This is a genomic window from Rhodococcus sp. OAS809 (genome assembly GCF_040546695.1).
GTDB lineage: Bacteria > Actinomycetota > Actinomycetes > Mycobacteriales > Mycobacteriaceae > Rhodococcus_F > Rhodococcus_F qingshengii.
Map to the genome: position 1 here is coordinate 3,762,925 of NZ_JBEPOI010000002.1, position 57,671 is coordinate 3,820,595.

Annotated in this window: 45 protein-coding genes and 1 pseudogene (2 of these 46 only partly in view); 18 read left to right on the forward strand and 28 right to left on the reverse strand. The window is 63.5% G+C overall.

Annotated elements, in window-relative coordinates; genetic code table 11:
* Positions 1–864, reverse strand: partial view of a DegT/DnrJ/EryC1/StrS family aminotransferase gene (locus ABIE52_RS20660; protein ID WP_042950324.1) — the 5' portion only. It extends 237 nt beyond the left edge of the window; the window shows 864 of its 1,101 coding nt (coding positions 1–864); the start codon lies at positions 862–864; its stop codon lies off the left edge, out of view.
* Between the two features lie 110 nt (positions 865–974).
* On the opposite strand from ABIE52_RS20660, the gene ABIE52_RS20665 reads away from it, so the two are divergent.
* Entirely contained in the window at positions 975–1,691 is a 717-nt protein-coding gene (locus ABIE52_RS20665) for a DapH/DapD/GlmU-related protein (protein ID WP_192712872.1), read from the forward strand.
* 58 nt (positions 1,692–1,749) lie between these two features.
* Positions 1,750–2,769, forward strand: coding sequence for a lysylphosphatidylglycerol synthase transmembrane domain-containing protein (locus ABIE52_RS20670; protein ID WP_058038039.1), 1,020 nt, complete (start codon positions 1,750–1,752; stop codon positions 2,767–2,769).
* 7 nt (positions 2,770–2,776) lie between these two features.
* Here the strand turns inward: ABIE52_RS20670 and rfbB are convergent, their stop codons facing one another.
* Positions 2,777–3,778: a dTDP-glucose 4,6-dehydratase gene (gene rfbB / locus ABIE52_RS20675; protein WP_192712871.1), complete on the reverse strand. Its 1,002-nt coding sequence runs from the start codon at positions 3,776–3,778 to the stop codon at positions 2,777–2,779.
* A 96-nt stretch (positions 3,779–3,874) separates the two neighbouring features.
* Between rfbB and rfbA the strand changes: the two are divergent.
* From rfbA to ABIE52_RS20695, 4 genes and pseudogenes are all read left to right on the forward strand, one after another.
* Positions 3,875–4,752, forward strand: a pseudogene (rfbA, locus tag ABIE52_RS20680) (glucose-1-phosphate thymidylyltransferase RfbA).
* A gap of 1 nt (position 4,753) precedes the next feature.
* Complete coding sequence (locus ABIE52_RS20685; protein WP_042921219.1) at positions 4,754–5,359, forward strand: dTDP-4-dehydrorhamnose 3,5-epimerase family protein; 606 nt, start codon at positions 4,754–4,756, stop codon at positions 5,357–5,359.
* 51 nt (positions 5,360–5,410) lie between these two features.
* Positions 5,411–6,502, forward strand: a complete 1,092-nt coding sequence (locus ABIE52_RS20690; RefSeq protein ID WP_047272763.1) for a S1C family serine protease — start codon at positions 5,411–5,413, stop codon at positions 6,500–6,502.
* Positions 6,503–6,536: 34 nt separating this feature from the next.
* A complete protein-coding gene (locus tag ABIE52_RS20695; protein ID WP_151097581.1) occupies positions 6,537–7,397 on the forward strand; it encodes an ATP-grasp domain-containing protein in 861 nt (286 codons plus the stop codon).
* Here the strand turns inward: ABIE52_RS20695 and ABIE52_RS20700 are convergent.
* Genes ABIE52_RS20700 through ABIE52_RS20715 form a run of 4 tightly spaced genes read right to left on the reverse strand, consistent with a single transcriptional unit; the run spans position 7,386 to position 11,942 of the window.
* Positions 7,386–8,933, reverse strand: a complete 1,548-nt coding sequence (locus ABIE52_RS20700; RefSeq protein WP_058038043.1) for an AMP-binding protein — start codon at positions 8,931–8,933, stop codon at positions 7,386–7,388. The two genes, ABIE52_RS20695 and ABIE52_RS20700, sit on opposite strands and share 12 nt — an antisense overlap.
* On the reverse strand, positions 8,930–10,168 hold the full coding sequence (locus tag ABIE52_RS20705; protein ID WP_030535807.1) for a thiolase family protein: 1,239 nt from the start codon (positions 10,166–10,168) through the stop codon (positions 8,930–8,932). The genes ABIE52_RS20700 and ABIE52_RS20705 overlap by 4 nt, the downstream gene beginning before the upstream one ends.
* Positions 10,165–11,097, reverse strand: a complete 933-nt coding sequence (locus ABIE52_RS20710) for a fumarylacetoacetate hydrolase family protein (RefSeq protein ID WP_030535808.1) — start codon at positions 11,095–11,097, stop codon at positions 10,165–10,167. The genes ABIE52_RS20705 and ABIE52_RS20710 overlap by 4 nt, the downstream gene beginning before the upstream one ends.
* A gap of 53 nt (positions 11,098–11,150) precedes the next feature.
* On the reverse strand, positions 11,151–11,942 hold the full coding sequence (locus ABIE52_RS20715; protein ID WP_051649531.1) for a cyclase family protein: 792 nt from the start codon (positions 11,940–11,942) through the stop codon (positions 11,151–11,153).
* Between the two features lie 209 nt (positions 11,943–12,151).
* Here ABIE52_RS20715 and ABIE52_RS20720 point away from each other — a divergent pair, with 209 nt between their 5' ends.
* Entirely contained in the window at positions 12,152–12,760 is a 609-nt protein-coding gene (locus ABIE52_RS20720; RefSeq protein WP_158170230.1) for a TetR/AcrR family transcriptional regulator, read from the forward strand.
* 13 nt (positions 12,761–12,773) lie between these two features.
* On the opposite strand, the gene ABIE52_RS20725 is transcribed toward ABIE52_RS20720, so the two are convergent.
* From ABIE52_RS20725 to ABIE52_RS20735, 3 genes are read right to left on the reverse strand one after another with little or no spacing between them, the layout of a single operon-like run.
* On the reverse strand, positions 12,774–13,757 hold the full coding sequence (locus tag ABIE52_RS20725; protein ID WP_030535811.1) for an alpha/beta hydrolase: 984 nt from the start codon (positions 13,755–13,757) through the stop codon (positions 12,774–12,776).
* 19 nt (positions 13,758–13,776) lie between these two features.
* Positions 13,777–14,685: a PIN domain-containing protein gene (locus ABIE52_RS20730; protein WP_042447630.1), complete on the reverse strand. Its 909-nt coding sequence runs from the start codon at positions 14,683–14,685 to the stop codon at positions 13,777–13,779.
* A gap of 54 nt (positions 14,686–14,739) precedes the next feature.
* The gene (locus ABIE52_RS20735; protein WP_074447111.1) at positions 14,740–15,213 is read right to left on the reverse strand and encodes a GtrA family protein; all 474 of its coding nucleotides are present in this window, start codon (positions 15,211–15,213) and stop codon (positions 14,740–14,742) included.
* Positions 15,214–15,276: 63 nt separating this feature from the next.
* On the opposite strand from ABIE52_RS20735, the gene dprE1 reads away from it, so the two are divergent.
* The 5 genes from dprE1 (at position 15,277) to ABIE52_RS20760 (ending at position 20,826) form a co-directional block, all read left to right on the forward strand.
* Complete coding sequence (dprE1, locus tag ABIE52_RS20740; protein ID WP_003943934.1) at positions 15,277–16,710, forward strand: decaprenylphosphoryl-beta-D-ribose oxidase; 1,434 nt, start codon at positions 15,277–15,279, stop codon at positions 16,708–16,710.
* A complete protein-coding gene (dprE2, locus tag ABIE52_RS20745) occupies positions 16,707–17,468 on the forward strand; it encodes a decaprenylphospho-beta-D-erythro-pentofuranosid-2-ulose 2-reductase (protein ID WP_007731800.1) in 762 nt (253 codons plus the stop codon). Before dprE1 ends, dprE2 begins: the two co-directional genes overlap by 4 nt.
* A 90-nt stretch (positions 17,469–17,558) precedes the next feature.
* Positions 17,559–19,412 (forward strand): galactan 5-O-arabinofuranosyltransferase, encoded by a 1,854-nt coding sequence (locus tag ABIE52_RS20750; protein WP_042921256.1) that lies wholly within the window; start codon positions 17,559–17,561, stop codon positions 19,410–19,412.
* 73 nt (positions 19,413–19,485) lie between these two features.
* The gene (locus ABIE52_RS20755; protein WP_003943927.1) at positions 19,486–20,094 is read left to right on the forward strand and encodes a TetR family transcriptional regulator; all 609 of its coding nucleotides are present in this window, start codon (positions 19,486–19,488) and stop codon (positions 20,092–20,094) included.
* Positions 20,095–20,193: 99 nt separating this feature from the next.
* Positions 20,194–20,826, forward strand: a complete 633-nt coding sequence (locus tag ABIE52_RS20760) for a hypothetical protein (protein WP_202022615.1) — start codon at positions 20,194–20,196, stop codon at positions 20,824–20,826.
* Between the two features lie 21 nt (positions 20,827–20,847).
* On the opposite strand, the gene ABIE52_RS20765 is transcribed toward ABIE52_RS20760, so the two are convergent.
* A complete protein-coding gene (locus tag ABIE52_RS20765) occupies positions 20,848–21,519 on the reverse strand; it encodes an MspA family porin (RefSeq protein ID WP_354541526.1) in 672 nt (223 codons plus the stop codon).
* A gap of 334 nt (positions 21,520–21,853) precedes the next feature.
* Here ABIE52_RS20765 and ABIE52_RS20770 point away from each other — a divergent pair, with 334 nt between their 5' ends.
* Entirely contained in the window at positions 21,854–23,686 is a 1,833-nt protein-coding gene (locus ABIE52_RS20770) for a glycosyl transferase (RefSeq protein WP_192712868.1), read from the forward strand.
* Between the two features lie 9 nt (positions 23,687–23,695).
* On the opposite strand, the gene map is transcribed toward ABIE52_RS20770, so the two are convergent.
* A complete protein-coding gene (map, locus tag ABIE52_RS20775; RefSeq protein WP_030535815.1) occupies positions 23,696–24,460 on the reverse strand; it encodes a type I methionyl aminopeptidase in 765 nt (254 codons plus the stop codon).
* Between the two features lie 49 nt (positions 24,461–24,509).
* Here map and ABIE52_RS20780 point away from each other — a divergent pair, with 49 nt between their 5' ends.
* From ABIE52_RS20780 to ABIE52_RS20790, 3 genes are all read left to right on the forward strand, one after another.
* Positions 24,510–24,779, forward strand: a complete 270-nt coding sequence (locus ABIE52_RS20780) for a helix-turn-helix domain-containing protein (RefSeq protein ID WP_003943854.1) — start codon at positions 24,510–24,512, stop codon at positions 24,777–24,779.
* A gap of 82 nt (positions 24,780–24,861) precedes the next feature.
* Positions 24,862–28,116, forward strand: a complete 3,255-nt coding sequence (locus tag ABIE52_RS20785; protein WP_065455069.1) for an arabinosyltransferase domain-containing protein — start codon at positions 24,862–24,864, stop codon at positions 28,114–28,116.
* Between the two features lie 73 nt (positions 28,117–28,189).
* Positions 28,190–31,492: an arabinosyltransferase domain-containing protein gene (locus tag ABIE52_RS20790; RefSeq protein WP_192712867.1), complete on the forward strand. Its 3,303-nt coding sequence runs from the start codon at positions 28,190–28,192 to the stop codon at positions 31,490–31,492.
* Here ABIE52_RS20790 and ABIE52_RS20795 read toward each other — a convergent pair.
* Positions 31,489–32,439: a DMT family transporter gene (locus tag ABIE52_RS20795; protein ID WP_192712866.1), complete on the reverse strand. Its 951-nt coding sequence runs from the start codon at positions 32,437–32,439 to the stop codon at positions 31,489–31,491. The two genes, ABIE52_RS20790 and ABIE52_RS20795, sit on opposite strands and share 4 nt — an antisense overlap.
* A gap of 73 nt (positions 32,440–32,512) precedes the next feature.
* Here ABIE52_RS20795 and ABIE52_RS20800 point away from each other — a divergent pair, with 73 nt between their 5' ends.
* Positions 32,513–33,424 (forward strand): LysR family transcriptional regulator, encoded by a 912-nt coding sequence (locus tag ABIE52_RS20800; RefSeq protein WP_065351773.1) that lies wholly within the window; start codon positions 32,513–32,515, stop codon positions 33,422–33,424.
* On the opposite strand, the gene ABIE52_RS20805 is transcribed toward ABIE52_RS20800, so the two are convergent.
* The 13 genes from ABIE52_RS20805 to glf form a co-directional block, all read right to left on the reverse strand.
* A complete protein-coding gene (locus ABIE52_RS20805; RefSeq protein WP_003943957.1) occupies positions 33,421–34,962 on the reverse strand; it encodes an acyl-CoA carboxylase subunit beta in 1,542 nt (513 codons plus the stop codon). The two genes, ABIE52_RS20800 and ABIE52_RS20805, sit on opposite strands and share 4 nt — an antisense overlap.
* Positions 34,959–39,908, reverse strand: coding sequence for a polyketide synthase Pks13 (pks13, locus tag ABIE52_RS20810; RefSeq protein WP_192712865.1), 4,950 nt, complete (start codon positions 39,906–39,908; stop codon positions 34,959–34,961). Before pks13 ends, ABIE52_RS20805 begins: the two co-directional genes overlap by 4 nt.
* Before the next feature lie 37 nt (positions 39,909–39,945).
* Positions 39,946–41,835, reverse strand: a complete 1,890-nt coding sequence (fadD32, locus tag ABIE52_RS20815) for a long-chain-fatty-acid--AMP ligase FadD32 (protein WP_003943899.1) — start codon at positions 41,833–41,835, stop codon at positions 39,946–39,948.
* Between the two features lie 182 nt (positions 41,836–42,017).
* Complete coding sequence (locus ABIE52_RS20820) at positions 42,018–43,013, reverse strand: LLM class F420-dependent oxidoreductase (RefSeq protein WP_192712864.1); 996 nt, start codon at positions 43,011–43,013, stop codon at positions 42,018–42,020.
* A gap of 205 nt (positions 43,014–43,218) precedes the next feature.
* On the reverse strand, positions 43,219–44,172 hold the full coding sequence (locus tag ABIE52_RS20825; protein WP_003943848.1) for a cutinase family protein: 954 nt from the start codon (positions 44,170–44,172) through the stop codon (positions 43,219–43,221).
* A 9-nt stretch (positions 44,173–44,181) separates the two neighbouring features.
* Positions 44,182–44,733, reverse strand: a complete 552-nt coding sequence (locus tag ABIE52_RS20830; protein ID WP_003943980.1) for a DUF732 domain-containing protein — start codon at positions 44,731–44,733, stop codon at positions 44,182–44,184.
* A gap of 106 nt (positions 44,734–44,839) precedes the next feature.
* On the reverse strand, positions 44,840–46,723 hold the full coding sequence (locus ABIE52_RS20835; protein ID WP_065455067.1) for an alpha/beta hydrolase-fold protein: 1,884 nt from the start codon (positions 46,721–46,723) through the stop codon (positions 44,840–44,842).
* Positions 46,724–46,975: 252 nt separating this feature from the next.
* Entirely contained in the window at positions 46,976–47,986 is a 1,011-nt protein-coding gene (locus ABIE52_RS20840) for an alpha/beta hydrolase (protein ID WP_007731818.1), read from the reverse strand.
* Positions 47,987–48,317: 331 nt separating this feature from the next.
* On the reverse strand, positions 48,318–50,237 hold the full coding sequence (locus ABIE52_RS20845) for an arabinofuranosyltransferase AftB family protein (RefSeq protein WP_042921227.1): 1,920 nt from the start codon (positions 50,235–50,237) through the stop codon (positions 48,318–48,320).
* The gene (locus ABIE52_RS20850; protein ID WP_003943808.1) at positions 50,215–51,120 is read right to left on the reverse strand and encodes a decaprenyl-phosphate phosphoribosyltransferase; all 906 of its coding nucleotides are present in this window, start codon (positions 51,118–51,120) and stop codon (positions 50,215–50,217) included. The genes ABIE52_RS20845 and ABIE52_RS20850 overlap by 23 nt, the downstream gene beginning before the upstream one ends.
* Positions 51,117–51,650 carry a phosphatase PAP2 family protein gene (locus ABIE52_RS20855; RefSeq protein WP_003943893.1) on the reverse strand — a complete coding sequence of 178 codons (534 nt, stop codon included), beginning with the start codon at positions 51,648–51,650 and terminating at the stop codon, positions 51,117–51,119. The genes ABIE52_RS20850 and ABIE52_RS20855 overlap by 4 nt, the downstream gene beginning before the upstream one ends.
* A complete protein-coding gene (locus tag ABIE52_RS20860; protein ID WP_007731821.1) occupies positions 51,631–53,544 on the reverse strand; it encodes a glycosyltransferase in 1,914 nt (637 codons plus the stop codon). The genes ABIE52_RS20855 and ABIE52_RS20860 overlap by 20 nt, the downstream gene beginning before the upstream one ends.
* Positions 53,541–54,755 carry a UDP-galactopyranose mutase gene (gene glf / locus ABIE52_RS20865; RefSeq protein ID WP_007731822.1) on the reverse strand — a complete coding sequence of 405 codons (1,215 nt, stop codon included), beginning with the start codon at positions 54,753–54,755 and terminating at the stop codon, positions 53,541–53,543. Before glf ends, ABIE52_RS20860 begins: the two co-directional genes overlap by 4 nt.
* A gap of 205 nt (positions 54,756–54,960) precedes the next feature.
* On the opposite strand from glf, the gene ABIE52_RS20870 reads away from it, so the two are divergent.
* On the forward strand, positions 54,961–55,881 hold the full coding sequence (locus ABIE52_RS20870; RefSeq protein ID WP_051649533.1) for a VOC family protein: 921 nt from the start codon (positions 54,961–54,963) through the stop codon (positions 55,879–55,881).
* Here the strand turns inward: ABIE52_RS20870 and ABIE52_RS20875 are convergent.
* The 3 genes from ABIE52_RS20875 to ABIE52_RS20885 all read right to left on the reverse strand — a co-directional run.
* Positions 55,847–56,317, reverse strand: coding sequence for a MarR family winged helix-turn-helix transcriptional regulator (locus tag ABIE52_RS20875; protein WP_021342452.1), 471 nt, complete (start codon positions 56,315–56,317; stop codon positions 55,847–55,849). The two genes, ABIE52_RS20870 and ABIE52_RS20875, sit on opposite strands and share 35 nt — an antisense overlap.
* Positions 56,318–56,326: 9 nt before the next feature.
* The gene (locus tag ABIE52_RS20880; protein ID WP_192712863.1) at positions 56,327–57,250 is read right to left on the reverse strand and encodes an MBL fold metallo-hydrolase; all 924 of its coding nucleotides are present in this window, start codon (positions 57,248–57,250) and stop codon (positions 56,327–56,329) included.
* Between the two features lie 110 nt (positions 57,251–57,360).
* Positions 57,361–57,671 carry the final stretch of an acyl-CoA dehydrogenase family protein gene (locus ABIE52_RS20885; protein ID WP_007731824.1) on the reverse strand. 841 nt of this gene lie beyond the right edge of the window, so 311 of the gene's 1,152 nt are visible here — the last part of the coding sequence; the start codon falls outside the window, past its right edge; the stop codon is at positions 57,361–57,363.

Here is a 57,671-nt window from a genome sequence, read left to right on the forward strand (position 1 = left end):
GATCGGTGCGTCTTCGGCCAGCAGCAAGGTGAACTGATGCCAGACATGTCCACGACCGGACAGTTCGCTCGGCAGGATCAGTCCTTCGACGTCCTTCAGGCCGACACGCAAGGCCTCCGCATTCCGGCGGCGCGCCTCGACCTGCTGCATGTACGTCGCCATCTGGGGCAGAGCCAAGCTCGCCTGGAGGTCAGTCATCCGGTAGTTCTGGCCGACCATCTCGTACTGGTAGCGCGCCCGCATGCCCTGGTTACGCAGGACCCGAAGTCGATCGGCGATCGCGTCGTCGTCGGTCGTGATCATTCCGCCCTCGGCGGTCGTGAGGTTCTTCGTTGCATAGAACGAGAAGCAACCCACACCGAAACTGCCGGCGCCTCGCCCGTCGTACGTCGCTCCGTGGGCCTGAGCGGCGTCCTCGACGACAGTCAGACCGTTTTTCGATGCCAACGGCATCAATGCGCCCATGTCCGCCGACTGTCCGTACAGATGAACCGGCATCAGAACCTTCGTGCGGTCACCGATTCGATCGGCAGCGACTGCCGGGTCGATGTTGAAATCGGACTCGGAGATATCGGCAAACCTCGCGGTCGCGCCTGCCTCGAGAATTGCATTGAGGGTGGCTACGAACGTGAACGGCGTGGTCAGAACCTCGTCACCTGGCTGAAGATCCTGGACCTGAAGAGCCGCGATCAATGCGGTCGTGCCGTTGTTCACCGCCACCGCGTGTCGCGTTCCGACCAGCGCCGCGAACTCGTCCTCGAGCCGCTTCACCTTGGGTCCCTGCGCGACGATCCCCGATCGCAGAGTGTCCAGCACCTCGCGCTCGACTTCTTCCCCGAACGAGATACTGGATATCGCGATCACTGAGTTACCTCCGATAGATTCATCCGACCGTCGTCGGAACGAAATACCCCGACAACCCAGGAAGCGTATCGAAACACGATTCGATACTTCGAGAGGATTCCGGAACCTGCATGTCTGAACGAGCCGACTGCCACATCCATCCGACCGCCTTCATCGGCGCCGACGTACTGATCGGGGCAGGGGTCACGGTCGGACCGAACGCCGTGCTGACCGGCCCACTCGAGATCGGCGACGATTGCTGGATCGGCGCCGGAGCGGTCTTGGGAGCTCCCCCCGAGATCCTCGGCGCGTTACATCCGACGTCCTGGTCCGTCAGCGCCGGTCTGGGAATTCGAATCGGTGCTCGAACGACGATTCGCGAATTGAGCACCGTCCATCAGGGCAGCGAACGCCGCACCGAAATCGGCGAAGACTGCTTCGTGATGAACAGAGTGGGAATCGAGCACGACGTGCAGATCGGTGACCGCTGCGTCGTGTCCTCCGGTACGACGCTTGCCGGGCACGTCAGCGTCGGAGACGGCGTCAACCTGGGCATGCACACTGTCGCGCACCAACGACGCGTCGTCGGCTCCGGATCCATGATCGGCATGGGAACCGTCGTGGTCAAGGACGTCCCGCCCTTCTCCAAGGCCTTCGGCAACCCGGTGTCGTTGCACGGTGTCAACCGGGTCGGAATGAGTCGGTCGGGAATCGCGGAGGAGGACATCGCCGCGATCGAAGCCGTGTACGCCGCGGGAAGCTTCGGCACGTCACCGGCCATTCCGGACTCGCTGTCGGAGGCCTTCACCTGGTGGCGGGAACGCGCCGACAAACCGCTCGTGGTTTAGCGAGACAAATCCTGGTTGGTATCGTCTGCGAAATGACGAACGGGCGGGATGCAGGCGCGTGAGTACCTCTCCCGAATCTGAACAACCGGTCGAAGACGTCGAACCGGCCGCAGAGCCGAACGCTCTACGCGGCCTTCTCGTCAACGGATTCAAGGTCCTCGTCACCCTCGCGATCGTCGTCGCGATCATCTTCGCGGTGAAGTCCCAATGGTCCGAGGTCAAGAACACGATCACCGAGCTGAACTGGTGGACGCTTGCCGCCTCGTCGGTGTTCATCTTCCTCGGTATGGGTGCCGCAGTGCGGGCCTGGCAGCACGCACTCGGCGCCCTCGAACAACCGATCCCGGCCTTCGACGCCGCTCGCGCTTATCTGGTCGGCCAACTCGGCAAGTACCTTCCCGGCAGTGTCTGGGCCTTCGTTCTGCAAACGGAACTCGTGAGGCGCGCCGGTGTGTCCCGTGCCGCAGGCTTTGTCGCAGTGCTGGTCACGGTGGGGTTGAGCACAACTTCGGCGCTGGTCGTCGGCCTCTTCGGTCTACCTGCCCTGTTCGAGGTCAGCACGGCGGCAGCGGTCGGCGTGATCATCCTCGTACCGATCGCATTGGTCTGCGCCTACCCGCCGGTGCTCACACGCCTGGTGAACCTTGCGCTGAAACTGCTCCGCCGCACGCCGCTGCACAAGCCGCTCACGATGCACAAGATTGCGCTCGCATTGGGCTGGTGCGCAGCAAGCTGGGTGCTCTACGGCATCCAGTTGTGGTTGCTCGCGTCCAGTTCGGCGGGCTTCGAAATCCGTGGGCTCGTCCAGTGCATCGGCGCTCTCGCCCTCGGTATGTGCGCGGGCGTCCTCGTGTTCGTCGTCCCGTCCGGAATCGGTGTCCGCGAAGCCGTCATCGTCGCAGCGCTTTCACCGTTCATGGATGCCGGCGTCGCGCTCGGCCTCGCACTGGCGTCGAGGCTGCTGTTCACCCTCTGTGAGGTCTTTGCCGGCGTCGTGGCTGCACTGTCGGGATCACGAGGCCTGCGCAATGCACTCGTGCACGAGCGCTCGCGGGTGCCGGACCCCACCAAAGCCTGACGTTCGGTCAGATCACTTTCTCGGCCGCGGAATACTGCGTCTCGACGCCGGCCTTCTGCGGACGCCACCACTGCTCGTTGTCGCGATACCACTCGACGGTGGCTTCCAGTCCGCTTCGAAAATCGCGGTACTGCGGCTTCCACCCAAGTTCCTGCTGTAGTCGCGTCGAATCGATCGCATACCGCAGATCGTGACCAGGGCGGTCGGTGACGAAGTCGAAATCGTCCGGCTTGCGTCCGAAAATTTCGAGCAGGGTCGCAATCACCGTCCGGTTGTCGGTTTCACCGTCGGCGCCGATCAGATACGTCTCGCCGGACTTTCCGCGGTCCAGGATGTCCCAGACGGCGCGGTTGTGGTCCTCGACGTGAATCCAGTCGCGGACGTTGCGGCCTTCCCCGTACAACCGTGGACGCACTCCGTCGAGCAGATTGGTGATCTGGCGTGGGATGAACTTCTCCACATGCTGGTACGGGCCGTAATTGTTGGAGCAGTTCGAGATGGTCGCCGCGATCCCGAACGAGCGCACCCAGGCGCGCACGAACAGATCACTCGACGCCTTGGACGCGGAGTACGGGCTCGACGGGTTGTACGGTGTCGTCTCCGTGAACTTCGCCGGATCATCCAGTTCGAGGTCGCCGTACACCTCGTCGGTCGAAATGTGGTGATAACGGACCCCGTGCGAACGCACTGCCTGCAGGAGCGAGAAGGTTCCCATGACGTTGGTGCGCAGAAACGGTTCGGGGTCGGCGATGGAATTGTCGTTGTGGCTTTCGGCCGCGAAGTGCACGACTGCGTCGGAGCGCGAGACAAGATCGTCGACCAGCGGCTCGTCGGCCACGTCGCCGTGGACAAACGTGATCCGGTCCTCGACGGACGCCAGGGACTGGCGATTTCCGGCGTAGGTCAGAGCGTCGAGAACCGTGACTTCCACGTCGGGACGCGTCGCCACCGTCTGATGAACGAAATTGGCACCGATGAAGCCGGCACCCCCGGTGACCAGTAGTCGCACGTCATCTCCTCAGGCTCATCGGACGAACCCCACTTTAGCGGCCGGGCGTGTCATGTCCGTTTGCGTCGGCAGGCAGGAGTGCAGGACACTGCACGCATGCGCGGAATCATTCTGGCCGGTGGCACCGGGTCGCGGTTGCACCCGATCACCCTCGGAGTGAGCAAGCAACTCTTGCCTGTCTACGACAAGCCGATGATCTACTACCCGCTCTCCACTCTCATGCTCGCCGACATTCGCGACATCTTGATCATCACGACCCCACACGACGCCGAACAATTCCGCCGGGTTCTCGGCGACGGCTCACAATTCGGCGTCAACCTCACCTATGCAGTGCAACACGAACCGAACGGCCTCGCAACGGCATTCACCCTCGGCGCAGAGCACATCGGATCCGACTCCGTGGCGCTCGTCCTCGGCGACAACATCTTCTACGGCCCCGGCCTCGGAACCCAACTCAGGCGTTTCTCCGACATCGACGGCGGAGCCGTATTCGCTTACTGGGTCTCGAATCCGACCGCCTACGGCGTCGTCGAATTCGACGACTCGGGTCGCGCCGTGTCCATCGAGGAAAAGCCGACGTCACCGAAATCCAATTACGCAGTCCCCGGCCTCTATTTCTACGACAGCGACGTCGTGGACATCGCACGCACTCTGAAGCCCTCTGCGCGTGGCGAATACGAAATCAGCGACATCAATCAGCACTATCTCGAAGCTGGCAAACTTTCTGTCGATGTCCTCCCCCGCGGAACCGCGTGGCTCGACACCGGCACACACCCGATTCCCTGCTCGAGGCAGCGAACTACGTGCGGACCATCGAACACCGCCAAGGCCTCAAGATCGGTTCCCCTGAAGAGGTTGCGTGGCGTCAAGGATTCATCAGCTCCGACCAATTACGCACTCAGGCAGAAGCATTGGGCAAATCCGGGTACGGCAACTACCTACTCGAGCTGCTCGAGCACGGCAAGGAATGGTGACGTGGAAATCCGTCCACTGAAGATCGCCGGAGCGTGGGAAATTACACCGAAGCAGTTCGGCGACAACCGCGGTGTCTTTCTCGAATGGTTCAAAAGCTCCGCCTTCACCGCCGCGACCGGCCGCACTCTCGATCTCGCGCAGGCCAACTGCTCGGTTTCCGAAGCCGGTAGCCTCCGCGGGATCCACTTCACCGACAATCCGCCCGGACAGGCGAAGTACATCACCTGCGTGAAAGGTGCCTTCCTCGACGTTGTCGTAGACCTGCGCGTCGGATCACCGACCTTCGGCGAGTGGGATGCGGTGGTGATCGACGACGTCGATCGACGAGCGGTGTTCCTGGAGGAAGGCCTCGGCCACGCGATCCTTTCACTCGAAGACGGATCGACAGTGATGTACCTGTGCAGCATCGAATACTCGCCCCACCTGGACCGCGACCTCGATCCCTTCGATCCGGAACTCGCGATCGAATGGCCGAGAACAGACCGTAAGGGCAACCCTCTGACCTACGAGCTCTCCGCAAAGGACGCTGCCGCGCCGTCCCTGGCGACGCTCCGCGCGGACGGCATGTTGCCCGGTTTTGTGGCCGAAGATTCGCCGAATCGGTAATCTTCACCTTTCACGACTCGATGGCATGACACCGGCGGGACGGACGGCTGGATGACCAAACGTGCGAGCAGACGCGGCCTGTGGACGGCCGTCGTTCTCGCAGCCGGCCTCGGTGGTCTCGCGCTGGTCGCACCGCCCCTGACTCCGGGAACGATCGAGTCCGCACCGGTCACCGTCATCACGACCACCCCACCCGCGCCGGTTGTTCCGCTCACCCCGGAGGAGCTCTCGGCCCGGGTGGTCCCCACCATCGTCACCATCACGGCGCCGGCCGGATTCACCACCACTGCTGGGACCGGGATCGTGCTCTCCCCTGACGGAGTGGTGCTCACGAATCACCACGTCATCAGCGGAGCTTCGGACGTCACTGCCGTCAGCATGTCCAACGGGCTGATCTACGACGCCGAGATCCTCGGGTACGACAGCGTCAGCGATCTTGCCGTCCTTCGACTCGCGGGCGCTGACGATCTGCCGGTGGCTGTGGTCGGCAAATCAGCAGAAGCCACTCGTGGGGATGCCGTCACCGCAATCGGAAATGCGGAAGGCGGCGGAGTACCCGTCCCGGCTCCCGGCGTCATCACCAACCTCGGTGTCACCGTCAACACCCGCAACGTGTCCGACGGATCGCGAAACCAGTTGAAGGGCCTCATCGAGGTGGACGCGGACATCCGGCCTGGCGATTCCGGTGGCCCCCTGGTCAACGCCGTTGGCGAGCTGATCGGCGTCAGCAGCGCGGGCAACGCCGTCACCGACCGCACCGAAACATCACCGGCGCCTCAGTCCTACGCGATACCGATCGACACCGCACTACCGATCGTCGAGCAGGTACTCGGTGGCCGCTCCTCCGAGACCGTGCGTGTGGGACCGACACCCGTACTCGGTGTCGCGGTGAAGGATCACGCGGACATGCCGGCCGGCGCCGAAGTTGTTGCCGTGAGCTTCGATTCGCCGGCCGAGCGGGTGGGGCTGACCAAAGGTGCGGTCATCACCGAGTTCGGTGGCAGCCGGATCGCGTCGTCCGCTGATCTCAACGCGGCGATGAGCTCGCGCCGCCCCGGCGACACCGTCGCGGTGACGTGGGTGGACGCAACCGGGCAACCCGGGACCGGTTCGCTGGTCCTCGACGAGGGGCCACCTCGCTAGTCTTAGAAGGCGCCAGCCGTGAAAGCATCGTGGCATGACCACGGTTCTCCTGCTCACCTGTGACGGCGCCGCCCGCGAGGCGGATGTCGAAAGCAAACTCGTCATGGAAGCTCTCACCTCCTACGGCATCGCGTCGACGATGGCGCCGTGGTCGAGCCCGTCCCTCCTCGATATCGACGCCGACCTGGTTCTGATCCGGTCGACCTGGGACTACACCCAGCGCCTCGACGAATTTCTCGCCGTTCTCGATCAGCTGACCGCTCCGATCGCCAATCCACTCTCGATCGTGAAGTGGAACGCACACAAGGGATACCTCACCGAACTTGCCGCGGCCGGCGTACCTATCGTCCCCACCGCTGTGATCGCTGCCGGACAGAGCGAAACACTCACCCTCCCTTCGTTCGAGGGTGCCGACGTCATCGTCAAGCCGGCAGTGTCCGCCGGCGCTGTCGGAGTGGGAAAGTTTGCCTCGGGGTCCGCGCAGGCCCACGCTCACCTCAGCTCGATCCTCGAGAGTGGCAACGACGCGTTGGTCCAGCCATTCGTCTCGGACGTCGTCGACGGCGAGCGCTCGATCATCCACATCGGCGGACGCTACTCGCACGCTGTCCAGAAGATCCCGGCCGCCCACGACTTCCGCGTGCAGGAATTTCACGGCGGAACCAACCACCTCCACCAACCGTCCGCCGCCGAACTCGCGGTGGCCGACGCAGCACTGGCCGCGACCCCATGCGGCCCCGGCGAATTGCTTTATGCACGTGTGGACGTCGTGGGCCCGGTGGATCAACCACTGCTCATGGAAGTGGAATTGATCGAGCCAGAACTCTTTCTGCCATTCGCCCCTGGATCTGCCGACGCCCTCGCACGGGCAGTTGTCGCGTCACTAGGTCGGTGACGCGCCACGGAGTGCCTTCTTGTCGATCTTCCCCAAAGCAGTGAGCGGCAGCGCTTCCAGAATCGAAATCTCCTTGGGCGCCCAGATCGGACCCTTGTGCGATCTCACGTGCGCGATGAGTTGATCGGGTGTGACCGACCATCCCGTCTTCAGTACGACTGCGGCGGTAACAGCTTCTCCCCATTGAGAATCGGGGACACCGAATACCGCACATGCTGCCACCGCGGGATGATGTCCGAGTGAGTCCTCGACTTCGCGCGGGTAGACGTTGAATCCACCACTGATGATCGTGTCTTTGATGCGGTCGACGATCGAGATGAGCCCACTTTCGTCGATTCGAGCAACGTCGCCGGTGTGCAACCACCCATTCGCGAGCGCTGCAGCGGTTTGTTCAGGTTTGTTCCAATAGCCGTCCATCACGAGCGGACCTCGCACACAAAGCTCGCCGGGTACGCCCGTCGCCGTCTCGTTTCCCTGCTCGTCAAGCAACACCACTTCGACACCTGGCATCGCGCGCCCACAACTCCCCAAAACTGCGGGATCGTCCGTGTGCTCACGTGTATCGAGTACCGTCAACGCATTCGGGGCTTCGGCCTGACCGTAATGCTGGCTCAGGATCGGCCCGAACACCGCCCCTGCCTGCTCGAGCCTGGTGGGGTCGATGGGTGCAGCACCGTAAAGCATCCAGTTCAGCCCAGACAGATTCGCATCCGACAGGCGTGGATGGTCGAGTAAGGCATAGAGCATCGTGGGAACCACGAATGTAGCTGTGACTCCGCCATTTTCGATGGCGTCGACAACTCTGTCCGGGTCGAACGACCTGTGCAACTCGAAGCTTGCACCTCGCAGCAGACCGGGTGCGACGAGCAGACCGGCAGCATGAGACATCGGCGTAGTGAGCAGCATGGTGGTTTCAGCCGGCCACTCCCACGTGGTGCAGGCCCAGGCATTGGCGACCAAGGATCGGTCCCTGAGCATGACGCCTTTCGGCTCACCGGTGGTTCCACCGGTGTAGAAGAGATACAAAGCTCGACCCTGACCGCCTAAGCCTGAACCTATTCCCGCCGTACCCAATTCACACGCTGATTCGAGGGCTGACAGTGACATCACTCGAGTCTGTGCCGCTTCGGCGCGTACCTGGAACTGTCCGTCGGCAACCAACAGGAGATCGGTACCACTGTCTTTCAGCACCATCCTGTCGTTCTCTTCGGTCGCGAGCGGATGGAGTGCCGTGTAGCGCACGCCCGCCAGACACGCCGCGGCCATGACCGTGAATGCTTCAGGACACGGCCCCGCAAGCAGGGCGACCCCGGCTCCGTCCGGCAGAGCGAAGCTACTGAGGACACCTGCAATCCGCTCGATCTGTTCCGCAGTCTGCCAATATGTCAGCTCGGCCCGATCACCGTTCCGATCCGTGAATCGAAACGCGATGTGGTCTGGTCGGCGTCGCAGCGCCGACAGAATCAGATCCGCATATCCCGCTTGCACCTGCAAGCCTGGCGCCATCGGTTCATCGTTCATGATGTCCGCGTTCATCGTGGCCCTCCCAAGATCGTGACCGCGGCGACGGCTTCCTCGATGCCGTAGAGACCTCCGCCGTTCTCTGCGACCGCGATTCGAGCACCCGGAACTTGTCGCCGCCCTGCTTGTCCACGCAACTGCGTGACAAGTTCGAAGACCTGCGCCAGTCCCGTTGCCGAGACCGGATGACCACGGGACTCGAGCCCACCTGACGGATTGACCGGACGCACGCCTCCCAACGAACTCGCACCGGACGCCGACCACGCGCCGCCCTCACCGATCGGGCAGAACCCCAGATTCTCGACCTGCTGCACTTCACCGAAGGCCGTGGCGTCGTGGACCTCTGCCACATCCACATCGCCTGGCCCGACTCCGGCTTCCTCGTATGCGCTCATTGCTGCACGGCGACCGATGTGACTCTCCACGTCATCTGCGGTCCGATCCGTGCCTGACACCAAGCTGCAACCGAGTACCTGCGCCGCCCGCCGAGAGGAATCGTGCCTTCGAGCAAAGTCCGCACTGGTCACAATGACCGCCGCTGCACCGTCACTGACGGGCGAGCACATCGGAACTGTCAGAGGCCACGCGACTCGCCTTGCGGCAAGCACCTCTTCGACGCTGAAGAGTTTGCGAAAGTGCGACCGCGGATTGTGCACGGAATGCGCATGATTTTTGGCTGCTACGGACGCGAGCTCGAACTCGGTGGTTCCGAATCTCTCCATGTGCGCCCGGGCAAGAGAAGCGTAGATCTCCATGAACACCGACCGCTCACCCTGCGATCCGAGTGCATCCGGCAGCGGAGCGGACAGCGAAGCAAGGCCCGCGAGCGTCTCGTCGCGATGCGCAACGTCGAGTGCACCGTCGAACACCTCCAGACTTCGAGCCGGATCCGAGCACACCAGCTTGTCCACCCCGACCGCCAACGCGACCTCGGACAGACCGGCGCGAACGTGGGCGATCGCCAGCCAGAGTGCAGTCGCGCCGCCGGCGCAGGCATTTTCGACATTGACGACCGGGACTCCCCCGAAACCGTATGGCCTCAAGGCAATCTGGCCTGGGATCATGTGCTGCCGGTCGATCGCCTTCTGGCTGACTGTCGCGTAGAAGACCGCACCGACGTCACCGCGGGTCAGGCCCGCATCTTCGACGGCATCGATCGCCGCACGCCCCGCCAATTCCGAGGCCGCGGTATCCGCGTGCCGCCCGAAGAGAGTCGCGCCGACACCGAGAACCATGACTTCGCCGCTCACGCCACCACTCGATTCCTCAATACACCGAGGCCGGTGACCTCGAGTTCGACTACGTCTCCCGGTTCCAGGAACCGCCCGTGCTCCAAGCCGCATCCACTCGGCACGGTGCCGGAACAGAAGACTTCACCCGGGTACAGCCGCGTGGAAGTCGAAGCGAACGAAATCACGTCCTCGAAACGATGGTCCATGTCGGCGCTGGTTCCTCGGCTCACCTCGTCTCCGTTGATTCTCGCGGTCATCTCGAGTTGGTAGGGGTCACCGACTTCGTCGGCCGTCACGATCCAGGGCCCGAGGACATTCGCGTTCGAAAAGTCCTTGCTCTTACTGAGACCGAGTCCGGTGGAGATCTCCTCGAGCTGAGTATCGCGGGCGCTGAAATCGTTGAAGATGGTGTAACCGAAGATATGCGCAGGGGCATCCGCGCGTGAGATGTCGGTTCCACCGCGCCCCAGCACACAGGCGAATTCGAGTTCGTAATCGCGCAGGCTCGAGTACTCGGGCCACACGACGTCAGATTTGTGTCCGGTCACCGCCAATCGGTTCGCTATGTAATACAGCGGGCGCTCCAACTGGATCTTCGGCAGTTCGACGTCCTCGAGTGCGACCCCTTGAATTCGGGCGCGAGCGTTGCGGAAGTGATCCATGAAGCAGCCGAAGTCTCGGATCTGGACCGGCTGAGGAAGCGGCGACATCCAGCGCACATCACCTGCGTCGACGATTGCACTTGCCGGCGGCTCGTCTGCGAGCCGATCCAGGGTCTCCCGTGCCGCCGGACCACCTTCGATGATGGTTTGCATGGTTTCCAGTTCTGGAGCCGGTTTTCCCGTCACATCATGATGAGCTCGCTCGAGTAACAACAGTTGCTCGCCGCTGCCCGTCACCAGAGCCGTCTGCTGAGTCTTTTCGTATTCGACGGTCGCAAGTTTCACTGTGAGTCAATACCTTTCACTGAATTGTTCGTTAGGTGAGGCAGGAATTTTGCTCAGACGAACGCGACCACACGAGCCGGGGCAGCGCTGGCTCGCGCAAGCTTGATCGGGAAAAACGCCACGTGAAATCCCGAGGGCGGAAGCGCGGCGAGGTTCGCCAGTTGCTGAACGATGAATACTTCACGTTCGCGTCCGGCCCGGTGCCCGTCCCAGAGAACCGAGTTGTCCCCGGTGTCACGAAATTTCTGCGCCATAACTGCAAAGCTCAAGTCCCAGCCGGCAGCGTCGGTGCCCAGCACCTTCGCGCCTTGCTCGGCGAGAAACAGCGTGCCTTCGCGACTCATCCCTGGATACTGAAAGAACCCTGGATCAGCCAAGGTGAAGCTCTCTTGTCCGGTACGGAGCAACACGGCACCACCCTGGGGAACGGACGCACCGTTTTCCGCCAGGGCAGCTTTCAGCGCGTCCACCGAGATCGGCTGATTCGCCTCGCACCGGCCGCGCAGGTCGAGCACCACTGTCTCGCAGAACAATTCATCCAACGCGATGTCTGTGATCGTGCGAGAAGGCTTACCCTCCGAGGTTGATCCGTAGTGCAACGGCGCGTCGACGTGTGTGCCCAGATGGCTGTTGAACTCACTCAACATCTCCGATCCCCACCCCTCACCGTCCGGAAGATCATGAACTCCGCACTGCAGTGCTGCCGCGAACTCGTCGCGTCCGGCACCTGCGGGGTGCGAGTAGGTCACCGAGGGGGCAACGACGGAAGCCAGTGCCTTCAAACCCTCGGGGAGCAATTCCCGATCGGCCGGATCGAGAGTTCTAGTCAGATCGATGAGTTCCATGTCCGCCCATTCCGTTAAGTTATTGGACGCTCAGCATAGAACTGGACGATCAACATAGGCAAGAGGGTGTCGCGAGAGGAATACGGCCGGCCGATGGCCGGCCTCGTAGCATGAGTGCGGTGCGCAGGTCTCGGCCCCGACGGGCGCGTCGACGTCACCGCGTGCCGGAATTGGCTGCACTCGAGAACGAAAGAAGGCAGGAACACCGAATGGCGTCGACACGCAAGCAGGAGATTTCCGAGGAAACCAGACGGCGACTGGTGAAAGCCGCGGCCGAACTGGCTGCCGAAGGCGGGTCGACCGCGATGTCCGTACAAGCCGTGGCAGAAAGATCCGGTATCAGCAGAGGGTCCGTGGCCTGGCACTTCGGATCGAAGGACGGGCTTCTACGAGCCGTCGTCGAGGACGCATTCCGGTGGGGCATGGAAAAGCTACGCGCAGAGTTGGCATCATCCTCGGCGACTGGAATCGAAGCATTGATCGAAGCCAACTTCGTACTGATGTCATACCCCGAGGCACGAATTTTCTCGACCATCTTGATCGAAGCCGTGATTCCCGGGTCCACCATCCGCGAGACCTACGCAGAGCAGTACGTCGCAATGCGAACGCTGTACGCGGACTACCTGCGTTCGATCGACACCCCGGTCACCAATCCGGAGTTGGTTGCCGTCACCCTTCTGGCCGGCACTCTCGGGATCAACCTCCAACATCGCCTCGATCCCGACAACGTCGATCGACGTTCAGCAGTAACCGAGCTCGAATCGATCTATGCCCGCGCGATGGCACCTACCACAACGTCAGGACACGAGAATCCCTAACCGGACCGGAAGTTCAACTTCCCGAACAACTTTCGCCCGCGACCTGGGGCGGGACCGCATCCAGCCTGGCGCGAATGAACCTGGCAACGTCACGTAGCGCAGCCCGGCTCTCCGGCAAGCCAGGCCAGACGGCGGGAAACGCGTGAACCTGGCCGTTCCAGATCTGCAGCGAGCACGGCACCCCCGCGGCGGCGAGCCGTTGCGCCATCACCTCCGAATCGACTCTGAGCACCTCGGATTCGGCGGCGATCAGCAACGACGGCGGCAGAGCGGCCAGATCGCCGTCGACGGGTGAGTTCGTCTGTCCGCCAAGCTTTCCGATCGCCATCAATGCCGACACCGGGGCGATCACGTCGCGTCGAGCGTTGGCGTGGACTGATTTGGTGGTGCAATCGAGATCGAGGAGAGGTGAGAGCCCGACAAGACCGGCCGGAACCTCGAGCCCCGCGGAAACAGCTGCAAGTGCCGTCGCGAAGACCAGAAAGCCTCCGGCCGAATCGCCAACGAAGACAACCTTTTCCGGCAAGGCTCCCTGTTCGAGGAGCCACCGGTATGCATCGAGACAGTCGTCGACGGACCCGCTGATGCTCGTGCTCGGCAACTGTCGATATGCGATGTGCAGGACCGGAAGGCCGGTTCGCTTGGCGATGCTTGCAACGACCGGCCGATGCGTGTTGAGCCCGCAGCACATGAACCCGCCGCCGTGCAGGTAGAGAACAACACCGTCGCGCAGATCAGCCGTCGAGCCTGCCGTCCGCACGAGTTCACCGTCGAAACCTGGAAAGCGAATCGCTTCCCGATCGATCCCGGACGGAATGCGTACACCCGCGGCCGAGTCCAGCACTGCGGCGCGGCGCATGGCGCCAGGCGTCAGCGGCGCGATCCCGACCACGGGCCGAAGCATCCATCGGCACGCGTTGTAGAGGACCTGCGATTCGATACTCGGCCTGCCGTATCGAGTTCCGGTCCTTCGACTGACTGTCGGCAACAGAGACATCTGTCCAGATTAGAAGCGATCAGGCACCGAAGAGGTCGACTTCGTCGAGATCGTCGACGATCGTGACCTTTCGTTTCCGCCCGCCGATGACCTTGCCCAGACCGCGCAGTCCACCGGACTGAGCTTTCGGGGCGGGTTCGATGCGCTGCGGCGCAACTCTCGTCCGCGCTGCGCGCTGAACAGGCTTGGGGGCGGGGGCTGCTGCAGGTGCCGCGGGTTCGGGAACCTCGGCTGGAACCACCGCTTCCGGCTCCACGAAGCCCTGAGCAACCGGGGCCTCGGGCGCGACCTCAGCGGCTTCCTCGACCTCCGCCACTTGCTCCACCTGCACCGGTCCGTCGATCACCGGGATGTCCGACGCCCAGCGGACCCGATACTCCAGACCGCGCGACGCCAGCTCACGCGCGAGATCGCCGTGCCAGACCCCGTCTTCGCCGTCGCCGTATGCCCGTGCGTCGGAGCTCACCCAGATGACGTCGACGCCCGGGTTGCGGTCGGCGAGATCGAGCACGGTCAGCCAGTTCAGCGTCGCCGGATATCCGTCTCGCTTCTTCTTGTCGGTATAGGGCCGACGCAGCGAGATCGCCCTCTCGGCCACCTCGAGATGCGAAACGTCGACTGGATCGACCACTTCGACGCCGATCGCCACGAGGTCTTCGATCACGTCGTCGACGTAGCCGTCGGCCTTGTCGTGAGCCGCGTCGACGAACCTCGTAAGGTCGCGCCGCAACCCCAGTCGGTCGTACATGCGCGCCTGGACGCTCAGGGCCGCGATCATCTCCGCCGATTCCTCGCGGTAGCGACTCGCAACCTCGAGGACGACCAATCGCGGCACGACGACGCGGTGTCCGAGTGCGCGAGCGTCGGCGATGGCAGTGTCGAACCGTGCGCCCCTGGTCAGGGCCGAAGAATCGAGAACGATGATCATGGGCTCGATTCTCTCTCGAGAAACCGGACGAATGCGCTAATCCACCCCGAACCGTTACTTGATCTTGAAGATCACTGCCCGCTGAACGATGAAGTTGATGACCGTCGCGGTGCCCTGCGCGATGACGAAGGCCAGCGGTGTCCGCCACCAATGCTCGTCGAAGACATGGACCATCAGTTCGTTGAGTCCGACCTGAACCGCAAAAGTGACCGCGTACAGCGCGACTACAGCGATGAAGCGGGCGCGAGAAGGCTCGGCCTTGAACGTCCACCGACGATTGATGAGGTACGCCGTCGTGGTGCCCGCAACGAAGCTCAGCGATTTTGCGGCGACGCGCGGCAACCCCAACGCGAGGAGCAGCACATACAGCCCGTAGTCCACGACCGCCGACAGCCCACCCGTCGCGACGAACCGGACGATCTGCGTTTTCAGGTCCAACGCGTCGTCGGCGATGTCCGTCGTGACAGGAATCTCGACGGGCAGCGGGACGTGGGGTTCGTGCTGGTGACTTGCAGGTGTTTCGGGCACGACGACGAGAGTAACCACTCGAGTCGGAGCCGTCGGCACTACTCCCAGGTAACCTCTACCTTGATGTCCACGACAGCAGAAGAGACGCCGCAGCCGGCTCTCCACACCCAAGCCCGCACCCTCACCGGTTGGGGACGCACCGCCGCCACCACTGCACAGGTGCTGTCCACCCCCGACGTGGAAGTGATCGCCAACGCGGTCGCCCAGGTTGCGGAACAGAACGATTCCAAGCCCTCGCATCTGCGACGCGGCGTCATCGCGCGCGGCCTCGGCCGCTCGTACGGTGACCCAGCGCAGAACGCCGGCGGCCTGGTCATCGACATGAATGCACTCAGCCGCATTCACCGCATCGATCGCGACACCGCTCTGGTGGACGTCGACGCCGGCGTGAATCTGGATCAGCTGATGAAGGCTGCTCTGCCGTTCGGCCTGTGGGTTCCGGTCCTGCCGGGTACTCGTCAGGTCACGATCGGCGGCGCCATCGGCTCGGATATCCACGGCAAGAACCACCACAGCGCGGGCAGCTTCGGCAACCACGTCGTGTCGTTGGATCTGCTGACGGCCGACGGCAAAGTTCGCACGCTCACCCCCAAGGGCGGGCGCAACGACCCGAAGGCCGCACTGTTCTGGGCCACGATCGGCGGCATGGGCCTGACGGGCATCATCTTGCGGGCAACCATCAAGATGACACCGACCGAGACGGCGTACTTCATCGCCGACGGCGACGTCACCAACAGCCTCGACGAGACCATCGCGCTGCACAGCGACGGCAGCGAGGCCAACTACGAGTATTCGAGCGCCTGGTTCGACGCGATTTCCGCGCCCCCGAAGCTCGGTCGTGCGGCAGTCTCGCGCGGATCTCTGGCGAAGCTCGACCAGCTTCCGGCCAAGCTGCAGAAGAACCCGCTCGCCTTCGACGCACCGCAGTTGCTGACGTTCCCCGACGTCTTCCCGAACGGGCTGGCCAACAAGTTCAACTTCACCGCGATCGGTGAGGTCTGGTTCCGCAAGTCCGGCAAGTATCGCGGCAAGGTCCAGAATCTGACGCAGTTCTACCACCCGCTCGACATGTTCGGTGAGTGGAACCGCGCGTACGGATCCAACGGATTCCTGCAGTACCAGTTCGTGGTTCCGCCGGAGGCCGTCGACGAGTTCAAGAAGATCATCGTCGACATCCAGCGCAGCGGGCACTACTCGTTCCTCAACGTGTTCAAGCTCTTCGGCGAAGGCAATCAGGCGCCGCTGAGCTTCCCGATCCCGGGCTGGAACATCTGCGTCGACTTCCGCATCAAGCCGGGCCTGAACGAGTTCGTCACCGAACTCGACAAGCGTGTCCTCGAATTCGGCGGACGCCTGTACACGGCCAAGGACTCGCGGACGTCCGCGGAAACCTTCCACGCCATGTACCCGCGCATCGACGAGTGGATCGCGACGCGCCGCAAGTACGACCCCACAGGCGTTTTCGCCTCCGATATGTCCAGAAGGCTGGAACTGTGATCAACGCTGTAGGTAACCCGCAAACCGTTTTGCTTCTCGGTGGAACCTCCGAGATCGGCCTCGCCATCTGTGAGGAATACCTGAAGAAGGCGCCGCTCCGCGTCGTTCTGGCGGCACTCCCTGGCGATCCGGGACGCGAAGCTGCGGTCAAGCAGCTCGAAGCGAAGGGTGCCACCTCGGTGGAGCTCATCGATTTCGACGCCGTTGATTTCGAATCGCACCCGAAGGTGATCGACCAGGCGTTCTCGAACGGTGACGTCGACGTCGCCATCGTCGCCTTCGCACTGGACGGTGACTCCGAAGAGCTGTGGCAGAACCAGCGCAAGGCCGTTCTGGTGGCAAACGTCAACTACACCGCTTCCGTCTCGGTCGGTGTTCTTCTCGGCGAGAAGATGAAGGCTCAGGGCTTCGGCAAGATCATCGCGATGTCGTCGGTTGCCGGCGAGCGCGTCAAGCGTGCCAACTTCGTCTACGGATCCACCAAGGCGGGCCTCGACGGTTTCTACCTCGGACTCGGCGAGGCTCTCGCGGAATTCGGACCGCAGGTCACCGTCGTTCGCCCCGGCATGGTGCGCACGCAGTTCAGTGCCCACGTCAAGGAAGCTCCGCTGACGGTCAACAAGGACATCGTCGCGAAGCTCGCTGTTGCCGCCTCGGACAAGGGCAAGGAAATCGTCTGGACTCCCGGCCCGTGGCGCTTCGTCATGATGGGTCTTCGCCACGTGCCGCGCCCGATCTTCCGGAAGTTGCCGGTTTAAGCTCCTCCCGTGCCAGAAACAACAACTGCTCCGAGTACAGACCTTTCGACCCCGTCGCCGTGGCGTAATGCCGCGGCGACGGTGGTGGAAATGGCCCTCGGAGCGCTGGTCGCCGCTGTTGTAGCCGCTGTCGGGCTCTTTGCTTTCGGCCGAGTGCAGTGGCCGGCGTTCACCTCTTCCAATGTCACGCAGGCAGTCACGACGGTGCTGCAGGTGCTCTGCATCGCAGTGGTCGGTGTTGCGGTTCTGATGTTCCGCGCCCGCAAGGCCGAGCGGGTCGCAAAACTCCTCTCGTGGGCCGGGCTCTCCGGCTTCGTCACCACGACGCTCGGACTTCCCCTGGCCGCGACGAGTCTGTATCTGCACGGCGTCTCGGTCGATCAGCAGTTCCGGACCGAGTACCTGACCCGGCTGACGGATTCTGCTGCGCTGCAGGACATGACGTACGTGGATCTGCCGCCGTTCTACCCGGCCGGCTGGTTCTGGATCGGTGGACGCGTCGCGAACCTGCTGGGAATGGACGGCTGGGAAGCCTTCAAGCCTTATGCGATCGGCTCGTTGGCTGTCGTCGCCGTCGTTGCACTCGTGTTGTGGACCAAGCTGATTCGACGCGATTGGGCCGTCGTCGCGGCATTGGCCGTCACTGCCGTCGTGTTGGCGTACAACTCCCCCGAGGCGTACGGCGCCGTCATCAACCTCCTGATCCCGCCAGTGCTGATCCTCGCGTGGGGCGCATTGGACCGGCCGGGGGCATCTCGATTTGCCGGAGCCGGCGCAATACTCGGGACGGGCCTGTTCCTCGGTCTCGCCGCAACGGTCTACACGCTCTATCTCGGATTCGCCGCGTTCGCAGTGACTCTGATGGCCTTGGTTGCCGCAGTACTTGCCGCACGCGCCCAGAACACGTGGAAAGCCGCACTGGGATCCCTCGTCAGGCTCGCCGTGATCGCGGTGATCTCCGGCCTGGTGGCTCTGACCGTCTGGACGCCGTACCTGCTGAAGGCACTCTCCGGTGCCACCGCAGAGTCCGGCACCGCAATGCACTACCTCCCCGATTCCGGTGCGGTGCTGCCCTTCCCGATGCTGAGCTTCACCCTCGTCGGCGGACTGTGCCTACTCGGCACGATCTGGCTGATTTCGCGGTTCCTGTTCTCCCGCCGCGCCCGAGCACTCGGTATCGGTGTCATTGCCGTGTACCTGTGGGCATTGCTGTCCATGACGTTCACCGTCGCCGGCAGTACGCTCCTCGGTTTCCGACTGGAGCCGGTCCTGATCGGACTCCTTGCCGCCGCCGGTGTGTTCGGTTTCTTCGAGTTCGCCGGTTGGATCGTGCTGGCCACCAGCGAAAATCCTCGCGTCAAAGCGGTACTGGTTGCACTCGGTGTCATCGGAGCCATCGCCTTCGCGCAGAACATCCCGCAGGTGCTGGCGCCGGATATCGCTGTGGCATACAGCGATACCGACGGCAACGGCGAGCGCGGGGACAAGCGACCCCCGGGTGCCGAAGCCAATTACGCCGACATCGACCGGATCATTCGCGAGCAGTTGGGACGCGAACCCCATGACACGGTGGTCCTCACTGCCGACATCGGCTTCCTCAGCTTCTACCCGTACTTCGGCTTTCAAGGACTGACGTCGCACTACGCGAACCCGCTCGCCGATTTCCGTGCGCGCGCTGCGCTGATCGAGCAGTGGTCGGAACTGAAGACGCCTGACGAACTGATAGCTGCGCTGGACTCGGCGCCGTGGCGCAGCCCCGACGCCTTCGTCTTCCGCCAGGGCGCCGACGGGTACACGCTGCGGTTGGCAGAGGACGTCTACCCCAACGACCCGAACGTCCGCCGCTACACGGTCACGTTCCCCAAGGAACTGTTCGACGATCCTCGTTTCACCGTGACCGAGCAGGGGCCGTTTGTGGTCGTTACCCGCTCTGACGCAATCTAACCAGGAGATACGTCACAAAAGGCTTACCGTCGAGGTCGTTGACGCGACCCCGACGCACCCCTAGCTTCATACCGTGCCCCGAACCGATGCCCGAGCGGCGATGATCGATGCAGCCGAGCGTCTGGTTGCCGAGCGAGGTCTGGCCGCTCTGACTCTTCGTGATGTTCAGACCGAAGCCGGGCAGGCCAACAAATCGGCTGCGCAGTATCACTTCGGGTCACGTGAAGGTTTGCTGGCGGCCGTCGTCGAGTCCAGAATGCGACCTGCCGGTGAGCGTCGTCGTGAGTTGCTCGACACGATCGATCTCGACGCGAATCCACCGACGATGCGTGCCCTCGTCGAGGCTCTCGTCCTGCCGTTGGCGGAACAGACCATCTACCGCGAGGGCACGTTGTACGCGCGGTTCCTGGTGCAGTCGATCTTCGACCCGGCGATGTCGTCGACTATCCGTGACCACATGCAGGCCGAGAGTTTCCGCGAAGTTCAGCGGCGGATAGTCGCTGCGTCCTCGTTACCGGCAGAGATCGCCGAACTTCGGGCAGGAACTCTGACCGTGCTCACCGTCGTCACTTTTGCCACGTGGGAAGGCCGCGTCGACAGCCGCGAACGTGCTCACGTGATCGTTGCCGACCTGATCGAAAGTTGCCTCGGAGCACTCTCGGCCCCGGCTGCGCAAATCTGACACGCTGTCCGGCGAGTTTGTTTCCGAAACTGCCGGGGTACTCAGCCCCTCCAAGCGCAGTCGAGCAAACGGCCGCATCAACCACCGGCGGGGTAGGTGATGACAGTGAGCGAACTCGTTGCGCAAAGCCGCGAGCTTGTACCGCATCGTGCAGTTCTCGATTCCGCAGAGCATGTTCTGGTCATTGCGCGCGGCAAACCGTTCGGGCGCGAACAGGCTTTCCATGAAGTGTTGAGCGTCGCGATTCGCAATCGCATCGAAGTACTCACTCTGGCAAGGGCTCTCATCGACGTGTCCGAGTCCCGCGACTACCGCGCGATCCCGACCGACACCGCGCACACTGTTGCGGTGCTCGAATGGGGCGAGCTACTCGAGATCCCCACCGAACACCACGAGAAGTCCAGGGCCGAGTCATCCGAGGACGTCGATGAATCGAGTGAACCCGACGATCCGATCGAACCCGAGTATCTGGTCGAGACCGACGTGGGCGGACGGGTCGTCTTCGTCGCCCTCGCGTTCACGATCGGCGGGATAGTCGGATTCTTCGCGCACGACTGGGCACTTCTGCTTCTGATCACCGCCGTGTACCTCGTGTGGATCGCGGCACGGTTGGTCGCGAAACTCGTCAGTGTTTCCCGTAGTGCCCACTGGGCAGACGCTTCGCCGATTCGTGGCGCCGATTCGACCACACGGAACGCGGAAAACTCCCACCATCACGCTGTTGCAGCGTGACGGCGGGAGCATCCGCTTTCGCTAAAGCCTCTGCGGTACACCGTAAGTGACGACGGTATCGCCATTCGACGTGACAGCCTTCGCGTACGGCCTGATGGTCACCGGACCGATTGCTCCCTGTACATAACCGTGAACTCCGGACAGACGGACAGCGGCTTCGGGACCGTCGAACTCCTGATCTTCGAGCAGTGCGACGTCGGTGATACCGCCCGGCGCCAGATCGACGTCAAGTTCCTGCGAAGGAATGATGTCACCACCGATGACGAACCCGTTCGATATGTCCAGTCCCAGTTCGAAGTCCGGAACCAGGCCGATCCCGAGGTTGGTTCCACTCTCGACAGCCCAGTCGAGACCAGGACTGTTGAGAACGACCGTCGTGCCGGTTAACGCGATCGGGTAACCGATCTGATAACCGATCGTCAGCTTCGTTCCGGTGAAGCTTGCCGCGTCCGGCCCGTCGATCTTCACGCCGGCAACCCCGTCGTGGAAGAACTCGACACTCAGCGGTGAGCTGTCGAGAGGCGGAAAGACATGGATAGCGGTATCAGCCTGGAAGACTTCTATCCGATTCCCTTTGACGTCGGTGATCGAACTGGTGTTGTCAACGCCTGCCGACGCCGTCCCACCCCCCAGGACAACGGCCAACAAGGCCACTGCTCCTACTGCGCTACTACGAACTGCTGTCTTCGACATGCACAAGCACCATCCCATCCGGTATAGGCCCCGGACGTAGGTTCCAACTCTTCGTCGAGGATGGGATTCGTCGGGGCTGCCTGAACAAACGCGAGCAAGATCCTTGTTGCGATACCCCGGTCACGAACCCGTCAAACGGTGCACGAAAACATTACTTTCCGGACAAGTCGGGCGGACCGATTTGTCCCGCTGACTGCGCCCGCTCGCGGACGCGAACCGTTTTGTTCGTTACTCTGACAGTGGAAGTTATCGAATCGAGACCTAAGTAGGCCACCCCGAACTTCTGAGATCGCCACTTCAGGGATGGGCGCCAGAACCGAAAGGCACCGACTGCATGACCGAGACCTTGCCCGACGTCCAACTGCTCGAAGAAGCACGTCCAGGGCGAGTCCGTTCAGCAGTGCGGCGCTCGGTCGTCCAGCGCGGTCGTCTGGTCGACCTCGCGATCATGGCGACGTTCACCGTTGCGGCGATCTACGTGATGTCCAACCTGTGGAGCGATCTGCAGTCCGGCTATCTGTTCAACGCGGGCCGCGACCAGGCCATGTGGGAATGGTTCTTCGCCGATACCGCTCACGCCCTCGCCCAGTTCCGCAGCCCACTGTTCAGTGACCTGCAGAATTACCCGCTCGGCGTGAACCTGATGGCCAATACCGCCATGTTCGGGATCAGCATCCCGCTGGCCCCGATCACGTTGATCTTCGGACCGACAGCCACGTATGCGATCGGACTGACTGCCGGCCTCGGCGGCACCGCTATCGCCTGGTACTGGGCATTCTCGCGGCACGTGCTGACCGGCGTCTCGGTCCGCTCCAAGATCGCCGCCGCCGTCGGAGCGGGGTTCTGCGGATTTGCGCCCGCCATGATCTCGCATGCCAACGGCCACCCGAACTTCGTCGCGTTCTTCGTACTTCCGTTCATATTCTTGCAGGTAGTGCGCATTTCGAACGGCAAGCGTCCGGTTCGCGACGGTGTCGTCCTCGGCCTACTCGTCGCCTGGCAGATCTTCCTCGGCGAAGAACCGCTCCTCATCTTCACGATGTCAGCCATGGTGTTCGGCGCCGCCTATGCACTGCCCGGCCTGGCCAAGTCGCGCCAGGCGATCAAGCGCGCGATGCCCGGCCTCGTGATCGGCGGCGCGGTCACACTCCTGATCACCGCGGTGCCGCTGTGGTCGCAGTTCTTCGGCCCAGCGAGCTACGACGGCGTCTCACACGGTCAGGCCGGCAACGACACCGCTGCACTCACCACGTTCCCGACCGAATCGGTTGCGGGCGACCCCGAGGGCGCGGAGTTCCGAATGAACCCGACCGAGGAGAACGCGTACTTCGGATGGCCGTTGGTGCTCCTGCTTCTCGGTGCAACGGTGTGGCTGTGGCGCATCCGTCTGACCCGCGCTGCCGCCGCCGTGATCGTGGTGATGGGTGTGCTCTCGCTCGGTTCCGAACTGACCATCGACGGTGACAAGACCGGCATCACCCTGCCGTGGAAACTCCTCGCAGACTTGCCGTTGTTCGAATCGGTGCTCGAATCCCGATTCGCGATGGGCGCGATTCCGGCGATCGGACTGTTGCTCACCCTCGGCACCTACCGCGCTTTTGTCGAACTTCGTGGACCGCGCCACACGGCCGCCGGTGTCTGGCTGGTGGCACTCGCCGTCGCGATGATTCCCCTGATCCCGACCCCCATCGACGCCGATCAGCGATCTGCGACGCCCGAATTCATCACCAGCGGCTCGTGGGAGAACTACGTCAGCGACGGCACCCTGGTGACGGTTCCCGTCGCGAGCGCCGAAGACGCCCGCGCACTGAGCTGGCAGGTCGACGCCGACTTCGGCTTCCCCATCGCCGGCGGGTACTTCGTCGGCCCGGATTCGAAGACCCGCGCCGGAATCTACGGCGCCGAGTCCCGGCCCACCTCGACCCTGCTGGTCAATGCCAAACAAACCGGCAAGGTCCCGTTGATCGACGTGGGCACCAGAGCGAACGCACTGACCGACCTGCGGTACTGGCACGCCGACGTACTGGTGCTTCCCCGATTCTCCGGCGACGACGCCCTGCGCCACACGGTCGACGAGCTGGTCGGCTTCGACGCCAAGCGCGTCGACGACGTGTGGGTGTGGGACGTACGAGACCTCGTGAGCGGCAAGACCTCCAACCAGAGCTGAGCGGGTTGATCAGCGGGTCATGATCACCGGACCGTCTTCGGTGATCGCGACCGTGTGCTCACTGTGCGCAGCCCGGGCGCCCGAAACGGTGCGAAGGGTCCACCCGTCGGCGTCGTGCCGGTAGTCGTCGGTTCCGTCGGCGATGAGCATCGGTTCGATGGCGATGACCAGGCCGGGACGCAGCCGGAAGCCTTTGCCTGCTCGACCTTCGTTGGGCACGTCCGGGCCTTCGTGCATCTCGCGGCCGATGCCGTGCCCACCGTGATCGGCCAGCATGCCGTACCCGCGGCCACGCGCGTACTGTCCGATCGCGGCACCGATGTCGCCCAATCGGTTTCCGGGCTGGGCAGCGGCAATGCCACGGGCAAGTGCCTCATCGGTCGCGTCGATCAGTGCCTGATCCTCACTACTCCCCCGCCCGACAGTGAAGCTGATGGCGGAGTCGCCGCACCAGCCGTCGAGTCTCGCGCCGCAGTCGATGCTGACCAGGTCACCGTCGCGAAGCCGGTACTCATTCGGGATACCGTGCACCACAGCATCGTTCACACTCGCACAGATGGCGCCTGGGAACGGCGTCGATGCCGTTGCCGGCCGGTAGTTCAAGAACAGCGCCGAGGCGCCGGCCGCCGAAATAACCTCCGCGGCAACGGCGTCCAATTCGAGCAACGTCACCCCGACGCTTGCCGCCTCACGCGCCGCAGCCAGAGCCTGCGCCGTGATTCTCCCAGCCGCCGCCATCGCGTCGATTTCCCCTGCGGTCTTGATTTCGACCATTTCGAACACCTTCCTTGTCGAATAACTATACCGGTATTACTATAAGCACATGGTGCGCGTGCCGCTGACGGCGGAAGAACTCGAACGAGGACTACGACTGGGTGAACTCCTGCGATCGGCGCGGGGGGACCGAAGCATGGTTCAGGTAGCGCTCGACGCCGGTATCTCGGTCGAAACTCTGCGCAAGATCGAAACCGGCCGCATCGCGACACCCGCCTTCTTCACCATCAGCGCGGTCGCGGAAGTGTTGGGTATTTCACTCGACACCATCGCCCGAACACTTGAAACACCACAATCCGAACAGGAAGTTGCATCCTGAGTAGTTCTCTCAGGATGTGCGGGCCCGCACTCGCCTAACATCGTTCCTTGTGCCGTCTGAAGTAGTAGTGCCCCCGAAACCCGTGCCCACTGGCCCCGAAGCTCCCCGAGAATCGGATTCCCAGAGAGTCCGGACGGCACGACTCATCGCGATAGTCACCGGCCTTCTTGGCCTGCTTCTTGCACTCGCTACGCCCTTCCTGCCCGTCAAGCAGGAAGCCGCGAGCATCGACTGGCCGCAGGGTGGGACCGTCAACAGCGTTTCGTCGCCGCTGATCTCCTACTCGCCCACATCGCTCGACATCACCATCCCGTGTTCCACTCTCGGCCAGTTGGGCGGCAGCGGCGGCACACTGCTCTCGACCATGCCGAACGGGGCGCCGGACCGAAACGCCCGCGGCCTCACCGTCCGCACCACTGCCGACCGCCTCGAAGCACTCACCCGCGATTCGGTATTGATCTCGACCCCGCTCGATCAACTGAGCGGGTGCACGGCGATCACCATCACGACCAACTCCGAGCAGACCGTCGCGGCGGTCACCGGTATCGACGGCGTCGGCACCACCCTGACCGGTGACTACCGCCCACAGGTTGTCGGCATCTTCACCGACTTGCAGGGCGCAGCGCCCGCCGGACTGTCCGCCCACATGGACGTCGACTCCCGGTTCTCGTCCAGCCCCACACTTCTCAAACTGTTCGCGATGATCGTCGCGGCACTCTCGACCATCGTCTCGCTGTACGCACTGCACCGGATCGACGGCGTCGACGGCCGTCGTGCACGGCGGTTCCTGCCGGCGCGATGGTGGAAGTTCACCGGCATCGACGCCCTGGTTATCGGCACGCTGGCGCTGTGGCATGTCTTCGGCGCCAACACTTCCGACGACGGTTACCTGCTCGGCATGGCCCGAGTCTCGGAGCACTCCGGGTACATGGCCAATTACTTCCGTTGGTTCGGCGTCCCCGAAGCGCCGTTCGGTTGGTACTACGACGTGCTGGCATTGTTCGCGAAGGTCAGCACCGCGAGCATGTGGATGCGCCTGCCCGCGCTGATCGCCGGCATTCTGTGTTGGATGGTGATCAGCCGCGAGGTGATCCCGCGACTCGGTGTTGCGGTGCGCCGCAACAAGGTTGCCATCTGGACCGGCGGGCTCGTGTTCCTCGCCTTCTGGTTGCCGTACAACAACGGCCTGCGCCCCGAGCCCATCATCGCCCTCGGCGCTCTGCTCACGTGGTGCTCCATCGAACGCGCCATCGCTACCGGACGTCTGTTGCCCGCCGCGATGGCCGTGCTGATCGCCGCATTCTCGCTGGCCGCCGGACCTTCCGGGTTGATCGCGATCGGCGCGTTGATCGCCGGCGCCCGGCCGATCCTGCAGATCCTGATCGCCCGCGGCAAACGCGTCGGCTTCCTGTCCCAGATCATGCCGATTCTCGCCGCCGGAACCGTGGTGCTCGTCGCGGTCTTCGCAGATCAAACCCTCGCGACAGTTCTCGAATCGACCAGAGTGCGAACGGCCGTCGGGCCGAACGTTCCGTGGTTCGAGGAACGGTTGCGTTGGGACGCACTGATGACCATCTCCCCCGACGGCTCACTGGCCCGCCGCTTCGGCATGTTCGTCATGATCGTCGGACTCGTCTTCTGCGTCATGATGATCCTGCGCAAGGGCCGGATCCCGGGCACCGCTATCGGGCCCTCCCGCCGAATCCTCGGCATCGTGTTCGCGTCGCTGCTCCTGATGCAGTTCACCCCCACCAAGTGGACTCACCACTTCGGTGTGTACGCCGGTCTGGCCGCCACGGTGGCCGTCCTCGCCGCCGTCGGTGTGAGTGCGTCGAGCATGCGTTCCAAACGAAACCGCGCGCTGTTCGCCGCGGGCATCCTGTTCATCCTCGCTGTGGCGTTCACGAGCTCCAACGGCTGGTGGTACGTCTCGAGTTACGGCGTCCCGTGGTGGGACAAGCCGCCGTCAATCGCCGGCAAGGGATTCTCGACGGCCTTCCTCGGCCTCACGATTCTCGCGCTGCTGCTGGCCGCGTGGTACCACGTCATGGAGCCGCGCCGGCGAAACGGCACAGAGGACAGCGTCAAGAAGACCAGGCGACTTCGCCTTCTCGCCCCGTCACCGTTGACCATCGCGGCCGGAGCGGTCGTGCTGTTCGAGGTGCTGTCCCTGCTCAAGGGCGCGGTCGCGCAGTACCCCGCGTATTCGATCGGCAAGTCCAACATCGAATCCGTCTTCGGCGGAAGCTGCGGTCTCGCGGGTGAGGTACTCGTCGAGTCCGATCCGAACGCCGGCGTTCTGCAATTGACGGATCGGCCCACCGATCTCGCCGGCGCGGGTGCATTCGGTGCGAGCGAATCAACCGGGTTCTCGCCGGACGGGGTTGCAGGCGACCTCACGGCCGACGCAGAAGACTCGACGGCAGGCAGTGCAAACAGCCTCGACACCTCGACCTCGCAGTCCGGCACCACCACGCCGGGAACCGGATCCGGCACCGCCGGTGGCTCGCAGTCGACGGCCGGCGTCAACGGCAGCAACGTCGCGCTCCCGTTCGGGCTCGACCCCGCAAAAACCCCGGTGCTCGGTAGTTACGGAGCACCTCAGAACGCGTCACTGACCACCGGTTGGTATTCACTCCCCGAGCGCAACGACGCCGCACCGCTCCTGACCGTCGCGGCCGCCGGACGCATCCGCTACGTCAACTCCGACGGCATCGTCACCCCCGGCGCAGTGCTGCAGGTCGAGTACGGCAAGAAGCAGGCCGACGGGAGCGTCGACGCACTGGGACGTGTCGATCCGATCGACATCGGCCCGTCGCCGTCGTGGCGCAACCTGCGCGTTCCGATGGATCAGCTGCCCGCAGACGCCGACACCGTGCGTCTGGTGGCCAGTGACACCGACATCAGCGCCGACCAGTGGCTGGCGGTCACACCGCCACGAGTGCCGACCATGCGCACGCTGCAGGACGTCGTCGGATCCACCGATCCCGTGCTGATGGACTGGGCTGTCGGTCTGGCCTTCCCGTGCCAACGTCCGGTGGATCACCTGTACGGCGTCGCCGAGATCCCCGACTGGCGCATCCTGCCCGACCGCATCGGCGCGGAGTCCACCAACGCCTGGCAGGACCACTACGGCGGCGGACCGCTCGGCTGGACTACCGAACTGCTCTCGGCCAGGGCATTGCCGACCTATCTGGACAACGACTGGGATCGTGACTGGGGATCGCTCGAGCAGTACACACCGCTCGATTCGGACGCGGTTCCCGCGCAAATGAACGTCACCACAGAGACCCGATCGGGCACCTGGACACCGGGCCCGATTCGTTACCAGTCGTAACTGTTACGCGTGGACCTACCAACCACCTGGGCACGGTAGGTCCACGCTCAGCCCTGACATACCATCGGTAGCCGTGCCCGACGCCGTGACAGCTTCACCTCAGACTTCGAGTTCGCCGCCTCCTGCTGGTCAGGATGCCCGCGAGCGTTTCCATCGCACGCGATGGGTCGCGATCATCGCCGGCTTGCTCGGCTTCGTGCTCGCACTGGCAACTCCGCTGCTTCCCGTCGTGCAGACGACGGCTTCGGTCAACTGGCCGCAGAACGGAGTGATCGGCGACGTCGAGGCACCGCTGATGGCGCAGGTTCCCATCGACGTCAACGCATCGATCCCCTGTACCGCGGTCAGCTCGCTGCCGGAGGGCGGCGGCATCTTGCTTTCGACGGCACCTGCACAGGGCGACGGCGCGGCACTGTCGTCGATGTTCGTCCGGGTGTCCGCGACGAGCGTCGACGTGCTCGATCGCAACGTCGTCGTCGCTTCGGCGGCACGCGAGGACGTCGAGTCCAGTCGCTGTGGCGCCATCGCGTTCAGCTCCGACGTCAACCGAACCACGGCAGAGTTCGTCGGACTGACGTATCCCGACGGCAACCCGATTCGTGGCCAGCTCGACGGTGACTTCCGCCCGCAGGTGGTCGGCGTCTTCAGCGACCTGCCCGACGGCGCTGCCCCCGAGGGCCTCGGCTTCTCGATGACGATCGACTCACGTTTCTCGTCGAGCCCCAGCGTCTTGAAGCTGGTCGCGATGATCGTGGCCGTCCTCTCGACCATCGTCGCGCTGGTCGCCCTGGCTCGCCTCGACGGCACCGACGGCCGCAAGCACCGACGCTTCCTGCCCGCACGCTGGTGGAAGTTCTCCGGTATCGACGGAGTGGTGGTCGGCACGCTCGTCGTGTGGCACTTCATCGGCGCGAACACCGCCGACGACGGTTACCTCCTCACCATGGCCCGAGTCTCACCGGACGCGGGATACATGGCCAACTACTTCCGTTGGTTCGGCGTTCCCGAGGCCCCGTTCGGTTGGTATTACGAAGTGCTGGCCGTGATGGCGAAGATCTCGACCGCGAGCCCGTTCATGCGTCTGCCCGCTCTGCTCGCCGGAATCCTCTGCTGGATGGTCATCAGCCGCGAGGTCGTCCCGCGTCTCGGCCGGGCGGTTCGCCGGAGCAACGTCGCCCTCTGGACCGGCGGTCTGGTGTTCCTGTCCTTCTGGCTGGCGTACAACAACGGTCTTCGTCCCGAGCCCATCGTGGCTCTCGGCGCACTGCTCACCTGGTGCTCCATCGAGCGCGCCATCGCCACCGGACGTCTGCTGCCCGCGGCCACGGCAATCTTGATCGGCGCCTTCACTCTTGCCGCCGCACCCACCGGATTGATGTGTATCGCAGCCCTTCTCGCCGGTGTGCGCCCGTTGGTACGCATCGTCGTCAAACGTCACCGACTGGTCGGCACACTGCCGCTTCTCGCTCCGATCGCCGCTGCCGGAACCATCGTGCTGGTGGTCATCTTCGCCGACCAGACCTTTGCCGGTGTCATGGAAGCCACGCGCGTCCGAACGATCATCGGCCCCAATCTCGAGTGGTACCAGGACTTCCTGCGCTACTACTACCTCTTCGTCCAGACAGTCGACGGCTCGGTTGCCCGACGCTTCGCGTTCTTGACGATGATCCTGTGCCTCTTCACGACGCTCTTCGTGTTGTTGCGCCGCGGCCGCGTCCCCGGCGCGGCAACCGGTCCGTCGTGGCGCCTGGTCGGCGTCGTCTTCGGCACGATGTTCCTGATGATGTTCAACCCCACCAAGTGGACTCACCACTTCGGTGCGTACGCGGGCATCGCCGGTTCTCTCGCCGCGCTGACCGCCGTGGCCGTGTCCGCGTCCGCCCTGCGCTCGCGTCGTAACCGATCGGTGTTCGTGGCCGGACTGCTCCTGATGCTCGCGTTGACGTTCGCCGGCATCAACGGCTATTGGTACGTCTCGAGTTACGGCGTGCCGTGGTTCGACAAGACCATCTCCTACGACGGCCGTGAATCCAACACCCTGTTCCTCGCGCTCTTTGCTCTCGCCTTGGCGTTTGCCGCCTGGCAGTACCTGCGTGAGGGATTCGCAGCCCCGCCCGAGAAGCCGAACACGGCCAAGGGCAGACGAATTCGCAAATTCGCGGCCGCTCCCCTCACCGTGATTGCCGGTCTGATGGTCCTGTTCGAGGTGCTCTCGCTACTCAAGGGCGCAGTGTCGCAGTACCCGGCGTACTCGCTGGGCCGAAGCAACATCGAGGCACTCGCGGGCAAGACCTGCGGCATGGCCGAGGACGTTCTGGTCGAGACCGACGTCAATTCCGGGAATCTGCGGCCTCTGACCGCTCCCGGATTCAACGCCGAGGATCCGTTGTCCGGAGTTGATTCGAAGGGCTTCTCCCCCAATGGGGTTCCCAGCGATCTGACTGCGGATTACATCGAAGTCAAGCAGGGCATGGGCAATACCGACAGCCAGAGTGTCGGTCCCACCTTCGCCACCGGTTCCGGTGCCGGAACCAGCGGCGGCACCGGCAACGTCGGCGTCAACGGCAGCACGGCCAAGCTCCCCTTCGGCCTCGATCCGTCGAAAACGCCGGTCATGGGCAGCTACCAGCCCGGCGTGCAGGAACCTGCTTCCCTCATCTCGAGTTGGTACGGATTGCCCACTCGCAGTGAAGAATCACCGCTGGTGGTCATGTCCGTCGCCGGGCGTGTGTGGTCCGTCGACAACACCGGTGCGATCACGTACGGCCAGTCACTTCTGGTCGAGTACGGCAAGACTCAGCCCGACGGAACCGTGCAGGTTCAGGGTTCGTACATGCCGCGAGACATCGGACCCGCGCCGTCGTGGCGCAACGTCCGTATCCCGATCGACGAACTCGCGCCGGACGCGGACGCCGTTCGGGTGGTCGCGTTCGATCCCAACCTCACGGGCGATCAGTGGATGGCATTCACGCCGCCGCGCGTGCCCAAGCTCGAGTCCCTGAACTCGTACATCGGCAACGAGCAGCCGGTCCTCCTGGACTGGGCTGTCGGCCTTCAGTTCCCGTGCCAACGTCCGTTCACACATCAGAACGGTGTGGCCGAGATGCCGAACTTCCGCATCCTCCCGGACCGTCCTCTTGCGGTCAGTTCCACCGACACCTGGCAGTCCGCGGACAACGGTGGCCCGCTCGGATTCACCGAGGTTCTTGCCGGTGCGACGACGGTTCCTACGTACCTGAGGGACGACTGGGCGCGGGACTGGGGATCACTCGAGCGGTACGACCGGTACTTCCCCAATGCGGTTCCGGCAGAGGTGGAGACGGGCACCGCAACCCGCTCGGGCATGTGGATGCCCGGCGAGATGCGAGTGCACTAGCCTGCGCTACCTACTCGGGTGACTGCTCGGGTGCGACGTACGGAGACGGCCGAGACCGCTCCGACAACGACGACGCACCCGAGTAGTTGCCCAACGCCTGGCCGTTCGCCGAGCAGCACAACTGCCAGCAGCACGGCGAGAACCGGTTGCATGAGCAGGAGCGTCGCGCCCACCTCGGCGGGAAGCCGAGGGAGCGAGTTCCCCATCAGCATCCAGCCGAACACCTGGCCGACCAGTGCCAGTGCCGCGAGCCAGCCGAACGCTTCCCAGCCCGGGACGAAATCGATCCGGCCCCACAGTGATCCGATGACGGACCCGGCGATGCCCGCGGACGTCGTCGAGATCAACACCTGGCTCGCTGCCCGATCCGCCTCGCCCGTCCGGCCGACCACGAAGATGTAGCCGCCGTAGGCGATTCCGGAGACGAGCGAGAGCGCCGTTCCCCACATCAAGTCGTCGCCGGTTCCCCCGCCCCCGAACACGCCGCCCGCCAAGGCGATTCCCGTGAACATGAACGGCAGGGCGAAGACGAACCGCATCGGCACCCGATGGCCGAACACCAACCAGGACAGTGCGGGCACCACGACCACCTGCACGTTCACGACGACGCTCGCCATCCCCGCGCCGATCATCAGAATCGACTGCGACCACAACGCGAAATCCAGTCCGAGCAGCAGACCGCCGAGCACCTGCAGAACGACTGCCCGCCGGCTCGGCTTGCCCACCCGGCGGTACTCCCGCCATGCCAACCACAACAGCGGCGGCAAGGCCAGGAAGCAACGGAAGAAGACGGCGGTCGAGGGCCCCACATCGGCCAGCTTGATGAGGAGCGAACTGATCGAGATCGCAGCTGCGCCTCCGACGACCAGCAGTCGAGGGTCGATGCGCCCCCGAGGAGTTCGGGTGGGTGTCGATGTCTGCGCGGTCGCGGAGGTCAGTGTGGTCACTCGACAATGTTCCTGCCGCTAACTATTCAGCACAAGCAAATGTTCAGACCGTATATTCGGTAGCATTACTACTGTGTTGAATCTCGAAAGACTTCGCGCCCTGCACGCCGTCGCCGAGAACGGATCAGTAGCGGCTGCCGCCCGCACCTTGCATGTCACACCCTCCGGAATTTCGCAGCAGTTGAACAAGCTCGAGCGAGAGGTCGGTGTTCCGCTCCTCGAACCGCAGGGCCGCGGTGTGCGACTCACCGAAGCGGGCCGAATCCTCGCGCGCCGAACCGCAGAGGTTCTCTCGACGCTCGCCCAGGCCGAGGCGGAAATCGCGTCGCTGCAGAGCGAGGTGACGGGCCGCGTACGTATCGGCGCCCTGGTCTCCCCCAGCAGGACAGTGCTGCCGCGAGCCATCGCCGAAATCAGGCACGCGCACCCCCAGCTCGAAATCACCTTCAACGAAGGCGAATCCGAAGAACTGCTCCCCGCACTGATTCGCCGCGACCTCGACGTCGTGGTGGTCGACAGTTGGAGCACTCTGCCCGTCGAACTTCCCGACGGACTCTCCTTCACGCCCGTGTACGACGACGTGGCGCTGCTCGCTCTCCCGACGTCACATCCGCTGGCGGAGAACAAGGTCGTCGCGCTCAGCGAGCTGTCCGAGCATGCCTGGGCGACGTGGACACGGGGAACGGACTTTCACACCTTCACCGTCCGGACCCTGCGCGCGCAGGGGTTCGACCCACGAATCGAGTACGAGGTCGCCGAGTTTCCCACCCAGGTCGAATTCGTCGCTCAGGGCCTCGCCGTCGCATTGATTCCACGTCTGGCGAGAGTTGTACCGCCGGAAGGTGTTCGAATGCTCGACACGGTTCCGCCGCTCGGCCGAGACATCTACCTCGCCTGGCGGACAGACAGCGAAAGGCCGGCCGTCCTGGCGGCGATAGAAGCGCTACGCCGCCAGTTCGACGCCCTCGGTGACAAAAAGAACTAGAGCGGCATCAAGTTGTGCTTGCGCGGGTTCTTGAAGATCGTCTTGTCCGCGAGCAACTTCAGAGCCTTACGGATCTCGAGACGCGTCTGCGAAGGCTCGATCACCGCGTCGATGTATCCGCGCTCCGCCGCGATGTACGGCGTCGCGACGAACTCGTTGTAGAAGTTGATCAGCTGAGCACGCACCGCGGGTGCATTCTCGCCGGCCTCGGCAAGCTGACGCCGCCCCATGATGTTGACGGCACCCTCGGCGCCCATCACGGCGATACGAGCGGTCGGCCACGCGAGGTTGATGTCGGCACCGAGCTGCTTGCAGCCCATGACGGCATAACCGCCGCCGTACGCCTTACGAACCACCACAGTCACCTTCGGCACAGTGGCTTCGATGTACGAGAACAGGAAACGCCCGCCGCGCTTGATGACGCCGACCTTTTCCTGATCGACGCCGGGAAGGAAGCCCGGTGTGTCGACGACGAAGACGAGCGGGATGTTGAAAGCGTCGCACAGACGCACGAAGTGGGCGGCCTTGTCGGAGCTGTCCGCGTCGAGGGCGCCGCTGAGGTACGTGGGCTGGTTGGCCACGACACCGACGGGCAGGCCGTCGACGCGGGAGAATCCGGTGATCACGTTGTGCGCGACCTGGGCTCCGATTTCGTGGAAAGTGCCGTCGTCGAAGATCCGCAGAATGATGTCGTGCATGTCGTAGCCGGCATTGTCGGCATCCGGCATGAACGCATTGAGTTCGAGATCCGACTCGGTGATCTCGGGTTCGAGGCCCGGGTTGATCAGCGGCGCCTTCTCCTGGCACGACGACGGCATGAAGCTCAGGTACTCACGCACCCAGTCGAAGGCAGCCTTCTCGTCGGGAGCGACGTGATGGATGTTTCCGTACTCCGCCTGCTTGCGGGCTCCACCCAAGTCCTCGAGGCTGACCTCTTCGCCGGTGACCGACTTGATGACGTCGGGTCCGGTGACGAACATGTACGACTCTTCGGTCGCGACCACGACGTCCGTGTTGATCGGGGCGTACACGGCACCGCCGGCGCATTTACCGAGGATGACCGAGATCTGCGGGCACAGGCCGGACAACGGCTCCTGACGTGAACCCATGTTGGCGTACCAGGCCAACGAGGAAACGGCGTCCTGGATGCGAGCTCCACCGGAATCGTTGATACCGACGACCGGGCAGCCCACCTTCAGCGCAAAATCGTTGACAGCTGCGACCTTACGGCCGAACATCTCTCCGGCGGCACCGCCGAACACCGTCTGATCGTGCGCGAACACGGCTACCGGACGCCCGTCGACGGTTCCGTGACCGGTCATGACGCCGTCGCTGTACGGGTTGCCCTCGCCCGCCATCTTCACCAGGGCACCGATTTCGATGAAGCTACCGGGGTCGAGCAACATGTCGATGCGCTGGCGCGGCGTGCTGTGCCCTGCTGCATCGCGCTTGGCAATGGCCCGAGCCGAGCCGGGTTCCTTTGCCTTCTCCAACTTTTCGCGGAGTTCAGCGAGCTTCTCCGCGGTGGTTGTCGTCACTTCTGAACTCCGGTTTCCGCTGCTTTGGTCTGAGCTGTCTCGATCTGGGCCAGCTTGGTGGTGAGGTCTGCCGCAACCTTCGCGATGTACGGCTCGTCGACGATCTGCAGGTGGTCCCCGCCGATGTAGACGACCTCGAGGTTCTTCACGTAGTCACCCCAGCCACCATCCGCCTTGCGGGTCTTGAATGCAGGCTCGAGCGTCATCAGCTCGTCGTGGTACTTGTCAGCCATGTAGAGCACGACGTCGCCGTCGTAACTGCTGAACTCGGCCGTCTGGATGGCGCGATTGTCCAACCACGACGTCCGCTGATGCTCGATGATGCCGCCGGGAATCTTGGCGCCGCTCATCTTGATCATGTCCATCAAGATCTGGATCTGATCCTCGTCGGCTTCGGTGGAAGCCAGAACGTCAAGCGGCAGCGGCACATCCAGGTTGTAGGTGCGCTTGGCGAACTTGCCGTAGCGCTCCCAACGCTTGCGTCGTTCCGCCTCGGTGTCCGGCACGACCTCGCCGGCCATGACGGTGTCGAGCAGCCCGACCACACGCACGTCGGCGCCCTGCTCGCGCAGCAACTTCGCGACCGCATACGACATCACGCCACCGAACGACCAGCCACACAGCACGTACGGCCCGTCGCCCTGGATCTCACGCAGCAGCGGAACGTAAGCAGCAGCGCGGGTTTCGATCGAGCCCTCGACCCGCTCGAATCCGTACATCGGCGTGCCGGCGGGCAGGCGCTTGAGCAGAGGCTCGTACGTCACCGTCGAACCACCGGCAGCATGGAAGACGAATACCGGTACGGCAGTGGAACCTTCGGGACGGGCACGCAGAGTACGTACGAGTCCGTCGATCTTGCCGTCGTCCTCGAGGTACTGGCGAACGACGTCCGCAAGCTCTTCGATGGTGGTGGAGTCGAGAACGTCGTCGAGAGTGATCTCGCCGCCGGCACGCTCGGAAAGCCGAGCAGCAAGCTTCTCGGCGACCTCGTCACCGACGATCGGCAGATCGTTGAAGATGCCCTTGGCCGACTTCCCGGTGACAACCGCCCACGTCGCAAACGTCAAGCGCTCGGCCGCATCTCGCGGCGGAACGTCCGAGCCTGCGTCGTCGGCAGTTCCGGCACGCGAAGGATCAGCGGGCGCGGCAGCCGCCGCAACGGGAGCAGTCGCCGGCAGTTCCACTGCCACCTCGGCGGGAGCAGCGTCCTCGTCAGCAGCGTCGGCCGCCAACTTCTCCGCGGCCTGCTTGTCGGCCATCGCCTGAACCTCTTCGCGATTGTCGATCGCGTAGCGCAGGTACTTGTTGACCTCGTTGAGGCTCGCGTCCTTGACTGCCTGGAGCTGGAGCTGCGGAATGTCGAACTCGTACTCGACGCGGTTCTTGATACGCATCGCCATGAGCGAGTCGAGACCCAGTTCGATGAGCGGAACCTCGGCCGGCAGATCCTCCGGCGAGTACCCCATCGACTCGGCTACCACGATCTTGAGGCGGTCGTCGAGGCTCTGCGAACCGTTCGGATCCCACTTGTCTCCGGCGTCTTCGACGACCTCGGCCAGGGATTCCATCGGCGCACTGGTCTTGACCGGCGCGCTGACGACCAGCTCGGGCAGCGGCTCACCCGACGTGACGACGGCGTCGAAGAGCAGACGGAACGTAGCACCCTCACGGGCGTGCACCTGCACCGACGCTCCACCCGGATGCGGGTTGAGTGTCGTGGTCAGGGTCGCAGCGCCGGCCAGCTCACCACGGGGAACGGCAGCGGTGAGAGCGACATCCGAGAGCACCTGTCCGGCAGCAGCGCTCACGAGCACAGCCAGATCGGTGACGGCGGATGCGTCGACCTCCCACACGTGGCGGCCGTCGGGCAGAGCGACGTGCGAACCGGGTACGCGAGCCGAACCGCCGGCACTGACGCGAATGTCGAGCCAATACGGCTTACGCAGGAATGCGGTACGCGGAACCGAAGCGAAATCGCCTGCGGGAAGCAGAGACTCGAGGTTCACGGCATGGCCGTGCACGTACAGCTGCGCGAGAGCGGCAAGAACACCCGCGGACTCGTCTTCCTTACGCTTGAGCGTCTGGATGAGCTCCATGTCGTGCAGGCCCGAATCGAAAGCGGTAGCCGCCACCGACATCAGCGTCACCGGGTTGGGTGCAAGCTCGACAAAAGTGGTGTGGCCGTGGGCAACTGCACCGCGTACCGCATTGGTGAAGTACACGCTGTGGCGAAGACCCTTGACCCAGTACGCCTCTTGATGGATCGGCTCGTGACCGGGACGGTAGAAAGTGTCCTTGTCGACGGACGAGTAGACGCCGAGCTTCAACGTTGTCGGCTCGATACCGGCCAACTCCGCGGCAAGCTCGCCGAGCAACGGATCGACCTGTGAGGTGTGGCTGGCACCCTTGGTCTGCAGGACACGCGCCATCTTGCCGTCGGCCTCGGCGGCCGCGACGATCGCCTCGATGTCCGGCTGTGGTCCACCGATCACCGTGTGCGTCGGAGCTGCGTAAACACAGACCTCGAGCTTGGGGTACGTGGGCAGTAGCGCCTCGATCTCGGATGCGCTGTACTCGAGCAAAGCCATCAGACGGATGTCGTCACCGACGAGTGCGCCCTCGGCCTCACCCATCAGCCGTGAACGTGAACAGATCACGCGCACAGCGTCTTCCAGGTTCAGACCACCGGACACGTATGCGGCAGCGGCCTCACCCATCGAGTGCGGAACCACGGCTTCGGCCTCGGCGCCGTGGTGACGCAGCAACGCGGCCAGACCGACCTGGATGGTGAAGATTCCCACCTGGGCGGTCTCGACGTTGTACTCGATCGAATCGTCGAGGAACATCTCGACCATCGAGTAACCGGCCTCGTCCTGGATCAGCGCGTCGACCTCGTCGACGGCCGCCTTGAAGGCCGAGTTCTCCGTGTAGAGCTGCTTGGCCATCTTGCGGTGCTGCGAGCCGAAGCCCGAGAACACCCACACCGCGCCCTTGGGCGACGGCGAGTCGGCGGAGAAGACTCCTTGAGCAGGCTTGCCCGCGGCGACGGCACGCAGCGAGCTGATGGCCTCGGAGCGCGTCTTCGCCAGAACAGCGGCGCGCGAGCGTCCGTGGTTGCGACGCGCGAGTGTGCGGGCGACGTCGGCGAGGGGCGTCTTGCTTCCCTCTTCGGTTTCGAGCCAGTCGGCCAGATCAGCGGCTGCGCGGCGACGACGCGACGGCAGCGCACCGGAAACGGCCAGCACAACGGTGCTCTCGTTCTCTGCTGCCGGTTCGTCGACCACCGGGGCATCCACAACCGGTTCATCGACTACCGTCTCGGCAGGCACGTATTCCTTGACCACGACGTGCGCGTTGGTTCCGCCGAAACCGAAACCGGAAACACCGGCGACAGCCTTGCCGGTGTAGCGCGGCCAGTCGGTGGCCTCGGGCGTCACCTGCAGGTGCGACTTCTCGAAGTCGATGTGCGGGTTCGGGCCCAGGTAGTTGATCGTCGCGGGAATCTTGTTTTCCTGCATCGCCAGAACGACCTTGATCAGGCCGGCGGCGCCCGCAGCTGCTTCCAGGTGCCCGAAGTTGGTCTTCGCGCTACCGAGCAGTGCCGGCTTGTCGTCGTCACGACCACGACCGACGACACGACTGAGCGCGTCGGCCTCGATGGGATCACCGAGATCGGTACCCGTTCCGTGCGCCTCGATGTAGTCGACGGTGGTCGGCAAGATTCCGGCGTCGCGGTACGCGAAACGCAACACGTCGGCCTGGGCATCGGGATTGGGTGCGAGCAGACCGTTGGAACGGCCGTCCTGGTTGACCGCGGATCCGGCGATCACCGCGAGGATGGAATCTCCGTCACGCTCGGCGTCTTCGAGGCGCTTGAGCACGACGAGTCCGCCGCCCTCACTGCGAACGATTCCCTGAGCCTGAGCGGAGAAGGCACGCAGTTTTCCGTCGGGAGCGAGCATCCCGGTCTGATCGAAACCGAGGGTTCCGGGAGGGGCCAGCAGCATGTTGACGCCACCGGCCAGCGCGATGTTGGAGTCACCGCTGCGCAGCGAGCGCACAGCCTCGTGAACGGCAACCAGCGAAGACGAACACGCGGTGTCCAGAGCGATGGACGGTCCACGGAAGTCGAAGAAGTACGAGACCCGGTTCGCGACGATGGCAGTCGACGTTCCGGTCAACGCGTACGGATGCGCCGTCGTCGGATCACTGACCGCGAGCAGCTGGTAGTCGTTGGCGGAACTGCCGATGAAAACACCGACCTGCTTGCCCTTGAGCCCACTGGCCGGAATGCGAGCGTGCTCGAGTGCTTCCCACGCGAGTTCGAGTGCGAGGCGCTGCTGCGGATCGACGTTGACGACCTCGAGCGGAGACATCGCGAAGAACTCGGCGTCGAAACCCTTGACGTCGTCGAGGTACCCGCCCTTGGTGTTCGCGTTCTCGACCGCGGCCTTGATGGCGGGATCCGACATGAACTCGGCCCAGCGGTCCTCGGGGAGGTCGCTGATGCCGTCGCGTCCGTCCGCCAGCATTTCCCACATGTCCGAAGGCGTGTGCCCGGCACCGGGGAATCGTGTGGAAAGTCCGACGATGGCGATGTCGTGAGCGTCCGTCGCGCCGCCTGAGACGTAGTACGAGGCGTCGACGGTCTCCTCCGGCGCCTCGGGCTCACCTTCGATGATCCGAGTAGCCAGCGAAGCGATGGTGGGGTGTTGATAGGCAACCGTGGCGGTCAGCGTGACGCCGAGCAGATCCTCGATGTCTCCGCTCAGAGCGACTGCGTCCCGCGAGGCGAGCCCGAACTCTTCCATCGGGCGATCGTCCGTGATCGAACCCGCCGGCTGACCGGTCGCGTTGGCGATCCAATTGCGAAGCCACTCACGCAGCTGCGCGACACTCATCTCGCTCACAACGTCTTTGCTCTGCGCACCATCTTGTTCAACCATCAACTCACCAAGCCACCGATCATGAAGGGACTGCTCCTCAAACGCTATCGGGGAATGCGGTCTGCTGATAGCCGCCTCGCAACGTTCCCTCGATATAGCTCGCCTTACACGCGCGGCGAGCGATCTTGCCGCTGGACGTACGCGGAATCGAACCCGCGGGGACGAGCAGGATGTCTCGGGCCGTAACACCGTGACGGGAAGAAATCGCCGCACGCACGGTGTCCGCGATCGGCTGCGGATCGGCCTTGCCTGCGCCGGGAGCACGCTCGGCCACGATGACCAACTGCTCCGAGGAATCGTCGTCGTCGAACTTCAGACCCGAGTGCGTGTTGGAGAACACGACGGACGGCAGCTGGTTGGCCGGTACGGCAAACGCAGCGATGAAGCCGGGGCGCAGAGCCGGGCTGGCTTCCTGAGCCGAAGCCTCGAGGTCCTGCGGGTAATGATTGCGACCGTCGACGATCACGAGGTCCTTGACGCGCCCGGTGATGTACAGCTCGCCGTCGACGTAGACGCCGAAGTCGCCGGTACGCATCCAGTTGGCATCCGCCGGCGTGCCCTCGGTGTGGCTGTCTTCGCTCAACCGATTGTCCAGCTTGTTGTGGAAGGTCTCCGCCGTCTCGTCGGGGCGACCCCAGTAGCCGATACCGATGTTCTCGCCGTGCAACCAGATCTCGCCGACGTGATTGTCGGGGACCTCGGTCAGCGTCTCGGGATCGACGATCGCCGCCCACTGACTGCGCGAGACGTACCCACAGGAGACCTGCGCGATTGCGTTCTCGGAGTACTGGTCGACGATGACCATGCGTCCCTTGTTGAGTTCCGTGCGGTCGACGTAGATGACCTTGGCCTCGTCGGAATGCTTGGTCGAGGAGACGAAGAGCGTCGCCTCGGCCATGCCGTACGACGGCTTGATCGCAGTCTTGGGCAGACCGTACTGAGCAAAAGCGTCGTTGAACTTGCGCATCGACGACGTCGTGACCGGCTCACTGCCGTTGATCAGTCCGATGACGTTGCTCAGGTCCAGGGTCTCGCCGTCCTTCGGCAGGCCACGCGCGGCAGCGTGCTCGAAAGCGAAGTTGGGAGCGGCCGCAAAGGTGCCGGCGCCGTCGGAAACCGCAGCAAGTTCCTTGATCCACCGGTACGGCCGCTGCACGAAAGCGCGCGGGCTCATGATGGTGATGTACTTGCCTCCCAGAGCAGGCAGGATGACCGTCAGCAGGCCCATGTCGTGGAACAGCGGCAGCCACGTGACGCCGCGTGAGTCCTCGTTGAGTTCGATGGAGTCGACCATCTGGAGCGCGTTCGTTCCGACAGCACGATGGGTGATCTCCACGCCGGCGGGAACTCGGGTCGAACCCGAGGTGTACTGCAGGTACGCGATGTCGTCGAGTTCGATGTCGGGGCGAACCCACGTTTCACCGACGGTGTCGGGAATCGCGTCGACGGCGATGATGCGCGGACGCTCGGCAGCGGGAAGCGAGCGGAACAACTGTCGAACACCGGCCGCCGACGATGCGGCAGTCAGAATCGCAGTCGGCTTGCAGTCACCGAGAACAGCGTGAAGACGGTCGGTGTGACCGGGCTCGTCCGGATCGAAGAGCGGCACCGCGATGGAACCGGCCTGAATGGCCGCGAAGAACGAAATGACGTAGTCGAGTCCCTGCGGAGCAAGAATCGCGACACGGTCGCCACGCTTGGTGACCTGCTGCAGACGGGCTGCAACAGCGCGCAGACGCACACCGAACTGCTCCCAGGTCAGCTCCAGGGCTTCACCGTCACGCTCGCGTGAGTAGTCGATGTACCGATACGCGAGCTCGTCCGCGTTGACACGCGAGTGTTGCTCGACGTAGTCGACCAGCGTGAAGCCTGGTTGCAGGCGGATCTGGCCCTTCTCGTCGAGAAAGCCATCGAACAGCGCGTTCATTCCATCTCCTCCGAAGCGATCACACAAGCACTGTCTTTCATGCCTGCGCCCCAGACTTCCTTCGCTCTCTCGGGTCCATCTTCGATCAATCGAATCGCACTTTGTGCGCAACTCACCTGAATCACTTCATCGATCCCAAACCATCGATATGTTACAGATTCGCATCGTCCGTATTCTCCGGCCTACTCGCCCGCCAGTAACGGGATGATCGGGGCGAACGCTTCCATCTGCGTCGGGAAGACCCCGACGTACGACATCGACGTCTTCTCGCGGACCAGTCGGATCTGGTCTGCGATTTCCTCGAAAGTGCCCACAGCCAGGTATGGAGAGTTCAACAGCTCCTCCACGCTCAGCTTACGATCCACTTCGATGTTCGGCGGAAAACCTTGGTCCAGAGCGGCGATTGCCATTTCGGCAGCCTGCTCTCGATCGTCGGTGATCATGATCATGGTGATGGTCCAGTTGAGTTCGATCTCATCGAAACGCTCGCCGGCAGCCTCGCGGATCCGCTCGACACGTTCGATGGTCTTTTCCATCGTGATTCCGGAGAGCAGAAGCCGCCCGTCACGGTTGGTCGGTGTGGCGACCGAGATGATGTCCGCGTACTTCGCCGCGAGAGCAAGCATCTTCGGGCCTCCGCCGCCCACGATGATCGGTGGCCGCGGGCCCTGCCGCGGTCGCGGGCTGCCCTTGAGGCCGCGCACCTGATAGTGCTTGCCTTCGAAAGTGCATTCCTGCCCGCGCAGAAGAACGTCGAGAATCTGCAGAGACTCCTCGAGCTTCTCGATGCGAACGCCCGGACTTTCGTAGGCGATGCCGCCCTTGTCGAACTCTTCCTTCATCCAGCCCGCACCGATACCGAGTTCGAGTCGACCACCGGACAGCACGTCGATAGTCGCCGCGTCCTTCGCGAGCACAGCAGGATGACGGAAGCCGTTGGCCAACACGGCGGCGCCGAGACGAATCTTGTCGGTGGCCACCGCGAGCGCTCCGAGAGCGGCGATCGGGCCGACCTGATTACCCAGGTGATCCGGAATCATGAACGAGTCGTAGCCGAGTTCCTCGGCCTTCTGCGCGAGCTTGACGAAGCGTCGCGCACCACCCTCTTCGGCGTTGCCCTCGCCACCGGCCGCAAACCGAAATTTGCGTAGGGCATCGCTGCCGTGGGTGGAACTCATATATCGATCTCCTGTGATGGACACGTACGTCGTACTCGAACTACAAACTCGGACAAATCGAACCTACTCGCCAGTCACTTACGTGACAGCACTGTAGAGGAAGCCCCCGGACCGTGCAGCACTCTACCGGGACCAAACGAGCAGATTACCCGCGAGCGAACTCCCGAGACGCCCGATTGTGACGAATCAACAGTGCGGCGGTGACTCAACTGTGGGGCGGCGTCGGTGCAGCGTCGATCTTCTCCGCAGCCCACTGTGCCATCCATTGGGTGGCCGTCGTGCCGTTCGGATCGACTTGGAAGGAGTTGTACATCGCGTGCACAGGGTTGTTGTAGTACTCGAGCAGTCGCGGCGCCGAACTCAGCCAGTTGGTCGGGTTGAGAGCGGCTGCCGGCGCGTCGCAGATACCGTCGCTCGGCGCGCAGATCTGATAGGTCCGATCGTTGAGGTCACCGAACCCGCCGGGCCTCGGGCCGGTCATCGTGAGACCGGGCAGCTTCAGCCCGTTCAGCGACAGCTCGGCGCCGACACCGGCAACGCTCGGGCCAACGGTGTTCCCGAACGCCGGATCGCGCCGACCGTCGGCGATCAAGCCGACGCCCAGAACCAGATCGGCAGGCACCGCGCCGGTACCGTCGCCGATACTCGCGGCGACGTCACCCGCGATCACCGCGCCCTGGGAAAATCCAGTCAGGACGTAACTCGTGAGCGGGCACTCGGCGTGCCGCTTCATCAGAAAGTCGTTAGTGGCAGCAGTTCCCGCAGCCCGACTGTTGTTGTAGGACTGCTGTCCGTCCGGCGGGATCGCCACCGGATTCGAAAACTGTGCGACATACGGAACGGTGTAGACGTCGGCCCGTGAAGTATCGAACTTCTCCTGCAGAGGACGGGTCACGTTCAGCATCAACGACGCCGGATTGGCCGTCGGGTTGTACGGGTCGTCGGTAGCGCTCGACTCCCACGTACCCGGTATGGCTACTACCTGGACATCGGGGCAACTGGCCGGCTGAGACACCGGAGGCTCCGGGCTCGGCGGGATCGGAGTCGGCGAAGGCACCCGCCCGGCCAGGATGTACCAACCGCCGATCACGACCGCTGCGACCACAAGAATGATCAGCAGCGGGATCAGGCACCCACGACGCTTTCCAGACCTCGCCATGACCCGCGCCTACTTGCAGTAGGTGGCGTTGGCGACGTCGATGTAGATCTGAGCGTTCGCACCTGCCTGCTCGGGAGTGATCTGCTTGCCTTCCGCCGACGCTTCCTGGCCGACGAAGGCGGTCACGAAGGTCAGGACCTCGTCGTCGGTCTGAGGACCGGCAGCGCAGATGTAATTGGCCGTGTTGACGGCGATGCTTCCGTCACCGGCTGGGGTGATGCCCTTCGCCTTCAGTCCGTCGAGGAACTTCTGTGCCTCGGGACTGACCTCGACGACTGTGGGACCCGGGAAGCCCTCGATGCTCTGCGGCTGCTCCGGCGGCGCGGTGGCCGCGGCTCCCGGACTGGTGGGCGCAGCCGACGCCGTCGTGGTCGCAGAGGCGGACGCAGATGCCGAACCGCTCGAGGACGAAGCCGCCGCGGACGTCGTGGTGACCGGATTGGAGGTTGCAGTGGAGTCGTCACTACCGCACGCGACAAGCGCGCCACCGGTGGCGAGCGCCAGGGCGCCGACCGCGATCGCGCGTGCACAAGTGTTTCGGTTACCCGAGAAAAGCGACATCAATGTCCGTCCTTGCCTTCAGTCGAAAGTCCATCAACAGGTTACGCAACGCACGCGGGCGGACACCGATCCGTGATCGGGCCCGCCCGTCGTGCACCACTGTGAGTTAGTGAACTTCTGTCTTGTCACCGATCACCGTGATGTAGCCGAACTGGAAGTTCTGCTGGACACCACCGGGAATGTCGAACTTGTCACTGATCGGGAATCCGAGTCGCCCACCTTCGTATCCGACGCTCTTCCAACCGTCGAACAGCGGACCGTTCTCGACGGACCATGCACCGGTGCCGGGGCTCCAGTAGATGTTGCCGCCCTCGAACTCGGTGAAGCGTCCGTTGTCCTTGATCGGAACCTCGTTCGACTTCGGGAATCCGAGCCAGCCGTTTTCCCAGCCGAGTTCGCCGTACTTGCCCATGATCATTCCGAGAACCGCGTGAGTTCCGTTGGCGCTGCTGTACATTGCGCCGATCTCGAATCCCTGGACCTTGCCCGGCTTGCCGGGGGTCGCGATCTCGTCGGCAGTCGGGTAGCCGAGCGGGCCACCTTCCCAACCCTGTGCGGACCACTCGGCGAGGATGCCACCGCTGACGGGGTGAGCGCCGGTCTGCGGGGTCCAGTAGATGGAGCCGTTCTGGAAGTGGTTGAAGCGTCCGCGTCCGTCGGGGGTACCGAGTTCGGGGGTACGCGGGAAGCCGAGCGGGCCGGCCGCAGCTCCGGTGTTCATGTACGCGCCGGCGATACGACCGGCGACGGGCTGGGCGCCCGTTCCACTGGTGAAGTAGATGCGACCGTTGCGGAAGTCCTGTGCCAGGCCACCCGCGACGCTGTACTCGGGGGTGATGCAGTCACCGATCCAGCCGTTGGCTGCGGCCGTCGCACCGATCTCACCCGAAGTGCCGCAAGCCGGCTTCTCGACCTCGACGCCGATGGCGTTGGCCAACTGCGGCCACAGCTGATGAAGCTCGAACTGCCAGTACGGCCACGAGTGGGTTCCGGACGGGCGGTAGTTGACCTGCGCGGGGATTCCGAGCTGGTTGAGCTTGGTCGCGAAGGTCTGCGAGGTCAGGCGAGCGAGGATCTCGAGGCCCATGCCTGCGTAGTTGGTGCTCACGCCGGGAATTCCCGACGGCTGGTCGTACGGGCCGGTCGTACCGCTACCACTCGAGACGTACAGGCTGACGCCCTTGAGCTTCTCGGCGAGCGCGTACGGATCGTGTGCAGCCCACTGCGGGTTGGACGGCGGTCCCCACATCGCGGCGGAGTTGTATCCACCGGCGTCGGTCATCGCGAACTGGATTGCCTGAGGCATGCCGAGCGAGGTGGTGGTGAGGATGCCGGAGAGCGAAGCGGCGAACTTGAAGAAGCCGGGGTTGCGCGCCGTGAGGAACATGGCGGACGTGCCGCCCATCGACAGACCGACGACACCGCGTGTCTGCGTGGTCCGCCAGTCCTTTTCGAGGATGGGGGGCAGTTCCTTGGTCAGGAACGTCTCCCACTGGTAGTTCTTGCCGTTGTCGGGCTGGAGCCAGTCGGAGTAGAAGCTGGACTGACCGCCGACCGGGAGGATGACGTTGACGTTCTTGTCCGCGTAGAAGGACTCGGCGTCGGTCTCGTAGGTCCAGGCGTTCTCGTTGTCGGTCGCGCGAAGACCGTCGAGCATCCAGACCGAGGGGAAGCTGGCCGACGGATTGACGTTCCAATCGCGGGCCAAGAGGATCTGCACCTGAATCGGGGTGCCCATCGCGGGAGAGTTCACCCACAGCGCGACGCGACGCTCGCTGAGCCAGTCGACCTTCGTGACCGCTGCTCCGGTGGGGTTCTGGGTGGCGGCCGGTGCGGCCTGAGCAGGTGCCGGCGCGGCTGCCGCGGTTCCGGCCGTCGTCAAGCCCGCGGCGATCGGCAGAACCAGCATCGCTGCCAGTGCGCCGACGACCTTTGTCCGGAAGGTTGCCCGGGACCGGCGACGGTCCTCCGTGGCAAGGCCTACTCGCATGAGCTCACTCTCTTTCCTTACGTTCGGTCCGCGCGTCGATCGTGTGGCCGCCTGAGCAGCCAGACCCCCGTTGAAACTATTTCTACACGCAAACGATCCCCGCTTGGGGTAGCCGCGCTGTTACTGGTGGTGCAATTGTTACTGACATCGGGCGCTTGTGCAGCACCTGAATACACAAGTGCCGTCCCGGTTCTCCTTCGAGGAGTCCGGAACGGCACTGGTGAAGTGACTAGGTCACGGGATCGCGCACGATCACCAAGCGTTCATGGTGTCGAGGATCTGGCCGCGAGCCTTCCACAGCTCTGCCGACCAGTACGGCCACGAGTGCGTGCCGTTGGACGGGAAGCTGTAGGTGGCCGGGATACCCAGCGAGTTCATGCGGATCTGGAATGCACGAGTGTTGACCAGGGCGAGAGCCTCGAGGCCCATGCCGTTAGCCGTGTTGTAGTAGTCGATCGGTGCGCGCGGGTGGTCGTATTCACCGGGCAGGCCGCTTGCCGACGAGATGTACATCGACAGGCCCTGCAGACGCGGTGCGAAGACGAACGGGTCGTTGCGCAGCCAGGACGGGCTCCACGGCGGTCCCCACATGGAGTCGACGTTGAAGCGACCGGCATCGAGCATTGCGACGCGGATTGCCTCGCGCATGCCCGGAGCCGAGATGTTCAGGTAGCCCGACAGCGAGCCGGCGAACTTGAACTGGTCACGGTGGTAAGCAGCCAGCGTCAGAGCAGCGCTGCCACCCATCGAGAGGCCGAGGACCGCGTTGTTGGTGGGCGAGACGCCGTAGTTCGCGAGGAAGTTGGGGAGTTCTTCGGTGAGGAAGGTTTCCCACTTGTACGTGATCTGCTGGCCGTTGAAGTTCGACGGTGCATACCAGTCGCTGTAGAAGCTGGACTCGCCGCCGACGGGCATCACGAGGGTGATGTTGTCGTTGCGGTACTGGTCCATCGCATTGGTCTCGAAGCTCCACGCGTTGGCGTCGTTACGCGCACGCAGGCCGTCGAGGAGGTAAAGGGCAGCGTTTCCGCCGCGAGCGGCCCACTGGACCTGGACCTTGATGTTGCCCATCGAGGAGGGCACCCACAGCTCGTCGTATCCGCCGGAGGGGGCGGTGTGGCTGGGAGCAGTGTGCGCAGGCGCAGCAGAGGCGACAGCACTACCGGCAACTCCTGCAGCAAGGGGGAGCACAAGTGCTGCGGCACCGATGGCCAACGCTCGGTGCTTGAGGCGCTGGGTCAGCCTCTTTCTGGCAAAACGCATGGATACTGCTCTCTCTCTTCGTCTGCGGAACCCACTCGGTGGAGTGGTTCCGGCGGATTCCGTCGGGGAACAGGCTTTTCTGCCAGCCCGAACGAGTTCGGGTCGGCAGCGGACCTCTTCCAAGTCACACTGCGCTCGCTGGACTTTATGTCACAGGTTCAGCTGTGACAAATAGGTGGACCGTTACGTCCCAATCCGCGAGCAACACCGTCATCACCCCTCGGGGGTGATTCAGGTTAGGTGAATCGTCTTCGAGTACATCGTGGCCAATCAATTCGGTGTTACTGAATCGAAATATTCAAACCCTCAACAGTCGGTGATGCTGATCACATCACCTGGGTGACTCCGGTGGAACGAGACCGCAGCGTTCCAATTCGTAGGCCGGAACCCGGTCGAATCGGTACTTCGCGAAGTCGAATGCCTGCTGGAAGTTCTGTTTGAATCTGGCCCAGGTCAGCTCGGAGCGGTACGACGTGAGTAGCTCCTGAGTTTCCGGGCAGGTGATGGCCAGCTTTGCGTCCGCAACCCAGTCTTCGTCGAGGAAGAACGGCAGCCACGGTCGAACGTCGATCATTCCCGTGTCCGCGACCACCCAGTCCGGATAGAGATTCTTGTCGTGCCCGATCCGGCCGTCCTCGAGTCGCTCGGTGTGAGCTGCCAGGGGGTACGCCAGCCCCATCTGATCGAGCACCCGAACGTCGAGGCCGACGTTCATGCTCGTCATTCCGAGGTTGAGGAAGAAGACGACGTGCTCGGCCGGCTCTTCGATCGGTCCGGGTGGTGGGACGACGAACCAGGAGTCGTAGCTCGCGGACGGCAGCAGCAGCCCACCCTCCGGAGTCCGCGCGATGGTCTCGACCATGGCACGCATTCGCGGATAGTCGAGGTAGTCCTCGGCCAGGATCGGATGCTTGTGACCGGTGTTGAGTGCGTAGAACGCTCGCTCGTCGACGATTCCCGAGCGACCCACCACGGATCCTTCGGGCATACCCGTCGTGTTCGCGGCGAAGAAGGCCCAGATGATCGTGCCGATCCACAGCACCGCCGAGACTCCGAAGATCGCGGTGTCGCGATTACTTCCGAACGCTGCCCGCGCCGGCACCCGCAACGGAATGACCGCCACCGGGATGAGCAGGCAGAACAGCACCGGCAACAGGACGCGGCCGTGCATGAAGTCGCCGCCGACGCGCAGAGAGTAGATCCCGAGGATCAGCCCACTGCCGAGAATGAAGGTGACAATCGCCCGCGGCGTGCGCAGAAACTGCTGAAAGCGCTGCCACAGCGGGCGTGCGGGTTGATCTGCGGTGGCGGTAGGTGTGTCCGCTCGGCTTCGCCACACGAGCAGCAGCGCACCGATGAGCAGGAACAGCAACGGCAACCAGAGCAGGTACGGCCCGACCAGGTTCCACAGGTAAGCAAAACCCTGCGCCCACTTCGCGCCACCGGCGTCCTTCGAAACCGCGGTGTTCGGGTACGGCAAGGCGTAGTAGCCCATTCGCCAGATCTGATAGCCCACCGGGACAAGTCCGGCGACGACGACGATCAGTGTGCGAATCTTCCAGGTCAGGCCTGCGGAGAGAACGATCATCATCAACGCGGCAGCACCGGGAATCGCCATCTCGGGTCGAACCAGTGGTCCGAGTCCGGCCACGAACGAGAGAGTCAGGATCGACGCCGTGGACGGCGTCGACGCCTGCGCCCACCGAACGAGCAGTACCCACAGGAGCGCGATCCAGAAGATCACCAAGCATGTCTCGAGCCCGGAAGTGGCGAAATCTCGCGCAGGCGGAACCGCGATGTAGACGAGAACACCTGCCGGTACCAGCAGGATCGTTCCGCCCGCCGACGGCCGAACGCCGCGGTACAGACGACCGGTGCCGAGCATCGCCAACACGACGGCAGCAGTCGAGAGTACGAGCGCGATCGTCAGAACAACGTATTCGAGACGGATCTGCGTGAGCCAACTGAACGCGTAGACGATGTACGTCCACGCGGTACTCGTGTTCGCCTCGACACGCTCACCCGCGTTGAAGACCGGGCCGTTCCCCGCGAGCAGGTTGCGGACGGTTCGCAAGACGATGAGTCCGTCGTCGGCGATCCAGCGACGCTCCCACGCACCCCAGAACATGAGGGCAGCAGCAAGCACCACCCCGCCGAGAAAAACTCCTCGACTGAGGGTGGTGCGATTCGCCGCAGTGTCGACGTGCGGGTCGGCCTCGGTGCGTGGCTCAGACGAGGTAGACAGCGACACCCACTACTCCGATCCACGCAATCGCGAGGAGTTGCAGCACCCGGTCACCGAGCGCGATCTCCTCAGGCTCTCCGGCTTCGCCGCCGTCGACGTCCACCGCGTATCGCAGCACCGCGATGGTGAACGGCACCATCGAGATGGCGTACCAGTTGGTGCCCTTGATGGCATCCTGTTGGAACGCCCACAGTCCGTAGCAGAGGACCAGCGTCGTCGCTGCCATCGTCCACACGAAACGCAGGTACGTCATCGTGTAGCTCTCGAGGGACTTACGGATCTTGGCGCCGGTCTTCTCGGCCAACTGCAGTTCGGCGTAGCGCTTGCCTGCCGCCATGAAGAGTGAGCCGAACGCCATCATCAGCAGGAACCACTGCGAGAGATCGATCTCGGCGGCAACGCCACCGGCGATCGCTCGAAGCAGGAAGCCGGACGAGACGATGCAGATGTCGATGACGGCCTGATGCTTGAGACCGAAGCAGTAGGCGAGCTGGATGACGATGTACACGCCCATGACCACGGCGAGTTGCCAGTTGGCCAGGAAGGACAGCCCGATCGCACCGGCAAGCAGCACGACTGCCATGCCGTAGGCGATGTTGACGGGTAGAACGCCGGCCGCGATGGGACGGAATCGCTTCGTGGGGTGAGCACGGTCGGCTTCGACATCCATCGCGTCGTTGACGAGATAGATGCCTGATGCCGCCATACAGAACACGACGAACGCCAGCGCGACGGGCAACAGCACGTCGGCTTCGGTGGCGGTTCCGGCCGCGATGGGCGCTGCCAGCACAAGGACGTTCTTGACCCACTGACGTGGGCGAAGCGCCTTGACGATGCCGGCGGGCAGGGACTTCGGGGGTCCGCTGACCGTAGCCGGTTCCTCGCTCATTTATCTCCACATTTCTGTTCGGCTCTGGCTTCTTCGACCCGGCGAACTACCGCCGCGGATGCGGCTCCCAGTGCCGCTCCGGCGAGTACGTCGGTCGGGTAGTGAACTCCCAGGACCAGACGCGAGAGCATCATCGGGGGCACCAGCAACGCCGGTAAGGGTAGCCCGGTGAGCCGACCGATCAGCACAGCCGCCGCCGTCGTCGACGTCGCGTGTGATGACGGGAAGCTGAGCTTGCTCGGTGTCGAGACGTTGACCTGCACCGAAGGATCGGAAGGTCGCTTGCGCCTGACCACTCGTTTGATAACCACGGAGGCGGCGTGTGCACCGAATGCTCCGACGGCTGCTCCGGCCCATTCCCGTCGACGCGGCTTGTCCACAGCAGCACCGACGGCAGCGATCGCGATCCACCCGAGGGAGTGCTCACCGAAGTGAGACATACCGCGGGCGACCTTGACGGCTCCCGGCAGCTGCCCGACGGTCGACTGAATCCCGGCCAGAATCTGTACTTCAGGAGATGCCGAAGACACGTTCCCACCTTTCCGTGCTGGTCAGTGAAGGAACGGCGTCCTGGTACTGCTTCTTGAGCTCGGGGAAACGGGCGGCGAGTTCGCGGCGCAACCGTGTTGCTTCCTTGAGCAGTTCGAGCGCGAGTTTCGGGTTTCGCTTGCGGTAGACGACGCCGCGACCGTCGGCCGTGGTGACGGTGACGCCGTCGACCTGCGAGAGCAGGAACCAACGGGCGTCGATGGTCGGAACATTGAGCTGAGGGCGCTCGAGGTGTTCCGGCTTGGCCGGCTTCACGTTGTGCACTCCGGCCCTGAGGACCCGGGTGATCTTCGCGACGGTCGACAGCGGCAGGCTCACGTCTCCGACATCCGCACCGGAGGGCAGCGGCAACGCAGTCGACGACGGCAGTACGACGGCGTCGGAGAATTCCTTGCGCTGGGCGTGGACCTCACCGAGTGCCGTCGGCAGCATGTTCGCGACGTGCTCGGGTCCGGCGAGGAAGTCCGCGATGGCCTTGTTCTGGATCGCGACGGTGGAGTACTCGAGGCACAGCAGGTGCTTGAGCGTTGCCTTCACCGTGTTGACCACGAGGCCACGGCCGTTGCCCGGCATGTGGAGCGCGGCCACCACCAGACGGTTACGGAGGTGGAAGTACGCCTGCCAGTCGATGGCGTCGTCCTTGTCGCTCCACGCCATGTGCCAGATCGCGGCACCGGGCAGCGTGACGGTCGGGTATCCGGCTTTCTTTGCGCGCAAACCGTATTCGCAGTCGTCCCACTTGATGAAGAGCGGTAGTGGCTGCTTGATTTCTTCGGCGACCTGGCGCGGGATCATGCACATCCACCAGCCGTTGAAGTCGACGTCGATGCGGCGGTGCAGGAGTTTCGATTCGCGCAGCGGCTTCTTCGAGAAATCGTGGTCGTATTCGACGTTCGGTGCCGCGGTCCACATGAAGATGCCGCGGTCGACCACTTCACCCATCACGTGGAGGTGGCTTCGTTCCTGCAGGTTGAGCATCTGCCCACCCACCAGCATCGGCGACTTCGCGAAACGCGAGAACGAAAGCGCACGCAGAATCGAGTCCGGTTCGATCTCGATGTCGTCGTCCATGAACAGGATGTGCTGGCACTGCGTCGTCTTGAGTGCCTCGTACATGATTCGGCTGTATCCGCCCGAGCCGCCGAGGTTGCCCTGATCGTGAATGGCGAGCCGATCACCGAGCGCTGCAGCAGCTTCGGCGAATCCGGGTTCGTCACGCACCTTGCGGGTGCCCTGATCCGGCATGATGACGGCCTTGATCACGTCCGACACCAGCGGATCCGAAGCCAGTGCAGCAAGCGCCTTGACCGCGTCGGTCGGACGGTTGAACGTCGGAATACCAACGGCGACAGTCGCTTCGCCGGGAGCCTCGACGGGCGCGTACCAGCCGCCGCTCTCGACGACCACTGCCGTATCGGTGGTGATGTCGAACCAGATCCAGCCACCGTCCTCGAACGGCGCCAGTTCCACCTCGAACTCGACCGCGGCATCGCCGTCGGCAAATTCCTTGCCTTCCACGTGAATTCGCGAGGAATCCGCCTTGGAACGGTAGATGTCGACGCGGCCGTGGCCGGACAGCTCGAGACGAAGGACCACCGATTTCAGGATGGACCATCGACGCCAGTAGCTGGCAGGGAACGCGTTGAAGTACGTGGCGAACGAGACCTCGGTCTCGGCGCCGAGCGCTACCGACGTGCGCGAGGTCGAGTGCGCCCGCCGACTGTTGGACCAGGACTCTTCCAAGTACAACGTGCGGACGTCGAGCGGCTCACCGGCGCGGGGCAGGATGATCCGCTGAAGCAGGGACTTGCCGAGGTAGGTCACCTCGTCGCCGCTGACGGCATCTTCGCCTTCGAGTAGATGACGTGCGTTCATTCGCTCTCCCCTGCCAATTCCGCACCCGTTTCGAGATGCGGGCGCAGGGTGTTCTCGAACATCGTCAGCGCGCTGGCGATCGCCATGTGCATGTCCAGGTACTGGTAGGTGCCGAGACGCCCACCGAAGAGGACCTTGTTCTCCGCGGTCTCCTTCTTGGCGCGTGAGCGGTACGCGGAGAGCTTCTCGCGATCCTCTGGAGTGTTGATCGGGTAGTACGGCTCGTCCTTCGCCTCCGCGGCACGTGAGAACTCACGCATGATGACGGTCTTGTCGGTCGGGTACTCGCGCTCCGGATGGAAGTGACGGAACTCGTGGATACGGGTGAACGGCACGTCGGCGTCGTTGTAGTTCATGACCGGGGTGCCCTGGAAGTCTCCGGTGGGCAGAACCTCGGTCTCGAAATCGAGGGTGCGCCATCCCAGTGCACCTTCGGAGTAGTCGAAGTAGCGGTCGAGCGGGCCCGTGTAGATGACAGGGGCGTCGGGGCTGGCGGTGCGCAGTTCGTCGCGGACGTCGAAGTAATCGGTGTCGAGGCGGACCTCGATCTTCGGATCCTTCGCCATGTTCTCGAGCCACGCCGTGTAGCCGTCGACGGGCAGGCCCTCGTACGTGTCGTTGAAGTAGCGGTTGTCGAAGTTGTAGCGGACCGGCAGGCGGCTGATGTTCGCGGCGGGCAACTCGGTGGGGTCGGTCTGCCACTGCTTAGCTGTGTAGTCACGCACGAACGCTTCGTAGAGCGGGCGCCCGATCAGGGAGATCGCCTTCTCTTCGAGGTTGGAGGCGTCCTTCGAATCGATCTCGCTGGACTGTTCGGCGATGAGGGCGCGTGCTTCTTCGGGAGTGAAGTACCGACCGAAGAACTGCGACACGAGACCGAGTCCCATCGGGAACTGATACGCCTGCCCCTTGTGCAGCGCGAAGACGCGGTGCTGGTAGTTCGTGAACTCAGTGAACTGGGTGACGTAGTCCCAGACCTTCTTGTTGGAGGTGTGGAACAGGTGGGCACCGTACTTGTGGACCTCGATGCCGGTCTCCGGCTCTGCCTCCGAGTATGCGTTTCCCCCCAGGTGGTGACGGCGATCCAACACCAGCACGCGCTTACCCAGTTGGGTAGCGGCACGCTCGGCGATGGTCAGCCCGAAGAATCCCGAACCGACGACGATCAGGTCGTACTGGGCACGGGCGGTCTCTGAATTTGCAGCGGTCACGATGAACCAGGGTATCGGACCTGTTCGGAAGCCGAGGGTTGGATGCGTCACCAGGGACTATGGCCCCCGTTTCCTGATTTCAGCATCACTGGCGGCTGCCACTCAGAAATTGCTTGGCAAAACCAACGATTGTCTTGCCAATCATTGGTCACACTGCTTATATTTTGGGAACAGCAACCATCAAGTGCATTCGAGGGAGATCATCGTGATCCAGGAACTGTCGTATATCGGAGTCGCGTCACCCAGGGCTCAGGACTGGAGAAAGTACGGAACCGGACTTCTGGGCGCGAAACTGTCACCAGACGGGCCGGATGGCGCAATCCGGCTCGCAGTAGACGACGTCAACTATCGAATTGCCGTCCACCCCGGCAAGGTAGACGAATTCCTGTACGCCGGTTGGGCAATGGCCAATGAATCCGATCTTCACTCGTTTGCCGCGCACCTCGACCGGAGCGGCATCATGCTGCACGACGGCAATCCCGACCTGCTCGCCGAGCGGCAAGTCGCCGAACTCGTGTGGTTCACCGACCCATGGGGAACTCGACACGAGATTTCGTGGGGAAAGGCATCGACGCCACTGTCGTTCACACCGGGTCGTGTCATGCGCGGCGGATTCGTGACCGGAGATCAAGGCCTGGGCCACATCGTTTTACAGGTACCGAATATCGAGGAAGCCAACAAGTTTTACGTGGATGTGCTGGGTTTCCGACTATCGGACCGGATCACCAACGACCAATTCACCGTGCGCTTCTATCACGTCAACGGGCGTCATCATTCACTTGCGCTGGCCGAATATCCCGGCCACGTCGGCTTCAACCACCTCATGCTCGAAGTCGAATGCATGGACGATCTCGGACGCCTGATCGATCTTCTCGACAGCCACGACACCGAGGTCATGCAAACGCTGGGGCGCCACACCAATGACCTGATGACGTCGATCTACATCGGCAGCCCGTCCGGTCTGCAGATCGAGTACGGGTTCGGTGGTCTCACCGTCGACGATCTGAGTTGGGTGGCAAGAACTTACAACCAACCGAGTTACTGGGGCCACAAGCGTCCAGCCGAGACGAGCAAAAGAGTACCCGGAATCATCAGGCCTCTGACGGCCGCGCCGTCGGCCCCGTGAGCTTGGCGGATACGACCGTCAATGTCTCACGTTCCTGATCGGTCAACGACTCGAAGACCTCTTGCTCGACGGCGTCGAGGGCCGCATCGCCCTCGATCAACTTCGCTACTCCGGAGTCCGTGATCGATACGACCTGCCTACGCCGATCAGATTGATCGCGTTCGCGCACAACGTATCCCGATTCCTGCAGACTGTCGAGATAGGCAACGATGTCACCGGGGTCGACCACCACTCGGGAAGCAAGCTCCTTTTGATGGCATGGGCCGAGTTCATCGAGTGTGCTGAGAATGGCGTGATGATTGGGCAGCAGTCCGACGCGAGACAAAGCCTCCGCGTACGACTGCCTCACGCGGAGTGCGGCTTTGACCAAGCCGTATCCGATCCGACTCGAAAGCGGCCTGCCGGAGAGCGATGGCGTCGATTCGGTCGCAGGCATTGGCCCATTCTATGCAGGCCTCGCAACATATATCGAAGGTGCCATCGGGCGATCGTCCTCGTTCAACCGAACCGTGATCGGTTCGTCGACCGGAAAGTGCGCGGGAAGTAGAAGCAGTCCCTCCGACGCGCAGCGTTCGAGAAGTTCGCGGCGGGTGACCCTGGCGATCTCGGGATCCGCGTCGCCGCCCTGACTGAGGTCCGGGTACAGAAACTGGATCGGATGGTGGACCACATCGCCGGCGATGACGGCGCCGCCGTCGGCAGTGCGGATCTCGATCACGATATGGCCCGGCGTGTGGCCGGGCGCGCTGCGAACGACGACGCGTGTGCCTTCGGACTCGACCAGGACGTGACCGTCGTCGACCGCCTCCCACTTCGCCCCGTCCAGAACGGGACGGACGCTGTCCTCGAAGGTCTGCGCCAGATCCGAGACCACTCCTTCGTGTGGACCGTCGGCGGCGAGTTGTTGGAGCGCGGCCAGTTCGGTGCGATCGAAAATGTAGGTCGCGCGGGGGAAGGTAGGCCGCCAGGTTTCGGCGTCGAGGGCGGTGTTCCAGCCACAGTGGTCGGGGTGCAGATGTGTGCTGACCACCAGATCGACGTCGTCGACGGACACACCGGTGGCTGCGAAGCGTGAGAGGTAGTCGGTGCCGAACATGTGATGCGGCAAGAGGTTCGGCCGGTGCTTGCTGTTGCCGTTGCCGGTGTCGACCACGATGGCCTTGCCGCCGATTTCCACCAGGTAGGTGTGGATGGCAAGTAGAAGGTCACCGCTACCCGCGTCGAAGAACTCCGGTGTCAGCCGCGCCGACGCTTCCTCTATCTCCGCCTCACTCGCCTGGGGAAAGAGCTCTCGCGGCGGAAACGGCCAGTGCGCCAGCTCTGTCAGTTGGGTGACGCGTGCCGACCCGACGTCGATGGTGAAGCTCATCAGTGTTTGCCTTCCGAACAGCTCGATACCGCTTGTGGGCACACACAAAGGCACCCACCGAAATGCTCGGTGGGTGCCTGGTCGGTGTCAATGGTTTTCGACGCCGGTGATCAAAGACTCTTCGCGATGATGCCCTTCATCACTTCGTTGGCGCCGGCGTAGATCTTCTGGACGCGGGAGTCCTCGTACATGCGCGCGATCGGGTATTCACGCATGTAGCCGTATCCGCCGTAGAGCTGCACGCACCGGTCGACGACGGCGCATTGCTGCTCGGTGAGCCAGTACTTGACCATCGCGGCGTCTGCGCCGTCCAGCTCGCCGTTGAGGTGATCCTCGATGCAGTTGTCGAGGAAGACACGGCAGGTGCGTGCGATCGTCTGGCACTCGGCCAGCTCGAAGGCGGTGTTCTGGAACTCGAAGA

Excerpts from the sequence above, each read along its gene's own strand:
- ABIE52_RS20700 (WP_058038043.1), bottom strand. The coding sequence starts at position 8,933 with ATGAACGCGGACATCATGAACGATGAACCGATGGCGCCAGGCTTGCAG.
- ABIE52_RS20725 (WP_030535811.1), bottom strand. The coding sequence starts at position 13,757 with ATGTCTCTGTTGCCGACAGTCAGTCGAAGGACCGGAACTCGATACGGC.
- ABIE52_RS20880 (WP_192712863.1), bottom strand. The coding sequence starts at position 57,250 with ATGAGCTTCACCATCGACGTCGGGTCGGCACGCGTCACCCAACTGACA.
- ABIE52_RS20720 (WP_158170230.1), top strand. The coding sequence starts at position 12,152 with ATGGCGTCGACACGCAAGCAGGAGATTTCCGAGGAAACCAGACGGCGA.
- ABIE52_RS20835 (WP_065455067.1), bottom strand. The coding sequence starts at position 46,723 with ATGCGAGTAGGCCTTGCCACGGAGGACCGTCGCCGGTCCCGGGCAACC.
- ABIE52_RS20730 (WP_042447630.1), bottom strand. The coding sequence starts at position 14,685 with ATGATCATCGTTCTCGATTCTTCGGCCCTGACCAGGGGCGCACGGTTC.
- ABIE52_RS20765 (WP_354541526.1), bottom strand. The coding sequence starts at position 21,519 with ATGTCGAAGACAGCAGTTCGTAGTAGCGCAGTAGGAGCAGTGGCCTTG.
- ABIE52_RS20695 (WP_151097581.1), top strand. The coding sequence starts at position 6,537 with ATGACCACGGTTCTCCTGCTCACCTGTGACGGCGCCGCCCGCGAGGCG.
- ABIE52_RS20860 (WP_007731821.1), bottom strand. The coding sequence starts at position 53,544 with ATGAACGCACGTCATCTACTCGAAGGCGAAGATGCCGTCAGCGGCGAC.
- ABIE52_RS20820 (WP_192712864.1), bottom strand. The coding sequence starts at position 43,013 with ATGAGTTCCACCCACGGCAGCGATGCCCTACGCAAATTTCGGTTTGCG.
- ABIE52_RS20780 (WP_003943854.1), top strand. The coding sequence starts at position 24,510 with ATGGTGCGCGTGCCGCTGACGGCGGAAGAACTCGAACGAGGACTACGA.
- ABIE52_RS20715 (WP_051649531.1), bottom strand. The coding sequence starts at position 11,942 with ATGGAACTCATCGATCTGACTAGAACTCTCGATCCGGCCGATCGGGAA.
- dprE1 (WP_003943934.1), top strand. The coding sequence starts at position 15,277 with ATGTCCACGACAGCAGAAGAGACGCCGCAGCCGGCTCTCCACACCCAA.
- ABIE52_RS20750 (WP_042921256.1), top strand. The coding sequence starts at position 17,559 with ATGGCCCTCGGAGCGCTGGTCGCCGCTGTTGTAGCCGCTGTCGGGCTC.
- pks13 (WP_192712865.1), bottom strand. The coding sequence starts at position 39,908 with ATGGTTGAACAAGATGGTGCGCAGAGCAAAGACGTTGTGAGCGAGATG.
- ABIE52_RS20825 (WP_003943848.1), bottom strand. The coding sequence starts at position 44,172 with ATGGCGAGGTCTGGAAAGCGTCGTGGGTGCCTGATCCCGCTGCTGATC.
- ABIE52_RS20690 (WP_047272763.1), top strand. The coding sequence starts at position 5,411 with ATGACCAAACGTGCGAGCAGACGCGGCCTGTGGACGGCCGTCGTTCTC.
- ABIE52_RS20770 (WP_192712868.1), top strand. The coding sequence starts at position 21,854 with ATGACCGAGACCTTGCCCGACGTCCAACTGCTCGAAGAAGCACGTCCA.
- ABIE52_RS20840 (WP_007731818.1), bottom strand. The coding sequence starts at position 47,986 with ATGCGTTTTGCCAGAAAGAGGCTGACCCAGCGCCTCAAGCACCGAGCG.
- ABIE52_RS20850 (WP_003943808.1), bottom strand. The coding sequence starts at position 51,120 with ATGAGCGAGGAACCGGCTACGGTCAGCGGACCCCCGAAGTCCCTGCCC.
- ABIE52_RS20665 (WP_192712872.1), top strand. The coding sequence starts at position 975 with ATGTCTGAACGAGCCGACTGCCACATCCATCCGACCGCCTTCATCGGC.
- fadD32 (WP_003943899.1), bottom strand. The coding sequence starts at position 41,835 with ATGAACGCGCTGTTCGATGGCTTTCTCGACGAGAAGGGCCAGATCCGC.
- ABIE52_RS20875 (WP_021342452.1), bottom strand. The coding sequence starts at position 56,317 with ATGCCTGCGACCGAATCGACGCCATCGCTCTCCGGCAGGCCGCTTTCG.
- ABIE52_RS20830 (WP_003943980.1), bottom strand. The coding sequence starts at position 44,733 with ATGTCGCTTTTCTCGGGTAACCGAAACACTTGTGCACGCGCGATCGCG.
- map (WP_030535815.1), bottom strand. The coding sequence starts at position 24,460 with ATGGTCGAAATCAAGACCGCAGGGGAAATCGACGCGATGGCGGCGGCT.
- ABIE52_RS20760 (WP_202022615.1), top strand. The coding sequence starts at position 20,194 with ATGACAGTGAGCGAACTCGTTGCGCAAAGCCGCGAGCTTGTACCGCAT.